Source organism: Herbidospora mongoliensis, from assembly GCF_001570545.1.
Lineage (GTDB): Bacteria > Actinomycetota > Actinomycetes > Streptosporangiales > Streptosporangiaceae > Herbidospora > Herbidospora mongoliensis.
In genome coordinates this window covers 690,063-739,780 of sequence record NZ_BBXD01000011.1, presented here as the reverse complement: position 1 = coordinate 739,780, position 49,718 = coordinate 690,063, and the positions used below count along the sequence as shown (strand labels likewise).

At 69.6% G+C, this 49,718-nt stretch carries 57 protein-coding genes and 1 tRNA gene (1 of these 58 only partly in view); 18 read left to right on the top strand and 40 right to left on the bottom strand.

The features are described from left to right. From AW272_RS14870 to AW272_RS14840, 7 genes are all read right to left on the bottom strand, one after another. On the bottom strand, window positions 1-348 hold a 348-nt coding region (locus AW272_RS14870), incomplete at its 3' end, for a helix-turn-helix domain-containing protein (RefSeq protein WP_157518553.1). 107 nt (window positions 349-455) lie between these two features. Continuing rightward, the gene (locus AW272_RS14865) at window positions 456-1,880 is read right to left on the bottom strand and encodes an acyl-CoA carboxylase subunit beta (RefSeq protein WP_066364658.1); all 1,425 of its coding nucleotides are present in this window, start codon (window positions 1,878-1,880) and stop codon (window positions 456-458) included. Between the two features lie 21 nt (window positions 1,881-1,901). Continuing rightward, the gene (fabF, locus tag AW272_RS14860) at window positions 1,902-3,134 is read right to left on the bottom strand and encodes a beta-ketoacyl-ACP synthase II (RefSeq protein WP_066364656.1); all 1,233 of its coding nucleotides are present in this window, start codon (window positions 3,132-3,134) and stop codon (window positions 1,902-1,904) included. Between the two features lie 41 nt (window positions 3,135-3,175). Beyond that, the gene (locus AW272_RS14855; protein ID WP_061291596.1) at window positions 3,176-3,415 is read right to left on the bottom strand and encodes an acyl carrier protein; all 240 of its coding nucleotides are present in this window, start codon (window positions 3,413-3,415) and stop codon (window positions 3,176-3,178) included. 55 nt (window positions 3,416-3,470) lie between these two features. Further along, on the bottom strand, window positions 3,471-4,427 hold the full coding sequence (locus tag AW272_RS14850; RefSeq protein WP_066364651.1) for a beta-ketoacyl-ACP synthase III: 957 nt from the start codon (window positions 4,425-4,427) through the stop codon (window positions 3,471-3,473). Continuing rightward, on the bottom strand, window positions 4,424-5,335 hold the full coding sequence (locus tag AW272_RS14845) for an ACP S-malonyltransferase (protein ID WP_066364650.1): 912 nt from the start codon (window positions 5,333-5,335) through the stop codon (window positions 4,424-4,426). Before AW272_RS14845 ends, AW272_RS14850 begins: the two co-directional genes overlap by 4 nt. Before the next feature lie 116 nt (window positions 5,336-5,451). Further along, window positions 5,452-6,651, bottom strand: coding sequence for a PucR family transcriptional regulator (locus AW272_RS14840; RefSeq protein WP_083958310.1), 1,200 nt, complete (start codon window positions 6,649-6,651; stop codon window positions 5,452-5,454). 25 nt (window positions 6,652-6,676) lie between these two features. Between AW272_RS14840 and AW272_RS14835 the strand changes: the two genes are divergently transcribed. Then, window positions 6,677-7,351 carry a helix-turn-helix transcriptional regulator gene (locus AW272_RS14835; RefSeq protein ID WP_066364649.1) on the top strand — a complete coding sequence of 225 codons (675 nt, stop codon included), beginning with the start codon at window positions 6,677-6,679 and terminating at the stop codon, window positions 7,349-7,351. On the opposite strand, the gene AW272_RS14830 is transcribed toward AW272_RS14835, so the two are convergent. The 4 genes from AW272_RS14830 to AW272_RS14815 all read right to left on the bottom strand — a co-directional run bounded on the left by AW272_RS14830 (window position 7,311) and on the right by AW272_RS14815 (window position 9,836). After that, window positions 7,311-7,697: a VOC family protein gene (locus AW272_RS14830; RefSeq protein WP_066364648.1), complete on the bottom strand. Its 387-nt coding sequence runs from the start codon at window positions 7,695-7,697 to the stop codon at window positions 7,311-7,313. The genes AW272_RS14835 and AW272_RS14830 overlap by 41 nt on opposite strands. Before the next feature lie 66 nt (window positions 7,698-7,763). Continuing rightward, entirely contained in the window at window positions 7,764-8,204 is a 441-nt protein-coding gene (locus AW272_RS14825; protein WP_066364647.1) for a DUF350 domain-containing protein, read from the bottom strand. A 24-nt stretch (window positions 8,205-8,228) separates the two neighbouring features. Then, on the bottom strand, window positions 8,229-9,389 hold the full coding sequence (locus AW272_RS14820; protein WP_066364644.1) for a glutathionylspermidine synthase family protein: 1,161 nt from the start codon (window positions 9,387-9,389) through the stop codon (window positions 8,229-8,231). 3 nt (window positions 9,390-9,392) lie between these two features. Next, the gene (locus tag AW272_RS14815) at window positions 9,393-9,836 is read right to left on the bottom strand and encodes a hypothetical protein (RefSeq protein WP_157518552.1); all 444 of its coding nucleotides are present in this window, start codon (window positions 9,834-9,836) and stop codon (window positions 9,393-9,395) included. Window positions 9,837-9,929: 93 nt separating this feature from the next. Between AW272_RS14815 and AW272_RS14810 the strand changes: the two genes are divergently transcribed. From AW272_RS14810 to AW272_RS14800, 3 genes are all read left to right on the top strand, one after another. Then, on the top strand, window positions 9,930-10,934 hold the full coding sequence (locus tag AW272_RS14810; RefSeq protein ID WP_066364640.1) for a PHP domain-containing protein: 1,005 nt from the start codon (window positions 9,930-9,932) through the stop codon (window positions 10,932-10,934). A gap of 47 nt (window positions 10,935-10,981) precedes the next feature. Next, the gene (locus AW272_RS14805) at window positions 10,982-11,440 is read left to right on the top strand and encodes a helix-turn-helix transcriptional regulator (RefSeq protein WP_083958336.1); all 459 of its coding nucleotides are present in this window, start codon (window positions 10,982-10,984) and stop codon (window positions 11,438-11,440) included. 104 nt (window positions 11,441-11,544) lie between these two features. Next, the gene (locus tag AW272_RS14800; protein WP_066364637.1) at window positions 11,545-12,792 is read left to right on the top strand and encodes an ATP-binding protein; all 1,248 of its coding nucleotides are present in this window, start codon (window positions 11,545-11,547) and stop codon (window positions 12,790-12,792) included. Here AW272_RS14800 and AW272_RS14795 read toward each other — a convergent pair. Then, window positions 12,748-13,257, bottom strand: a complete 510-nt coding sequence (locus AW272_RS14795; RefSeq protein ID WP_066364635.1) for a MarR family winged helix-turn-helix transcriptional regulator — start codon at window positions 13,255-13,257, stop codon at window positions 12,748-12,750. The two genes, AW272_RS14800 and AW272_RS14795, sit on opposite strands and share 45 nt — an antisense overlap. 25 nt (window positions 13,258-13,282) lie before the next feature. On the opposite strand from AW272_RS14795, the gene AW272_RS14790 reads away from it, so the two are divergent. The 3 genes from AW272_RS14790 to AW272_RS14780 all read left to right on the top strand — a co-directional run bounded on the left by AW272_RS14790 (window position 13,283) and on the right by AW272_RS14780 (window position 14,892). Next, window positions 13,283-13,759, top strand: a complete 477-nt coding sequence (locus AW272_RS14790) for a hemerythrin domain-containing protein (RefSeq protein ID WP_083958309.1) — start codon at window positions 13,283-13,285, stop codon at window positions 13,757-13,759. A gap of 75 nt (window positions 13,760-13,834) precedes the next feature. Further along, complete coding sequence (locus AW272_RS14785) at window positions 13,835-14,371, top strand: PDDEXK family nuclease (protein WP_157518551.1); 537 nt, start codon at window positions 13,835-13,837, stop codon at window positions 14,369-14,371. Window positions 14,372-14,427: 56 nt separating this feature from the next. Beyond that, window positions 14,428-14,892 carry a MarR family winged helix-turn-helix transcriptional regulator gene (locus AW272_RS14780; protein ID WP_245657544.1) on the top strand — a complete coding sequence of 155 codons (465 nt, stop codon included), beginning with the start codon at window positions 14,428-14,430 and terminating at the stop codon, window positions 14,890-14,892. Here the strand turns inward: AW272_RS14780 and AW272_RS44150 are convergent. The 8 genes from AW272_RS44150 to AW272_RS14740 form a co-directional block, all read right to left on the bottom strand. Next, window positions 14,877-15,209, bottom strand: a complete 333-nt coding sequence (locus AW272_RS44150) for a hypothetical protein (protein WP_066364626.1) — start codon at window positions 15,207-15,209, stop codon at window positions 14,877-14,879. The two genes, AW272_RS14780 and AW272_RS44150, sit on opposite strands and share 16 nt — an antisense overlap. A gap of 65 nt (window positions 15,210-15,274) precedes the next feature. Next, entirely contained in the window at window positions 15,275-16,396 is a 1,122-nt protein-coding gene (locus AW272_RS14770) for an alpha/beta hydrolase family protein (RefSeq protein WP_245657543.1), read from the bottom strand. Then, the gene (locus AW272_RS14765) at window positions 16,393-17,769 is read right to left on the bottom strand and encodes a S41 family peptidase (RefSeq protein WP_066364624.1); all 1,377 of its coding nucleotides are present in this window, start codon (window positions 17,767-17,769) and stop codon (window positions 16,393-16,395) included. Before AW272_RS14765 ends, AW272_RS14770 begins: the two co-directional genes overlap by 4 nt. Then, window positions 17,766-18,815 (bottom strand): ABC-2 membrane transporter-related protein, encoded by a 1,050-nt coding sequence (locus tag AW272_RS14760; RefSeq protein WP_066364623.1) that lies wholly within the window; start codon window positions 18,813-18,815, stop codon window positions 17,766-17,768. The genes AW272_RS14765 and AW272_RS14760 overlap by 4 nt, the downstream gene beginning before the upstream one ends. Then, a complete protein-coding gene (locus AW272_RS14755) occupies window positions 18,812-19,693 on the bottom strand; it encodes an ABC transporter ATP-binding protein (RefSeq protein WP_066364621.1) in 882 nt (293 codons plus the stop codon). The genes AW272_RS14760 and AW272_RS14755 overlap by 4 nt, the downstream gene beginning before the upstream one ends. Then, entirely contained in the window at window positions 19,690-20,085 is a 396-nt protein-coding gene (locus tag AW272_RS14750) for a GntR family transcriptional regulator (protein ID WP_066364618.1), read from the bottom strand. The genes AW272_RS14755 and AW272_RS14750 overlap by 4 nt, the downstream gene beginning before the upstream one ends. 70 nt (window positions 20,086-20,155) lie before the next feature. Continuing rightward, entirely contained in the window at window positions 20,156-20,506 is a 351-nt protein-coding gene (locus AW272_RS14745) for a hypothetical protein (RefSeq protein ID WP_066364617.1), read from the bottom strand. Continuing rightward, window positions 20,499-21,017 (bottom strand): hypothetical protein, encoded by a 519-nt coding sequence (locus AW272_RS14740; RefSeq protein ID WP_066364616.1) that lies wholly within the window; start codon window positions 21,015-21,017, stop codon window positions 20,499-20,501. The genes AW272_RS14745 and AW272_RS14740 overlap by 8 nt, the downstream gene beginning before the upstream one ends. Window positions 21,018-21,222: 205 nt before the next feature. Between AW272_RS14740 and AW272_RS14735 the strand changes: the two genes are divergently transcribed. Continuing rightward, window positions 21,223-23,340 (top strand): TerD family protein, encoded by a 2,118-nt coding sequence (locus tag AW272_RS14735; protein ID WP_218010892.1) that lies wholly within the window; start codon window positions 21,223-21,225, stop codon window positions 23,338-23,340. A 168-nt stretch (window positions 23,341-23,508) separates the two neighbouring features. Here AW272_RS14735 and AW272_RS14730 read toward each other — a convergent pair whose 3' ends face one another. After that, complete coding sequence (locus tag AW272_RS14730) at window positions 23,509-23,880, bottom strand: DUF5997 family protein (RefSeq protein WP_083958308.1); 372 nt, start codon at window positions 23,878-23,880, stop codon at window positions 23,509-23,511. A 55-nt stretch (window positions 23,881-23,935) separates the two neighbouring features. Here AW272_RS14730 and AW272_RS14725 point away from each other — a divergent pair, with 55 nt between their 5' ends. Next, on the top strand, window positions 23,936-24,664 hold the full coding sequence (locus AW272_RS14725) for a LysR family substrate-binding domain-containing protein (RefSeq protein WP_245657542.1): 729 nt from the start codon (window positions 23,936-23,938) through the stop codon (window positions 24,662-24,664). A gap of 84 nt (window positions 24,665-24,748) precedes the next feature. On the opposite strand, the gene AW272_RS14720 is transcribed toward AW272_RS14725, so the two are convergent. The 8 genes from AW272_RS14720 to AW272_RS14685 form a co-directional block, all read right to left on the bottom strand. Continuing rightward, window positions 24,749-25,240, bottom strand: a complete 492-nt coding sequence (locus AW272_RS14720) for an SRPBCC family protein (RefSeq protein ID WP_066364771.1) — start codon at window positions 25,238-25,240, stop codon at window positions 24,749-24,751. A gap of 308 nt (window positions 25,241-25,548) precedes the next feature. Then, window positions 25,549-25,623 (bottom strand) — tRNA-Val (locus tag AW272_RS14715). 16 nt (window positions 25,624-25,639) lie between these two features. Beyond that, the gene (locus tag AW272_RS14710; protein ID WP_174551816.1) at window positions 25,640-26,482 is read right to left on the bottom strand and encodes a quinone oxidoreductase family protein; all 843 of its coding nucleotides are present in this window, start codon (window positions 26,480-26,482) and stop codon (window positions 25,640-25,642) included. A gap of 89 nt (window positions 26,483-26,571) precedes the next feature. After that, window positions 26,572-26,934, bottom strand: a complete 363-nt coding sequence (locus tag AW272_RS14705) for a hypothetical protein (protein WP_066364613.1) — start codon at window positions 26,932-26,934, stop codon at window positions 26,572-26,574. After that, complete coding sequence (locus AW272_RS14700) at window positions 26,931-27,794, bottom strand: DODA-type extradiol aromatic ring-opening family dioxygenase (protein ID WP_066364611.1); 864 nt, start codon at window positions 27,792-27,794, stop codon at window positions 26,931-26,933. Before AW272_RS14700 ends, AW272_RS14705 begins: the two co-directional genes overlap by 4 nt. 13 nt (window positions 27,795-27,807) lie before the next feature. Next, window positions 27,808-28,560, bottom strand: coding sequence for a citryl-CoA lyase (locus AW272_RS14695; protein ID WP_245657541.1), 753 nt, complete (start codon window positions 28,558-28,560; stop codon window positions 27,808-27,810). Then, a complete protein-coding gene (locus AW272_RS14690) occupies window positions 28,557-29,663 on the bottom strand; it encodes a CaiB/BaiF CoA transferase family protein (protein WP_066364608.1) in 1,107 nt (368 codons plus the stop codon). Before AW272_RS14690 ends, AW272_RS14695 begins: the two co-directional genes overlap by 4 nt. 69 nt (window positions 29,664-29,732) lie before the next feature. Then, the gene (locus tag AW272_RS14685) at window positions 29,733-30,530 is read right to left on the bottom strand and encodes an IclR family transcriptional regulator domain-containing protein (RefSeq protein WP_066364606.1); all 798 of its coding nucleotides are present in this window, start codon (window positions 30,528-30,530) and stop codon (window positions 29,733-29,735) included. 119 nt (window positions 30,531-30,649) lie between these two features. Here AW272_RS14685 and AW272_RS14680 point away from each other — a divergent pair, with 119 nt between their 5' ends. Beyond that, a complete protein-coding gene (locus tag AW272_RS14680; RefSeq protein WP_157518550.1) occupies window positions 30,650-32,041 on the top strand; it encodes an amidohydrolase family protein in 1,392 nt (463 codons plus the stop codon). Here the strand turns inward: AW272_RS14680 and AW272_RS14675 are convergent. The 5 genes from AW272_RS14675 to AW272_RS14655 form a co-directional block, all read right to left on the bottom strand. Beyond that, window positions 32,026-32,940, bottom strand: coding sequence for an ROK family protein (locus AW272_RS14675; RefSeq protein ID WP_083958306.1), 915 nt, complete (start codon window positions 32,938-32,940; stop codon window positions 32,026-32,028). The two genes, AW272_RS14680 and AW272_RS14675, sit on opposite strands and share 16 nt — an antisense overlap. Before the next feature lie 14 nt (window positions 32,941-32,954). Continuing rightward, the gene (locus AW272_RS14670) at window positions 32,955-33,263 is read right to left on the bottom strand and encodes a hypothetical protein (protein WP_066364604.1); all 309 of its coding nucleotides are present in this window, start codon (window positions 33,261-33,263) and stop codon (window positions 32,955-32,957) included. Between the two features lie 28 nt (window positions 33,264-33,291). Further along, window positions 33,292-33,735: a peroxiredoxin gene (locus AW272_RS14665; protein ID WP_066364603.1), complete on the bottom strand. Its 444-nt coding sequence runs from the start codon at window positions 33,733-33,735 to the stop codon at window positions 33,292-33,294. A 66-nt stretch (window positions 33,736-33,801) separates the two neighbouring features. Beyond that, complete coding sequence (locus AW272_RS14660) at window positions 33,802-34,227, bottom strand: DUF3052 domain-containing protein (RefSeq protein WP_066364601.1); 426 nt, start codon at window positions 34,225-34,227, stop codon at window positions 33,802-33,804. A gap of 122 nt (window positions 34,228-34,349) precedes the next feature. Beyond that, a complete protein-coding gene (locus tag AW272_RS14655) occupies window positions 34,350-34,760 on the bottom strand; it encodes a secondary thiamine-phosphate synthase enzyme YjbQ (protein WP_083958305.1) in 411 nt (136 codons plus the stop codon). 270 nt (window positions 34,761-35,030) lie between these two features. On the opposite strand from AW272_RS14655, the gene aceE reads away from it, so the two are divergent. Next, window positions 35,031-37,778, top strand: a complete 2,748-nt coding sequence (gene aceE, locus AW272_RS14650) for a pyruvate dehydrogenase (acetyl-transferring), homodimeric type (RefSeq protein ID WP_066364599.1) — start codon at window positions 35,031-35,033, stop codon at window positions 37,776-37,778. A gap of 51 nt (window positions 37,779-37,829) precedes the next feature. On the opposite strand, the gene AW272_RS14645 is transcribed toward aceE, so the two are convergent. The 3 genes from AW272_RS14645 to AW272_RS14635 are packed head-to-tail and all read right to left on the bottom strand — an operon-like array spanning window position 37,830 to window position 40,748. Next, window positions 37,830-38,381, bottom strand: a complete 552-nt coding sequence (locus tag AW272_RS14645) for a TetR/AcrR family transcriptional regulator (RefSeq protein WP_066364597.1) — start codon at window positions 38,379-38,381, stop codon at window positions 37,830-37,832. Then, complete coding sequence (locus AW272_RS14640; protein ID WP_066364764.1) at window positions 38,381-38,863, bottom strand: hypothetical protein; 483 nt, start codon at window positions 38,861-38,863, stop codon at window positions 38,381-38,383. The genes AW272_RS14645 and AW272_RS14640 overlap by 1 nt, the downstream gene beginning before the upstream one ends. A 31-nt stretch (window positions 38,864-38,894) precedes the next feature. Next, complete coding sequence (locus AW272_RS14635) at window positions 38,895-40,748, bottom strand: C1 family peptidase (RefSeq protein WP_066364596.1); 1,854 nt, start codon at window positions 40,746-40,748, stop codon at window positions 38,895-38,897. Between the two features lie 127 nt (window positions 40,749-40,875). On the opposite strand from AW272_RS14635, the gene AW272_RS14630 reads away from it, so the two are divergent. From AW272_RS14630 to AW272_RS14600, 7 genes are all read left to right on the top strand, one after another. Beyond that, complete coding sequence (locus tag AW272_RS14630; protein ID WP_066364594.1) at window positions 40,876-42,627, top strand: S1 family peptidase; 1,752 nt, start codon at window positions 40,876-40,878, stop codon at window positions 42,625-42,627. A 205-nt stretch (window positions 42,628-42,832) separates the two neighbouring features. Next, a complete protein-coding gene (locus tag AW272_RS42040) occupies window positions 42,833-43,339 on the top strand; it encodes a hypothetical protein (protein ID WP_066364592.1) in 507 nt (168 codons plus the stop codon). Beyond that, the gene (locus AW272_RS14620; RefSeq protein WP_066364590.1) at window positions 43,336-44,352 is read left to right on the top strand and encodes a peptidoglycan-binding protein; all 1,017 of its coding nucleotides are present in this window, start codon (window positions 43,336-43,338) and stop codon (window positions 44,350-44,352) included. The genes AW272_RS42040 and AW272_RS14620 overlap by 4 nt, the downstream gene beginning before the upstream one ends. A 32-nt stretch (window positions 44,353-44,384) precedes the next feature. Further along, entirely contained in the window at window positions 44,385-45,086 is a 702-nt protein-coding gene (locus tag AW272_RS14615; RefSeq protein ID WP_066364588.1) for an ABC transporter ATP-binding protein, read from the top strand. Beyond that, a complete protein-coding gene (locus AW272_RS14610; RefSeq protein ID WP_066364586.1) occupies window positions 45,079-46,269 on the top strand; it encodes an ABC transporter permease in 1,191 nt (396 codons plus the stop codon). Before AW272_RS14615 ends, AW272_RS14610 begins: the two co-directional genes overlap by 8 nt. Before the next feature lie 35 nt (window positions 46,270-46,304). Next, window positions 46,305-46,958 carry a response regulator transcription factor gene (locus tag AW272_RS14605; RefSeq protein WP_066364762.1) on the top strand — a complete coding sequence of 218 codons (654 nt, stop codon included), beginning with the start codon at window positions 46,305-46,307 and terminating at the stop codon, window positions 46,956-46,958. After that, entirely contained in the window at window positions 46,955-48,055 is a 1,101-nt protein-coding gene (locus tag AW272_RS14600) for a sensor histidine kinase (protein ID WP_066364582.1), read from the top strand. Before AW272_RS14605 ends, AW272_RS14600 begins: the two co-directional genes overlap by 4 nt. 64 nt (window positions 48,056-48,119) lie before the next feature. Here AW272_RS14600 and AW272_RS14595 read toward each other — a convergent pair whose 3' ends face one another. The 3 genes from AW272_RS14595 to AW272_RS14585 form a co-directional block, all read right to left on the bottom strand. Further along, window positions 48,120-48,806: a YqeB family protein gene (locus tag AW272_RS14595; protein WP_066364580.1), complete on the bottom strand. Its 687-nt coding sequence runs from the start codon at window positions 48,804-48,806 to the stop codon at window positions 48,120-48,122. A gap of 7 nt (window positions 48,807-48,813) precedes the next feature. Next, window positions 48,814-49,023: a hypothetical protein gene (locus AW272_RS14590; protein WP_066364579.1), complete on the bottom strand. Its 210-nt coding sequence runs from the start codon at window positions 49,021-49,023 to the stop codon at window positions 48,814-48,816. Between the two features lie 76 nt (window positions 49,024-49,099). After that, window positions 49,100-49,718: the 3' portion of a WD40 repeat domain-containing protein gene (locus AW272_RS14585; protein ID WP_066364577.1), read on the bottom strand. 1,382 nt of this gene lie beyond the right edge of the window; only the last 619 of its 2,001 coding nucleotides appear in the window; the start codon falls outside the window, past its right edge; its stop codon occupies window positions 49,100-49,102.

Below are 49,718 nucleotides of genomic sequence, written 5' to 3'. Positions count from 1 at the left end.
GGCCAGGGGCGGGACGCCGTGGCGGCGCAGGATCCGGGTGATGGTCCGGGCCGGCACCCCGGTGGCGGCCGCGAGACGATCAGGTCCGGCCCGCAGCTCGGCACGCGCGGCCAGCACGCGCTGCTCGGTGGCGGGCGGGGTGCGGCGGGGGCTGGTGCGCGGGCCGCTGCGCCGCTCATGCAGTCCCGGCCAGCCTTCCTGCTGGTAGCGGCGGACCCACCGGTGTCCGCATTGGCGTGAGACGCCCAGTTCGGCGGCCACGTGCGCGACCGGGCGGCCGTCGAACACGACACGGCGAACCAGCAGGCATCTGCCGTGAAATGTCAGCCGGGCGTTAGCGTGACCCATCAAGACCTCCGCGCGTGGGTGAAGCGACCAACTCCACTACGCCCGGAGGTCTTCTTCATGATCAATCACCGATGGCCACGTGTCACCAAGATCTCGGCCAAGTACAACTAGAGCGGGATGTTCCCGTGGGCGCCCCGGGCGGGGGTCGCCCTGGCGATGACCTTGGCGATGGCGCCTCGGGTCTCCTCGGGCTTGATCACTTCGTCGACCACGCCCAGGTCGACCGCTCGGTCGAGGCCGCCGGCGATCTTCTCGTGCTCCTCGGCCAAACGGTGCTCGAGGTCGGCGCGCTCCTCCTCGGGAGCGGCCGCCAGTTCGCGGCGCTTGAGGATCCGGACCGCCGCCACGGCGCCCATGACCGCGATCTGCGCCGTCGGCCAGGCGAACACCCTGGTCGCGCCGAGCGAGCGGGAGTTCATGGCGATGTAGGCGCCGCCGTAGGACTTGCGGGTCACCAGGGTGACCCGGGGCACCGACGCCTCGGCGAAGGCGTGGAGCAGCTTCGCGCCGCGTCGCACCACGCCGTCGTGCTCCTGGCCGACACCGGGCAGGTAGCCGGGCACGTCGACCAGGACCACCAGGGGGACGCCGAACGCGTCGCACATGCGCACGAAGCGGGCGGCCTTCTCGGCGGAGGTCGAGTCGAGGCAGCCGCCCAGGCGCATCGGGTTGTTGGCGACGACGCCGACCGTCCGGCCGCCGAGGCGGCCCAGGGTCGTCACGATGTTGGGGGCCCACTTGGGGTGGAGTTCCACGCCGGGCTCGTCGAGGAGGCCGTTGACCAGCGGCTTCACGTCGTAGGCGCGGCGGATGTTCTCGGGCAGCAGGGTCGAGAAGTCGACCTCGCCGACCTCGCCCAGCCGGACCCGGCCCTGGTGCCCGAGCAGCGATGCGACCTCGCGCGCCTTGAGCAGGGCCTCGGGCTCGGACTTGGTCACGATGTGGACCACGCCGCTGCGCTTGCTGTGGGGCTCGGGGCCGCCCAGCGAGGCCATGTCGATGGTCTCGCCGGTCACCGAACGGACGACGTCGGGGCCGGTGACGAAGATGCGGCCGTCGTCGGCCAGGATCACGATGTCGGTCAGCGCCGGGCCGTAGGCCGCGCCGCCCGCCGCCGCGCCGACGACGACGGAGATCTGGGGCACGGTGCCCGACGCCTTCGTCATGGCGGCGAAGACGCGGCCGACCGCGTGGAGGGACTCCACGCCTTCGGCGAGGCGGGCGCCGCCCGAGTGCCAGACGCCGATGATCGGCACCCGCTCGCGGACCGCGACGTCATAGGCGTGGACGATGTGCTCGCAGCCCTCGGCGCCCATCGCGCCGCCCTGGACGCGCGCGTCGCTGCAGAAAGCCACGACGGGGACGCCCTCGACGCGGCCGGTGACCGCCAGGGCCCCGCTCTTGTCCTGCGGCGTGATGAGCCGCATGGAACCCTCGTCGAGCAGGTGGCCCAGCCGGACGACGGGATCGCGGGGGTCGGCCTCCTCCTGGTCGGAGGAGGCCGTCACCACCCTGTTGTCAACGACAGTCATTGCGTCCCTCTCAAAAGCTGATCAGGCAGAGGTAAAGACCACGGCGACGTTGTGGCCGCCGAAGCCGAAAGAGTTGTTGATCGCGGCGAGCTGGCCGCCGGGGAGCTTGCGCGGCTCACCGCTCACGATGTCCACGTCGAGGCCGTCGGCCGGGTCGTCGAGGTTGGCGGTGGCGGGCACGATGCGCTCGCTCAGCGCCAGGATCGTGAAGATGGACTCGATGCCGCCGGCGCCGCCCAGCAGGTGGCCGGTCATCGACTTGGTCGAGGTGATGAGCGGGGCGCCGGGGAGCGCCTCGCGGATCGCCCGCGCCTCGATCTCGTCGCCGACGGGCGTCGAGGTGGCGTGGGCGTTGACGTGGACGATGTCGGCGGCGGTGAGGCCCGCGTCGGCGACGGCCGTCAGCATCGCGGTCTTGCCGCCGATGCCGGTCGGCTCGGGCGCCGAGATGTGGTGGCCGTCGGAGGTGATGCCGATGCCGGCGGCGACGGCGTAGATACGCGCGCCGCGAGCCTTGGCGTACTCCTCCGACTCCAGGACGACGATGCCGGCGCCCTCACCGAGCACGAACCCGTCGCGGCCCTTGTCGAAGGGGCGCGAGGCGCGGTGCGGCTCGTCGTTGCGGGTCGACATGGCGCGCATCGCCGCGAACGAGGCGATGTTCAGCGGGTGGATGGCGGCCTCGCTGCCCCCGGCGACCACGACGTCGGCGCGGCCGGACCGGATCATCTCGATGGCGTAGCCGATCGACTCGGCGCCGGTCGCGCAGGCGCTGACCGTGGCGTGGGTGCCCGCGCGGGCGCCCAGGTCGATGCTGATCCAGCCGGCGGCGCCGTTCGGCATGAGCATCGGGACGGTGTACGGCGAGAGCCGGTTCCAGCCCTTGTCCCGATAGGTGTCGTAGGCGTTCAGGATGGTGCTGATGCCGCCGATGCCGGAGCCGACGACCACGCCGAGCCGGGTCGGCTCGACCTCGGGGGCGCCGGCGTCCTGCCAGGCCTGCCGGGCGGCGATCAGGGCGAACTGCTCATAGCGGTCGAGACGCCTGGCCTCGGGGCGGGGCAGCACCTCACCGGGGTCGACAGCGGCGACCCCGGCGAATTTCACCGGGACGGTGTCGACCCAGTCTTCGGTGATGGCGCGGACGCCCGACCGCCCGTCGAGGAGCGCCGACCAGGTTGAGGCGACGTCTCCACCAAGGGGCGTCGTCGTGCCGAGTCCGGTGACGACGACTCGCACCCGGTTGGTACTCACTTTGGTTGCACTCCTCTACGGTCGAACGGTTGAGCTGGGACTCAGTTCTGGATGAAGTTGACGACGTCCTTGACGGTCTTCAGGTGCTTGAGCTGGTCGTCGGGGATCTCCGCGCCGAACTCGTCCTGGGCCGCCACGGCGATCTCGACCATCGACAGCGAGTCGATGTCCAGGTCGTCGACGAAGCTCTTCTCGGGGGTCACCTCGGAGGCCGGGATTCCGGTGATCTCGTTGACGATCTTGCCGAGGCCGGCCAGGATCTCCTGCTCGGTGACTGCCATGTCTCTCCTTTGAGTGGTTTTTCTGGGTTTTCGTACGGCGAAGACCGTACAAGCTTTAGGGGATTTCGATGACCTGGGACGCGTAGGTCAGGCCCGCCCCGAAGCCGAGGAGGAGCGCGAGGCCGCCCGAGGGCACCTCGCCCTGTTCGATCATGCGGGACAGCGCGAGCGGAATCGACGCGGCCGAGGTGTTTCCGGCCAGAACGATGTCTCGGGCGACGACGGCCTTGTCGGCGCCGAGTTTGCGCGCGATGGCCTCGATGATGCGCAGGTTCGCCTGGTGGGGCACGAACGCCGCCAGGTCGGCGGGAGCCACGCCCGCACGGTCGCAAGCCTCTTTGGCCACCGGGTGAAGGGCCGTTGTGGCCCAGCGGAACACCGTCTGACCTTCCTGGTGAAGAGACGATGACCGGTCTTTAATCATGATGGCGTCGGCCTTGTCACCCGCGCTACCCCAGACCACGGGGCCGATGGCAGGGGTGTCGGACGGGACGACGACCGCCGCGCCGGCCCCGTCGGCGAAGATCACCGAAGTGGCGCGGTCATTGATGTCGATCCACTGGGTGAGCTTCTCGGTGCCGATGACCAGAACGTTCTTCGCCGAGCCCGCGCGGATAGAGTCGCTGGCCGAGGCGAGGGCGTAGCAGAAGCCCGCGCAGGCGGCGTTCAGGTCGTAGGCGCCGGGCGACGCGATGCCGAGCCGGTGGGAGACCCGGCCGGCCAGGTTCGGGATCGGGGCCTCGGGGGTGCAGGTGGCGACGATCACCAGGTCGATGTCGGCGGCGTCGAGGCCGCTCGCGGCCAGCGCCTTGCCGCCGGCCTGGACGGCCAGGTCGACCTCGGACTCCTCGGGACCGGCGAAGCGGCGCTCCTTGATGCCGACCCGGCTCTGGATCCACTCGTCGTTCGTTTCGATGATCTTGGCGAGATCGTCGTTGGTGACCACGTTCGCGGGCTGGTAGTGGCCGAAGGCCAGCACCTTCGCGCCCGGCGCCCCCGCGGGCAGCTTCACTTGATCGCCTCCTTGGCGGCGTCGAGGGCCGGGGTCAGGTCGGCGGGGGTTTTGAGTGCGACGGTCCGGGAACCGGGCAGGCCACGCTTGGCCAGGCCGGTCAGGGTGCCGCCGGGAAGCAGTTCGATCATGGTGACCGGGGTGTCTCCGGACTCCGCGGCCATGGTCGCGGAGCACAGGTCCCAGCGGACCGGGTTGCTCACCTGGTTGACCATGCGGTCGAGGGCGTCGCGGCCCGACATGACGATCGCGCCGTCGGCGTTGGACAGCAGCCGGATCGTCGGGTCGCCTGGGGTGATCTCGGTCGCGGCGGCGCGCAGCCGCTCGACGGCCGGGGCCATGTGGCGGGTGTGGAAGGCGCCGGCGACCGCGAGGGTCCGCAGCCGGGCCCGCTGCGGCGGGTCGGCCTGCAGAGCCTCCAACTGCTCCAGGGTGCCGCCCGCGACGATCTGACCGGCGCCGTTGTTGTTGGCGGGGGTCAGGCCGTGCTTGGCGAGCGACTCGAGCACGTCGACGCCGCCGAGGACGGCGGTCATGCCGGTCGCGGTGACGGCGGCGGCCTCGGCCATCGCCCGGCCGCGCTCGGCGACCAGCGAGACGGCCTCGTCGGCGGTGATCACTCCGGCCAGGGCGGCCGCGGCGAACTCACCGACGCTGTGGCCGGCGACGAGATCAGGGGTGACGCCGAGCTCCTCGAAGGCGGCCAGCGCGGCGGCCACCAGAAGCGGCTGCGCCACGGACGTGTCGCGGATCTCCTCGGCCTCGGCGGTGGTGCCGTAGGCGATGAGGTCGAGCTTCGCGATCTCCGACCATGCTGACAGACGGTCACGGAATCCGGGGAGCTCCAGCCACGGACTCAGGAAGCCTGGAGTTTGGGCGCCTTGTCCCGGCGCGACGATGACGAGCACGGTACCACCCTGCCCTGTAGCCCTCCGACACAGAGCTGGGGATCCGAACGAACTTCTGCCCGTCTCTGTTGTGGAATCCCTACAGTTCCGGTTTCTCCGCAATTAACGAGCGACGGTCAGATTACGGTCAGTCGACCGAGTATCAACCCAACCTGAAGGGTGAATGCGGACCGCCCTTCCGTGGGGGTGTACCCCGTCAGCTCGGCGATCTTCCGGAGCCGGTAACGCACCGTGTTCGGATGGACGAACAGCAGCCGCGCCGTCGCCTCCAGTGACGTGCCCTGTTCGAGGTAGGTCGCGAGGGTGTCGAGCAGCGGCGTGCCCGCCAGCGGTTTGTACACGTTCTCGACCAGCGCGGCGCGGGCGTCCTCGTCGCCGTCGATGGCCCGTTCGGCGAGCAGGTCGTCGGCCAGCACCGGCCGGGGCGCGTCGGGCCACCCGGCGGCGGCCCGGAGCCCGGCTATCGCGGCCCGCGCCGACCGGGCGGCGGCGTGCAGGTCGGGCACCTCGGGGCCGATCACGATCGGGCCCGGCGCGAAGCGGGGCACGACCAGGCGGGCGGCCTCCTTCATGCTGTCGGCGCCGCCGACGATCACGATCAGCCGGTCGCCCTGGACTCCGGCCAGCAGATCGTGACCGGCCCTGCGTCCCCGATCGCGCAGCCCGTCGATGACACTCTGGGGATCGTCGCTGGGGGACTGCCCGGCGAAGACGACCACCGGGGCGGAGGTCCAGCCGAGCGCGGCGGCCCAGGAGTGCAGGCCGTCGTCGACCTCGCCCCGCACCAGGGCGTCGACGATCAGGGCCTCCAAACGGGCGTCCCACGAGCCCCGGGCCTCGGCCTCGCGGGCGTAGACCTGGGCGGCGGCGAACGCCACGTCGCGCGTGTAGCGCAGCATCGCGTTGCGGAGCTGCTCCTCGCCGCCGGCCGCGGCCAGGTCTTCGACCTCGGCCTCGACCACCTCGACCACGATGCGGACCAGGTCGACGGTCTGCTGCAGCGAGACGCTGCGTTTGAGCTCGCGGGGGGCGGTGCCGAAGAACTCGATGCTGGGGGTGGGGCGGCCCTGCCCGGCGTGGCCGAACCACTCGACGAAGGCGGCGATCCCGGCCTGCGCGACCAGGCCGACCCAGGAACGGTCTTCGGCCGAGAGCGCGCGGTACCAGGCGAGCTGTTCTTCCATGCGGGCCATCGCGGCGGTGCCCAGGCTGCCCATCGCGCGGTCGAGCCGTCGTGCCGTGTCCTCACGGACCCTGTCGTTCACGGCTACTAGCGTGCCAGGTCGCCTGGGCGGATTCGCCAACGGCCATGGCATGGCGGGCCCGTGGCAAGCTGGAACGGTGTACCGGGAACGCGCGTCGGTGATTCCGGGCGCGGTGGTGTGGCGGACACCGGGCGCGCCCGGCCCCGCGGAGCGCCGGGTCCTGCCCGACGGGTGCATGGATCTGCTGTGGACCGGCGGCCGGCTCGTCGTGGCCGGGCCCGATTCTGTGGCGTACATCACCTCGATCGAACCCTTCAGGAGCCATCTCGGCCTGCGCCTCGCACCGGGCGACGCGCCCGAACTGCTCGGCGTGGCCGCCAGTGAGCTGCGAGATCGCCGGGTGAACCTCGATGAGATCTGGCCGGTACGTCAGGTGCGCGCCCTGGAGAACCGGCTGGCACGCGGCGAGGGGATCGAAGCGGTGGCCGCCGACCTGAGGCCCGACCCGGTGGTGCGCGGCGCCGCCGCGCTGATCGGCGGCGGGCTGGGCGTGGCCGCCACCGCCGACGAGCTCGACCTGGGCGAACGCCGCTTCCACCGGCTCTGCCTGCGCGCCTTCGGCTACGGCCCGAAGACGCTGGGCCGCATCCTGCGGATGAACCGGGCGCTCGAAAGGGCTCGCGCCGGTTCTCCCTTCGCGGCCGTCGCCCACGACGAGGGCTACGCCGACCAGGCCCACCTCGCGCGCGAGGTGAGGGCGCTGGCCGGGATCACGCTGTCGGATCTAGTGGGGCGTACAGGTCCACGCTGATGCCGTCGGGGTCGGTCAGGACCGCGTAGCGCTGTCCCCAGAAGGCGTCCCACGGCTTGAGGTGCCCGTGCTCCGACATGTCGGCATAGGTCTGGTCGACCTCGGCCGGGGTGTCGCACTGGAACGCCAGACCGGTCCGGCCGGGACCCGGCGTCCAGTCGGGGTCGAAGGATTTGATGGTCTCCTCGGTGTCCCAGCACAGGCGGAACCCGCCCGGCAGGGGCACCTCGACGTGCGGCGCTCCGTCGGCCTCGGCCGGGATGTCCAGGCCGAGGCGGCGGTAGAAGGCGAGCGATCGGCCCATGTCGGAGACGACGAGACCGATGACGTTGAACTGAATAGCCATGGTCCGACGGTACGAGACGGCGTACCGGACCGTCTTGAAGGAATCAGACGGGGACCTGGGCGGCTGTCAGATGACCGCCACGGCGGTGATCAGGCCGATGGCGACGTGGGTGACCGACAGCAGGATGGTGGCGGGCTGGAGCTGCGGCTCGTGGACCAGGGCGCGGATCGAGATGCCGGCCACCTTGTCGAAGGCGAACATGCCGAGCGTCTGGACGGCGATGCCGATCAGGCCGAACACCAGCGTGGCGATCAGGCCCTCCTGGAGCCGGCCGCCGGAGGAGAAGATCGAGGCCGCCACGATCAGCCCGACGGCCCCCAGACCGGCCGCTGTCAGCGCGGTGGCGTTGGGGTTGCGGTCTTCGCGGATCAGCGTGCTGAGCTTGCCCGGCGTGGCCATGTCGATGACATAGAAGCCGACGATCAGCAGTAGAACGCCGAGGACGGCGTAGGCGGCGATAGCCAGGGCACCGTTGCCGAGGACCTCGCCGAAGGAAATGGTGTCCATTGACCCTGCTCCTATTGGGGGGTGTTAACCGTTGATTCGATGGGGGACGAACGACGAGGTGTCGTCGGTGATCAGGCCGGCTGTCTCTCGGATGCCGAGCCCGGCCGACTCGTCCTCCACCACCCAGGCGCCCAGAACGGGTCGCTGGCCGTCGAAATCGGGCAGGGCCTGGAACTCCTGGAAGACGAACCCCTCGGCGCCGTAGGTGCCGCCGGTCTCCAGGGAGTGTTCCGCCGACATGATCGTCATCGACGCGCCCTCGCGTCCCAGGAGTGGCTTGCGGATGAATCCTGCCAGGTCGCGCGGGCCGTCGAGGTAGGAGGCCAGCAGGTTCGGATGCCCGGGGAACAGCTCCCAGAGCACCGCCAGCAGCGCCTTGTTCGACAGCAGCATCTTCCACGGCGGCTCGACCCAGGTCATCGACGGCATCATCCGCAGCGCGTGGTCGCCGAAGGGCTCGTTGACGATCCACTCCCACGGATAGAGCTTGCACAGCGACCGGATGACGCGTTCCTCGACGTCGACGAACCGCCGGTTCAGGGCGTCCCAGCCGATGTCCTCCATCGCGATGGCGACGGTGACCAGACCGGCCTGGCCGGCCGTCTCCTGCAGGTAGCCGAGGGTCATCGCCTCCTCGCCGGAGGTGTCGAGGCTCGTCCAGGCGAAGTGGGAGGGGCCCGTCGGGAGGGTCGCGGCGATGGCCTTCCAGCGGTCGACCAGGCGCTCGTGGATGGAGTTCCACTGGTCGTCGCCCGGGAAGACGTCCTGCAGCCAGTACCACTGGACGACCGAGCTCTCGAGCAGGCTGGTCGGGGTGTCGGCGTTGTATTCGAGCATCTTGGCGGGGCCGGTGCCGTCGTAGCGGAGGTCGAAGCGGCCGAACAGGTGGGGGTCGCGGCGGTACCAGGAGTCCTTGATCGCCTGCTGCCACTGGGGCGGCACGGCGAAGTCGTGGAAGCGGCCGGTGACCACGACGTGGTCGACCGCCTCCAGGCACATCCGGTGCAGCTCTTCGACCTGGGCCTCCAGCGCGAGCACTTCGTCCATGGAGAAGACGTAGTGGACGCTTTCGTCCCAGTAGGGCCGGGCGAGCCCGCCCGGATGGGCCGACCGGTGATAGGCCAGGCCATGGGCCTCGACCGTGGTCTCCCAGCCGTTCCGGGGTGCCGACCGTTCCCTGCGCACGGGTCAGCTACCGCTGCTGCTGCCGTGCGAGCCGAACCCGCCGCGCTGGATGACCTTGCCGGACCGCGTGGAGATCTGCGCGTTCGACGGCTTCAGCGTCGAGCCGCCGCGGATGTGCGAACCGGCGCGGATGCCGCCGTAATACCACCCGTAGGCGCCGTGGGAGCCGACGTAGGTCCGGCCGTCGTCGCACAGGTCGTCGTCGACGAGCGGGTAGGAGCCGTCGGCCAGCGGGTTGTTCATGTCGACGCAGTCGGCGTCGACCTCTTCGTAGTCGTCGTCGGTGGCCGCGCAGAAGCCCACGACCAGCACCGACAGCACGCCGATGGCGCCCAGCTTGACGGCCGTGGAGGCTTTCTTCTTTTTCGGAGGCGGGCCGCCGGCCATCGGAAACGTGGGAGGCCCCGGTGGTGGGGGCGGGGCGGGCGGCGGGGGCGTGGCGGCCATACGGCTCCATGATTCCTTGAGGTCGGGCAAGCCTATCGGTGACGCTTTGTGCGGTACAAACAACAATTCTGGCTGGTTGATAACGTCTTCGACATGGAGCCACTTGACGCGTTGCGCCAGATTGCGTTCCTGCTCGAGCGGGCCGGTGAACCGACCTACCGGGTCCGCGCCTTCCGCGGTGCCGCCCAGGTCGTCGAAGATCTTCCGCGCGAGGAGCTGGAAGAGCGCGCGCTGGCCGGGACGCTGACCGAAATGCCTGGCGTGGGCAAGGTGACCGCGCTGGCGATCACCGAGGCGCTGGCCGGTCAGGTGCCGACGTATCTGCGCCGGTTGGAGGCGACGTCCGGGACCGATCTGTCCGAGGCCGCCGGGGAGTTGCGGCGGGCGTTGAAGGGCGATCTGCACAGTCACACGACCTGGAGCGACGGCGGTTCGCCGATCGAGGAGATGGCCGAGGCGGCGCGGGCCATCGGGCACTCCTATCTGACGATCACCGACCACTCGCCCCGGCTGACCGTGGCCAACGGGCTCTCGGCCGCCAGGCTGGCGGAGCAGATCGAGGTCATCGAGGGGCTGCGGGAGCGGTTCGCGCCTTTCGAGATCCGTACCGGGATCGAGGTCGACATCCTCGCCGACGGGTCACTCGACCAGGACCCCGCGCTTCTCGGGCGCCTCGGCTGCGTGGTCGCCTCGGTCCACTCGTCCTTGAAGATGGCGCCCGACGAGATGACCCGGCGGATGGTCGCCGCGGTCGCCAACCCTCACGTCGACGTGCTCGGGCACTGCACCGGGCGGATCGTGAAGGCCGGCGGCAAGCGCGGCGGGCTGCGGGCGGAGTCGCGGTTCGACGCGGAGATCGTCTTCGAGGCGTGCCGGCGGTTCGGGGTGGCCGTCGAGATCAACTCCCGCCCCGACCGGCTCGACCCGCCCAAACGGCTGCTGCGGCTGGCCTACGAGATGGGCTGCGTGTTCGCGATCGACAGCGACGCCCACGCTCCGGGTCAGCTCGACTGGCTCGTGTACGGCTGTGAGCGCGCCGCCATGTGTGGTGTAGAGGCCGACCGCGTGGTCAATACGGGTATGTGGCCGCTGAGTTAGCTGGGAAATACCAGGATTTGTCGCTCACCGCACGTAACGTCGGCGTCATGGACCGTCGACGCGCGCTGGTAGAGGAGCTGCGGAGCAACGGACAGTTGGCCGCCAAAGACCTCGCGGGGCGGCTCGGCGTGAGCAAACGCACCGTGATCAGAGACATCGCCAAGCTCCAGAGCGAAGGGGTGCCGATCCGGCTCGACCTCGGCGGCTACACGATCGACGGGACCGAAGAGGTCAAACGGGCCATCGACCGGGCCCTCACCGGCCGCCGCGTCCTGCGCATCGACTATCTGAACAGCAAGAGCGAGGTCACCACCCGCGACCTCGAACCGAGCATCATGCTGGGCGGGCGCGGCGGCTTCTGGTATCTGGTGGCCTGGTGCCGGTTACGCGAGGACGTCCGGGTCTTCCGGGTCGACCGGATCACCCGGGCCGAGGTCCTCGACGAACGCTATCCAGAACCGAGCAGACAACGACTGACCGACCTGTCGTCAGCGCTGCCCCTCTGACCGTCACCTATACGGCAGAATGCCCACCGAACGTCCGGCAGGATGCCCACCAGATGTCCGGCAGGATGCCCACGTAGATATGTCTAGCTCGGTAAACTCGCTGCATGGCGCTGTACGCGAGACATGCCGAGAAGATGACCCTCGAAGCACTCACAGACACCCGGGTCGTTGTGGTCAACGGTGCACGGCAGGTCGGTAAGAGCACTCTGGCGGGCCTGGTGACTCAGGGCCTGCAGGGAGCGCGCGAGTTCTACCTCGACGACCCGGCGGTTCTGGGGGCGGCAGAAGAAGACCCGGTGAGCTTCGTCCGCCACGACGGTTTGATGCTGATCGACGAGATCCAGCGTGCGCCTCAGTTGCTGCTCCCGATCAAGCACACAGTGGACCAAGACCCGCGCCCGGGACGGTTCCTCCTGACGGGTTCGGCCCGGCTGCTGAGCCTGCGCGACCTGCCCGACACGCTGCCGGGCCGTACGGAGACCATCGAGCTCTGGCCGCTCTCGCAAGGGGAGATCGAGGGCACCTCCGACGGGTTCGTCGATCGGATTTTCGCCCGGGGCGCCGATGTGGAGGTCCCGCCGAGTCCGTATCACAAGGGTGACTACGTCGATCGAGCTCTTCGGGGCGGCTATCCCGAGGCCGTCCGTCGTGATCCAGGACGTCGTCGAAATCGTTTCTTCGACTCCTACGTCACCGATCTGATCAGCCGAGACGTCCGTCAGATCTCCGACATCGAGCGACCGGCTGAGATGCGCCGCCTGCTGGCGGTCGTCGCCGCGCGGATGGCCGGGCTCTTGGTGGTGCAGTCGATCGCCGGTGACGTGGGGCTGTCGCGGATGACCCTCACCCGCTACCTCGATCTGCTGGAACTCGTCTTCGTGGTGAAACGGGTGCCGGCCTGGTCGTCGAACCTGACCCGGCGGGCGATCTCCACCCCAAAACTGATCTTCACCGACAGCGGTCTCGCGGGTCGGCTGATCGGCATGTCCTCCGAACGTTCCCGCGACATCTCCGCTCCCGTCGGGCCCTTGCTGGAGAACTTCGCGATCGGCGAGGTCGCTCGGCAGCTGACCTGGGCTGAGGAGCCCGTCCAGCTCTTTCATTACCGTGACCGGGACATGATCGAAGTCGACATGGTGCTGGAAAACGCGTCCGGCGAGGTCGTCGGTATCGAGGTCAAGGCCTCTGAGACCGTGCGGGGTGACGACTTCCGCGGACTGCGGCACCTGGCCGATCGTCTCGGCCCTCGGTTTCGGGCCGGATTCGTGCTGTACGCGGGTGCGCAGGCACTCCCGTTCGGAGATCGGCTACGTGCCCTTCCGATGTCCGCGTTGTGGACCCTCGACGGGTGACAGGTCCTCGACGAGCCGGCACTCGTGGTCGACGGGGTCGGTGGCATTGGCCTTCTGCGCGAGGTGTTCCAGGGTCTGGCGGAAGGCGGCCGACTCGGGGGCGGGGAGGTCGCCCAGGAGGTGGGTGTTGACGGCCTGGAGCCTCCGCTCCGCCGCCTCCCACACCTCGTGGCCCTGGGGGGTGATCGCGATCCTGCGGTTGCGGCGGTCCTTCGGGTCGGGCTCGCGGCGGACGAGACCGGCTTTCTCCAGGTCGTCGAGCAGGTAGGTCATCACCGTGCGGTCGACGCCGAGTTCCCTGCCGAGGATCACCTGGCTGCCCGCGGCGCCGTGGACGGCCGCCGTCAGCACCTGGTAGCCGCGTGGGCCGCCCGGGATGTGGTCGAGGACGGCGTGGGACGCCTTCACGTATGCCCGGAAAAGTACCCCCAGGTTGAACCCGAGGTCCTCGTGCAGTCCCTTCATGGTTGGATAATAGTCTGTAAGACAGATGATCTGGGGGACTGAACGAATGTCGCTGCTGTCCGAGCTCAAATTCGTCCACAACATGCTCCGCCGTGACCTGGCCTCGATCCGGCGGATGGCCGACCAGGTGGCGGCCGGGGGCGACCTGCGCGAGGTCCGGCAGGGGCTGGTCAAGCTCTCCACTCGAGGGCCGTTGTTCCAGCTCAAGGACAACTGCCTGAGCTACTGCTCGATCGTCCACACCCATCACAGCATCGAGAGCGCGACGCTCTTCCCACGCATCCGCAGGATGGCGCCCGATCTGAACGCGGCCGTCGACCGGCTGGAGGCCGATCACGTCGCCGTCGCCGGGCTGCTCGACGAGGTCTCGGCCGCCGCACGGGATGCCGAGAACCGGGAGCGGCTGGCCAAGGCGCTCGACGCGCTCGCCGACCGGTTCCTGGCGCACCTGGCCTATGAGGAGGAATCGCTCGGAACCGTGCTGTCGAAGATGACGCACTAACCGAGCGCCAAGGAGTTGTCCACAGAACGTCCCGGCGGGCATCGGGGCCGGTGGCGGGGATGGCACGGTGCGGTGGTGGAAATCAGCGCGGTGCCGCTCGTCTATAACGGGGTCATGTTCCGGTCGACACTCGAGGCCGACTGGGCGGCGACCCTTGATGCGCTGGGAATTTATTGGCAGTACGAACCACTGGCCATTCGGCTGCCCAGTGGTGCGGCTTATGTGCCCGATTTCTATTTACCGGCGTTGAACGCCTGGGCCGAGGTGAAGGGGCCCCCTTGGGAGCGGCTCGCCAAGGCGGTGGAGTTACGGGCCGCCCTCGCGGTCGCCGGGGGCGCCGGGTGGTGGGAGCAGGTCCACGTGGTCGTCCTCGAAGCGCCTGGTCCGGGGGATGCGGCCAGTTGGCATGTGCCCGTGGGGGCGTGCTGGCTGGTGGAGTGCGGCGAGCGGCAGAACCGGTTCGCCTGGTACGACGGGCGGTGCTGGGCCTGCCATCGGCAGGATCTGGGCGGGTCGCACTACTTCTATCGGCCGGCCCGCGAGTCGGCAGCCGGGCCCACGCGGCGGATGACACGGGCGCCCCGGCCGGAGCCGCTGAGGCGGGCGGCCTGAAATTAATTACCAGTTCGGGTGGCGAACCACGCGATAGTTTGGGCCGCATGGGTGGCGTGGGAGAAAATCTCGGGGTGGTCGCGGCATTGGTGCGAACGTCGTTTCTGATCTCCGCCGTTTACGCCGATTCGGCGCGTGACCACGGTCTCACTCCACAACAGGGCCAGTTGCTGTGCGCGCTGATGAGCCGTCCTTATCGGATGAGCGAGCTGGGCACGACGATGCGGCTGGCCAAATCGAGTCTCACCGAACTCGTCGACCGGACCGCCCAGCGGGGTCTCGTCGAGCGTGAATCCGATCCGTCCGACGGGCGGGTGGTGCGGGTGGCGCTCACGGAGCAGGGCGTCTCCACCGCCGAGGTGTTCTACGCCGAGACGTGCGCGCGGGTCGCCCAGGTGCCCGGGGGTCTGTCCGCGGGGGAGCGGGGCGTGCTGGCCGCGTTGCTGGGGCGGGTCGTGGGCGACAACGGGGTGGGCGCGGTGTTCCCCGACTGGGACCAGGACGTTCACCGCCCGGCTTGACGCCAGGCGGTGATGTCCTTCTTCGACCAGAGGGCGCCGGAGGCCAGCACGTACGGAGGAGCCGGGAAATCAGGGCTCCCGGTCAGCTCCCGCGCCTGCTCCGGAGTGACGCCGAGGGTCTCGGCCACGTGGGGGAGTCCGGCCAGGTCGGCCAGGTGTTCCAGGGCCAGCAGGAGGAGTTCGCTGTTGTCCCAGTCGAGGCGGCCCTCGGCGGCCAGCTGGATCGCGAGGAGGTTCGCGTCGGCGGGGTCGTGGCCGAGCGCTCGGGCGACGGCTTTGGCGGCAGAAAGAACCTGGTAGTTACGGCTGCGCGTCATTCATCCGTAGTACCAGAAAGTGTCGCAGACGGTCACCGCGCCAGATCCTCCGGACGCGGGCGGTGTCAGGCACCGCACGCGTCCGGACAGAATTCGATTTCGGGAAAGGACGGCGACGCCTCTTTCAAAAGGGGCTGGGGACGCGATTTCAGGTGTTCGTCGAGAAAGGCCGCCACATACGTGCGGGTGATCTCGGCCAGCCGGGCGGCGGACGGGGTTCCCAGGAGCGGTTTCATGCCGAGGGCGCCCAGCAACTGCGGGAGGTCGGTGAACGACTGGTGGTCGGCGCCCTTCACCACGAGCCACCGTTTCCCGCCGGTCAGCAGTTTCCAGTCACGGTCCCACGAGTTGTCGCGGCCACCGGAGGCGTGCTCCGGCGTGCCGACGAACATGAACGGGCGGGCGAAATCGCGGGGGATGCGGGCGTAGGTCGTGCCGTCGAGGTTGACTCCGGCCCGGACCCGCCGGTCGGCCGCCATGGTCGCCAGGGCGCTCGCGCCGCCGATCGACTGGCCGACCATCGCGATGCGGGTGCGGTCGATCTCCTTTCGCCTCGACAGGAGTTCGTCGAGGACGAAGGAGACGTCCGCCGCCCGGTTCTGGACGACTCCCGTGCCGAAGCCCGGGTCGGTGTCGCTGTCGCAGGCGAGGCACTCGGTCACCCGGCCGTCGGACAGGGTGGTGGCGTAGCTCTCGTAGGTGTGGTCGATGCCGGCCACGACGTATCCCCTGCTGGCCAGGTCCTCGGCGAGCGAGGTCAGGGTGCTCACCGGTTTGGTGAAGCCGGGCGACAGCACCACCAGGGGGAACCTTCCCGGTGCGGGGGCGGTCTCGGTGGCGTACACGACTGTTCTGCTCAGCATGTCGGGCGGGACGCCCTCCGCTCTCGACCCCCTCAGGACCAGCTCCGATTCCTTCGGGCTCATGTACGCCGCTCGCGCCCCCGCCCCCGGCTCGCCCGGATACCACAGGGTGACCTTGAGCTCTCTGGCCTTGGCGTCGAGGTTCCAGGGGTCGGGGCGGGAGGTGTCGGTCAGGTGCAGGACCGTCGTCCCGACGGGGTGGTCGCCGGTCGGTGCGGCCAGGGTGGCGGGGCTGGGCGGTGAGGGTGTGACGGCCGACCGGGGCGGTGGGGGTGCGGAGCAGGCGGTCACGACCAGCAGCAGGGCGAGGAGGCGTCTCATCATCCGTCCAGGAGGGTCAGCGCCCTGGCGAGCGCGGGGTCGCGTCCGGCCGCCGCGTCTTCGGGGGTCGGCGGGACGTACTGGTCCGGCGGCACCCCGATCCGGTCGATGACCTCGCGGTTCGGGCCGAGGTGGTGCCTCGTGGGGAAGCTCAGGATCGTGTTGTTCCTGAGCAGGAAGGGCTGCGCCGGGCCGGAGATCATCCCGGCGGTCCGGGTGCCGACCAGGGTGCCGAGGCGCAGGTCCTTGACGGCGGAGGAGAAGTGTTCGCACGCCGAGGCGCAGCCCCGGTCGACGAGCACCACCAGCGGCAGGCCGAGCAGCTCGACGGTGTCGTCGGTCGTGGCGGCCTCGCAGTTGTCGTCGGCGTTGCACATGTAGGCGGTGGCCTTCCCGTGGGCGAAGGCGCTCACCAGGCGGGTCGCCTCCACGGGGCTGCCGCCGCCGTTGCCGCGCAGGTCCAGGACGATGCCTGTCAGGGTCCGGCCGGTACGCAGCCTGGAGACCGCCCGGAAGACGCGGTTGGCGGCGTCGGGGGCGAAGCCGCGGACCCGTACATAGGCGATGTCGTCGGCGAGCAGGCGCGACTGGACCACCTGCAACGAGGGCAGGTCGCGCTGGTAGAGGCCGGGTTCGAGGGTGACCGTCCAGCGGCGGTCCTCCCGCCGGAGTCCCACCTCGACCGGGCGGGCCTCCGGATACTGCGGGTAGAGGGCGGCGATCGCCGGGGTGGGCTCGCCGTCGACGAAGGGCGCCGAGCCGTTGACCGACTCGATGATGTCTCCCGGGCGCACCCCGGCTTTCCGCGCGGCGCCGCCGGGCACTTCGGTGACGAACAGCGGCGGGAGGGCCTCCGTGCCTCTGGCGTTCGCCTGGAGGCCCAGGCCGTAGCCGTCGCCGTCGTAGTAGCCGGGTGGCCGTTCCTGGCCGGGAGACCAGCGGGCGTGGTTGTCGCCCAGGCTCGCCACCATGGCCTGGAGGGTGGCGACGGCCAGTGCTTCGTCCGGGCCGGCCACCTTGCGGTAGACGGTCTCGAACGCGGCCCAGTCGGCCGTCCTGTCGCCGGTCAACGGCGGCATGACGGCTGCGGGGTCGTCGCGTCCGGCGCGGTTGAGTTCCCTGGTGAGCGCGGTGAATCCGGCGGCCAGCAGCGTGCCGGCGTCGAGTTTCGCGCCGCTGAAGGAGTTGCCGAGGATGCAGAAGTACGCCTGCTCGATCACGTCGATCGTGGTCGGCGTCTCGTCGCCGGGAGGGCCCGCGGGCCGCGCGCAGGCCGACTTCTCCGGCGAGCCGCCCGCGCTGCGCGGGGGTTCCGGCGTCGAGCAGGCCGTCACCGTCGCCAGCAGGACGACGAGCCCGGCCGCCACCGCCCTCATGACAGCCGTCTCCGGATCCACCAGAAGGAGAACCACGTCAGGCCGAGGGTGAGGACCGCGTAGATCCCGGTCTCGATCCACTGGAACGGCCAGAAGCGGTCGAGGGGGTGGTAGCTCGCCAGTTGCCGGTAGCCGAGCGCGTTGACCGCGCCCAGGCAGTTCTCCTGGCTGGGTTGCGCCTGCGGCGCGCAGGGTCCCGACGTCCCGGAGACCGGGACGGGGGCCGGCTCGTCGCCGACGGAGACCACCTTCCCGGACGGGTCGATCAGCGCGCTCGACAGCACCCAGGCCCCCGACTGGCCGGGCACGGCCGGCTTGATGCCGAGGCGCACCGTCCCGCCACCGTCCCTCTGGACGTTGATGCTGCCCACGTTCGTGCGACTGAGCTCGTGGGTGGAGGTCACCGGCGGCATCAGATGAGGCCGGACCAGCATCGGCATCGCGAACTGGATCGCGACGAAGACGGCCAGCGTGAGGGCCATGGCGGGCAGCGTGCGGCGGACCAGCATGCCGATCGTCACCCCGAGGACGAACGCGAAGGCCGCGTACCCCATCGGGACGATGCCCCGCGCGCCGAACACCAGCGGGGTCATCTGCCCCAGCTCCGGAAAGGCCGACCGGTCCAGCGGCTGCGACCACCAGGTCACCGCGAACCCGCACACACAGGCGGCGCCCACGGCGACCAGGCCGATGAGGCCCAGCTTGACCGCCAGCCAGCGGCCACGGGTGACGCCCTGGCTCCACACCAGCAGGTGGGTGCCCGCCTCCAGCTCACGGGTGATCAGCGGCGCCCCCCAGAAGAGGCCCAGGAACGCCGGCAGGGCCAGGACCAGAGCGCTGAGCGCGGTGAACTGGAGCTGGAACTGGTCGAAGAAGAGGTCGAAGAAGCGGTCGCACCCGTCGTCCAGGGCGCAGGCGGCGATCCCGGTCGTGTAACGGGAGGCCAGGTCGGGCCCGGTCAGGGCCAAGAGGGCGATGAGGAGCACGAGGAAGACCGCGGTCATCGCCGCCGCCCCGCGGAACTGGCGCCAGGTCAGCCAGATCATCGCAGCACCTCCAGATCGGTCCGGCGACCGCTGACGGGCCGCCTCTCCATGTAGGCGAGGACGAGATCCTCGAGAGTCAGCCGGCTGACCGCCCAGGCGGGGTCGAGGACGGCTTCCTCGGTACGGATCACGTAAGTGCTCTGCCGATCGGTGTGCCGGGCCGAGATGACCTGCTGCCCGGCGGGCATCCGATCGGGATCGCGGCGCGGCCCGGTGAGCCGGTGATGGGTGGCCAGCAGCGTCTCGACCTCACCCGCCACCAGCACCGTCGAGTCGACCAGGACGAGCAGGAAGTCGCAGACCCGCTCCAGGTCGGCGACCAGGTGCGACGACAGCACGACGCTGAACTCGTCGGCGGCCGTGGCCTCCATGAGCCCTTGCAGGAACTCCCGGCGGGCCAGCGGGTCGAGCGACGCGACGGGCTCGTCGAGGATCAGCAGCTCGGGACGTTTGGCCAGCCCCAGCGTCAGCGCGAGCTGGGCCCGCTCGCCTCCCGACAGCTTGCGGGCCCGCCGGTTGGGGTCGAGACCCAGCTGGGCGATCCGCTCGCGGGCCATGGTGGCGTCCCATTTCTGGTTCAGCCGCGCCCCCATCCGCAGATGGTCGGCGATGGTCAGCCCGGCGTAGACGGGGGTGTCCTGGGCGACGAAGCCCACCTTCGGCAGCGTGCTCGCCGGGCGGCCTCCCAGGACCTTGATGTCGCCCTCGGACGGCTCCAGCTGGCCGCTCGCCAGTTTGAGAAGCGTCGTCTTACCGGCTCCGTTGGGGCCGACCAGCCCGACGACGTGACCCGTCGGGATGTCGATCGTGCACTCGCGCAGCGCCCAGCGTCTGCCGTACCTCTTGCCTAATCCCTGGGCCTGCAAGACGGGGGTCACGCTATGTCCTCCTGCGCGGCGGTCCGAAAGGTGGTCATGAACAGGGCCTCGATGCTTTCGTCGTCCAGGCCGGCCTTGCGGGCTTTCGCCAGCCAGCGCCGGAGGTCCTGACGGAGGGGGCCGTGGGCGGCCACCAGCGAGGGGTTGGTCAGGGATTTCGTGATGAACGTGCCGACACCGGGGCGTGCCGCGGCCAAGCCCTCGTGTTCGAGCTCGCGGTAGGCCTTGAGAACGGTGTTGGGGTTGATCGCGAGCTGGGCGACGACCTCTTTGACGGTGGGGAGCTGGTCGCCCTCCCTGAGCAGCCCGAGGCGCATGGCCTGCCTGACCTGCTGAACCAGCTGCAGGTAGGACGAGACTCCCGACCTGCCGTCGAGGTGGAACTCGATCACTGGAGTCCTCCATTTATCTAGTCTCCTAGTACTTTAGGAGTCTAGCTGTTAGGAGGACATAAAGATCGCCCTACTCGTCTTCGAGTTCCTGCATCAGGTTCGAGAGCACCTCGTCGACGTCGAGGGCCTGCCGGTGGGACAGCCGGAACAGTTCGCCGACCACGGGGTGGAGGTGCTCGTTCCGCTCCTCGCTCACCAGGAGCTCCTCGACCACCACTCCGTCGGAGTTGTAGATCTGGAACACGTAGGACTCCTGGGACAGCGCGCCGGCGCTGATCACGACCGTGGACGTCGAGGTCGAATAGGTGACCCTGGATCCGCTGGAACCCTCCTGCGGGAGGTGTTCCCATTTGACGGACCCGTCTTTGGTCTTCTTGAGCAGGGTCTGAGCGATTCGCTTGATCTGGCCGTCGTCAGACATGACGCTCCCCTATTTGTGTCGCCTGGACGGCGGCCAGCGCGCTCAGTTCGACGGTCACCAGCGAAATCGATTCCCGGGCGGCCCTGGTGGCCAGCACCAGATTGATTCCCTTGGCCTGCTGGGTGAGATCCAGCCGCACGATCGTGGCTTTGGCGACGGATGACTGCAGGGCCTTCATGACGTCGTTGTTCTGAAGAGAGGCCAGTTCGAGAAACCCTCTCAACTGACTCGCCTGCGACTTCCAGCTCGTCAGCCACACCATGGTCAGTTCGACGGACGAATCGCGAACGGCCCGGTCAAGCTCCTCTTCCGTACGGAGGAGTTGCGGAATCAGCATGAGGACACTGTTCTTGCGAATGGCGCCCTGAGCCTGTAATGCGGCGTCGCGGGCGGCTTCCGCGGCCCGTCTCGCCTTCATCAACTGCCACAACGTCAAGGCGAATCCGAGTAATGAGAGAGGAATGGCCGAATAATTGGCCACCTGCTCGACGACGCCGTTGAAGGCGGACACCCCCTCCGCCCTGAGATGTCTGGGCGAAATACGAGGAATGTACCATCGGCGCAATCTTTGTCCAGTGCCCTGATGGGGGATTCTTCTCTTCCATAACAATCGCACCCGTTGCATTCATCGGGCCCTGATCATTCCAGGTGAAATGGGGTGCTTCTACGCGTTACGGTGGCTTGCCGGACAGATCATCTGAGGGAAGGCTGCGCCTGTGGACACATTGGAGAGCGTTGTCATCACGCGCCGCCTCAAGGTGCCGATGAGAGCCCAGGCCGAGAACGCCGGAAGCGCCGCAGGTGAGGCCGCCGCCCGGCAGCTCGACGCGGCTCTGCTCAGCGTGGGCTTCGCCTGCTCCCCGGCCCTGCTCGACCGTCTGGGCAGGCTGCCTGCCGGTGACGTGCTGGACATCGGCGTCCGTGTCCTGGCGGCCGTCCGCGAGCTGGTCGGAGACCACCAGCACAACGCCTACTTCGTCGACTTCCCGAGGAACGTCCCCGACACGGTCGAGTTCTGGGCCGGTCTGCTGGCTGTGGCGCTCAAGGATCCGGTGGCCGCTGGGCGGGTGGAGATGACGTCGTCGGCGATCAACCTGCTGAGCCTGCCGGGATACGGCACCTACCAGCACACCTACGCCGACCTGCTGGCCGCGCACGCCGAGCTCGTCCCGGCGGCGGGCGACCGGGTGACCGTATTGGACCTGGGTGGAACCCTGGCCGCCGAGGTGGGAGCGCTGTTCGCCTCGCTCGCCGGATCCGAGATCCCGGCGTCCGCTGAGGACCTCGTGCTGCTGCGGAACCTCGCGGCGGTCTGCGACGAGGAGCCCGCCCGCATCCCGGTGCGCGAGAACCGGGCGGTGATCAACGAGGCGCGGCTGGCCGCCGGTCGTCCACTGCTCGTGGACACGGTCACGGACGTGCTGCGCCTGGCCTGCGGCTGCTCGGGCGGCGACGTCACGCTGACCGAGCCGTCACGGTTCCGGTCGTTCAAGCGGGCCGAGCGCCGCGCGCTGCTGGCCGCACTGGACGGCGTCGCGACCACGGCCAAGCTGGGAGACGTCCCCCGATATCGGGAGCAGTGGAAACGCCTCGGCGAGCGTCTCCACCCCCACGAACACCCCCGTTTCCCCCGCGCCGCCCACGTCTTCGAGGTCGCCCGAGGTGAGCGCCCGGCCGCGAGCCTGCACGGTCAGGTCGAGGCGGCCCTGTCGTCAGGCCGTACGGCCGATGCCGTCGAACTGCTGGGGACCGCGCCGGGCGCGCTGCTGCGCCGGCTGGACCAGTTGCTGCGGACCGATGAATCCCCTTCCTCGATCCTCGACGCCGCACGACGGGCGGCGAAGAGCGCGTCGGGCCGCGTCCTGCTGTCACTCCGTGAGCACCTGCAGAACCGGGGCGCCGTCTCTTCTTCCCGGGTGTTCGCCAACCGGCGCGGCCGCACCTGGGTCACCCCCGACGCGCGGGCCCCGCTCGCCGACGGTGTCATCGCCGAAGCCCTCGGCATCCTCGACGAGGAGATCAGCCGGCGACTCCCCGACCCGGGAACCCTGATCGTCGATGACGCCGTCCTCGACGTGGCCCTGCCCCTGTCGGGCAAGGCCGTCTCACCCGGGCTGGGAATGCTGCCGCGCGGCTCGGTGTCGGCGGTGGACGGCGAACTGCTGCGGTTCTACGTCCACTGGCGCCAGACCGGGGAACGCACCGACTACGACCTGTCCGCGCTCATGGTCGACGCCGGATACGGCGACGAGCAGCACGTGTCGTGGACGAACTACGGCAACGATTTCGCCGTGTACTCCGGAGACCTCACCGAAGCGGCGGACGGGGCGTCGGAGTTCATCGACATCCGGCTCGCCCAGGCCACCCTGCCGATCATCATCCCGCAGGTCAACATCTACACCGGCGAGGCGTTCGACGAAGCGGCGGAGGCGTTCTTCGGGTTCATGGTGCGAGACGCGGAGCAGGAGGGCCGGCCGTTCGAGCCGCGTACGGTGCGGGCCAAATCCGATCTTCGAGGCTCAGGGCGGATCGCCCTCCCGCTGGCCTTCCTCAGGGACGACAAGGGCGCGTGGCGGGCGAAGTGGCTGCACCTCTACATGAACGGCCATCCGGCTTTCAACCAGGTGGAGGCCAATCGACGGTCTACGTCTCTGCTGGTCCGCTCGATCGTCGAGCGGGACTATCTGCGCGTCGGCTACCTCGTCGACCTGCTGCGGGCCAAGCCCACGACGGCCGATCACACGACGTACATCGGCCTGGACGCGCCGACCAACCCTTCGCAGGGGGCGAAAGTGGTCACCGCCGGAACACTGCACGAGCTGATCCCCGCCTGATACGGTCGTGTTCGCGAGGCCATGGGAGATGCTTCCTTCTAAAACTCACTTGGATGATCTAGCGCTCCCGCTTTCCTCGCATCAGACGTGAGAAAGCCCGCCGCCCTTTCGAGGGTGGCGGGCTTTCGTCCGTTGTGGCCGTCGCCGCCTACTGCGGAGACGGGGTTTCTAGCGCTGCTTGAGGCGGAGTGCCTCTTTGCGGGTCTCGGCCTGGACGGTCCGCTCGCGCTCCAGCCACTCCGGGTTCTCCGCCTTCAGCGCGTCGATCTCAGCGGTGGTGAGCGGTTCGGTGATCCCGCCCCGGATCAGGCCGGAAATGGAGATTCCGAGCTTCGCGGCGACGACCTGCTTGGGATGGGGGCCGTTGCGGCGCAGGTCGGCGAGCCAGGTGGGCGGTGCCGTCTGCAGCCTGTTCAGTTCGTCCCTGGAGACGACACCCTCCTGGAACTCGGCGGGGGTGGCCGACAGCAGGACATCCAGTTTCTTGGCCGCGGTCTCGGGCTTCATCATCTGGATGGTCTTCGGTGTGGGTGAGGTCATAGCGTCGAGAATAGTCAGTCGGAACGGGTCGCCCTGACATCGATACTCTGAGCAAGTGACTGATGGGGAGACCGACAGCGTGTTCCGGCTGGCTTACGTGCCCGGGGTGACCCCCGCGAAATGGGTCAGCGTCTGGACCGAGAGGATGCCGGGCGTGCCGCTCACCCTGCTCGCGGTTCCCGCCGCCGAAGTGGTGGGCCTCCTGCGCGACGGCGGCGCCGACGCCGGATTCGTCAGGCTCCCGATCGACCGCGACGGGCTCAGCGTGATCCCTCTCTACACGGAGACCACGGTGGTCGTGGTGCCCAAAGACCACGAGGTGACCGCCGCCGACGAGGTGACCGTCGCCGACCTGACCGACGAAGAGGTCTTCCATCCTCTGGACGACACCATCGAGTGGACGATCCGCCCCGGACTGCCCGCGTTCACCCAACCGCCCACCACGGCCGACGCGGTCGACCTGGTGGCGGCCGGCAGTGGGCTTCTCCTGGTTCCGCAGTCACTGGCCCGCCTCCACGACCGCAGGGATCTCACCTACCGGCCGGTGCCGGACGCGCCCCAGTCCCAGGTCGCGCTGGCCTGGCCCACGGACGCGACCACCGACCTGGTGGAGGAATTCATCGGCATCGTCCGCGGCCGGACGGCGAACAGCTCGCGAGGCCGTGCCCCCGCCGCCCCTGCGGAGAAACCGGCGAAGCGGCAGGCGCAGAAGCCCGCCCAGAACGGCTCCGCCCGCCGGGCCGTGCCGGCCGCCCGTAAGAAGAAGGGCAACCGGCCCCGCTGACACGGGAATCGCCTTTCCCTTGTCCCGGGCGCGACTGGAAAGCCTCGGGGGGCCATCACGCCGACGCCGCTGCCCGCGAGCCGATCAGCCCTTCGCTTCGCGGACGTCCTTTCCCTGCTCGGCGAACGCCTTGAAGTCCTCCATGTGCTGTCGTGACTGCTTGCGGAAGGCGCCGGGCATCAGGAGCCCCACCAGCCGCATCAGCAAGCCGCTGAACCGATATTCGTTCTCGCTCACCCAGAGCGTCGTCTCCGGACCGGCTTCGGTCAGCCGGTCACGCGCGACGCTCCACATGCCCTCGCCGACGATCTCGCGGTCGAAGTGAACGACGCTCTCGTGGGGGATCCCACGCAGGTCCGCCGGTTCCCGGCGGGTGATGGTCTCGGTGCCCTCGAACTTCTGCTGCCCGGTCTGCATCACGACCCGCGACTTGGTACCGACCTGCCCGTGCACCCCACTCAGCGGCTCGTGCAGCACCAGGCCCCGCAGCCAGTTCGGCAGGTGCGCCGGGTCGGCGAGCAATTGCGCCACCCTCTCCCGCGGCAGGGCGATCTCGATCGAGACGGTGTACTTCATCGCGGAGCGCTCCCGGTTCCCGAGTGAACGGGCGCACACTAACAGCCTCGCCTCATGCTGAGCGCGTCCCGACCTTGTTTCTGCTGGTGAGCTGGGGCGAAGCGAGGCCTGTCCAGGGAGCGCGAGGGGCGGAGCCCTTCGCCCGGAGCGCAGCGACCCGGAGCGACAGCGACGTCAGGACGCGAAGCGGCCGGGGGAGCGTGAGGGGGCGCCGGCCCCCTGACATCGGGGGTTCGGGGGTCGCCCCCCGTATGAACGAAGGAGACCCGCGAAGCGCCTGAAAGCGCGACCATAGGTCGCCCGTCTCCTGGTGGGCGGTACTGGGTTCGAACCAGTGACCCCTCGCTTGTAAGGCGAGTGCTCTACCGCTGAGCTAACCGCCCCCGGACGGCTTACACCTTACGGCACTCCCGCGGCCGAAGGCACCTCGGTAACCCTCACGACCGCGCGTTCCCGCCGCGTCGAGTCCCAGGCCTCGCCAACCCCATCAAGCCCGACAACGTAGTGATCAACCGACAGTTCCCCCCGAGCCGCATGCCCGAAGATCGCCTCAAGCGCCCCAGCCCGCTGCTCAGAAGTCAGGACGTTGTTCGAGTACCCCAGCACCGAAACAGCCCGGCTCCGCAGCAACGACGAGAACAGCACAGCCGAATCCGAAGCGGACCCGCCGAGGTTCACCAGCCGCCCTCCAGACGCGAGCACCTGAGCGGCAGCCGCAGCGGGCTCCCCGAACACCGGATCGATCACCACGTCAGCCGCCCCGATCACCTCCCGAAGGCGGGCGGCCAGCGTCGACACCGGCTCCAGCGGAATGCACCCGTCGCCAGGCCTGCGGGACACCCCGACCACCGAGTCGGCCCCCAGCAACCGGGCGGCCTGGAGGGCCACCTGGCCCACCGCCCCGCCGGCGCCGAGCACGACCACGTTCTCTCCGGGCTCCAGCTGGGCCCGCCACGTCAAGGCCATCCACGCCGCGACCGCCGACAACCCGAGGGAGGCCGCGACCACATCGCCGCATCCGTCAGGCACTCGTACAAGATCGGAGGAAGGCACGGCGCAGGTCTCGGCCAGGCTCCCGTTTCCGGGAGCCATCCCGGCCGAGGTGGGGAACCACACTCGTGATCCGTCAGAAGCGACTCCGACGCCCTGCACACCGGGGACATAGGGCAGGGCGGGTGCCCCGAAGTAGGACAGGCCGGTGGCGCACAGCCGGTCCAGCGGGGTGATGGGCGCGCAGGTCACGGTAATGAGAGCGTCCCCAGCCCCCGCAAGAGGCCGGGGGACGCTCCCCACCGCCGGCGGCCGACCACACTGCTCGACCACCGCCGCTCTCATGTGGCGATATCCGGATAGGGCAGCGAGAAGTGCGACAGCCGGGCCGCGTACTCCTTCTGGAACGCCAGCGGCTCCGCGTAGTCGCGCTCGAACATCGCGATGAACAGGGTCAGTGTGAGGAACGGGTGCGCTCCGAGTTCGAAGAGCCGCACGTAGTCGTGCTGGGCGAGCGCGTCCCGTTCGATGTCCGTGAAGGCCAGCCAGGTGCTGGCCTCGCCGGTGTGAGCGCCCAGGATCTCGTTGGCCATGGTCGACTCCCACCAGGCCACGGTCTCGACCGGGTTGGAACGGTAGCGCTCGACCAGCGAAGGGTCGCGGTCGACGGTGAACAGGAACTTGTTCAGCAGGTATTTGCTCATGCCGGAACCCCGTTCGGATACCAGGTGAAGTACGCCTCCATCGTGTGGAACAGGTCGAGCGTGTCGACGTAGTCGGCCTTGGCGCCCTCCCCGGCCACACCCATCATGAGCATGAAGTCCATGAACCCGTGAGTCGCGTTCCCGGGCGTCCACAGCGAATCAAGGGTGACTTCGGCCAGCGCCCGCTCGATGTCGCCGGAGGAGATCCACTCGACGGCCTTCCGGTCGAACTCGGGGTCGGGCCCATGAGGCCCGAACTGCCGGGGTCCGCCGAGCTCCAGGGACAGGTGTCCCGTGCCGATGACGGCGACCCGCAGGTCGGAGGGCCAGGTGTCGATCAGCCGGCGGATCGAATGCCCCAGCTCCACGAACCGGCCGGGGCGGGGGAGCGGCGGCGCGAAGATGTTGGTGTAGATCGGCACGATCGGCAGGTCGGCCTCGGGGCGCAGGGTGATGATCGGGCACGTGATGCTGTGATCGATCCGCAGCTCGTTGGAGAAGGCCAGGTCGAAGCCCTCGTCGAGGCCGCCGCGCAGGATGTGTGAGGAGAGTTCCTCGTGCCCTTTCAGCAGCATTCGCGGCAGCCCGAACTCGCGCTCCTCGTTGTAGAAGTTCGCGTCGTAGAAGGGCGCCTTGCCGACCAGGAACTGCGGCATGTTGTCGAGCCACAGCTGGTGGAAGTGGTCCGACCCGACCATGACCAGCACGTCGGCGCGGGCCCGGGTCAGCGTCTCCCGGAAGGCCAGGATCTTGGCCACCCACTCGTCGGCGAACGGCGGGCGTTCCTCCGGCGGCGCCGTGCTGGCCTTGTAGTAGAACGGGTGGTGCGTGGACGCGATCACGGCGGCCAGCGTTGCCATGTGGACACCTTCTCTAGGGTTCGTACGTCGCGTTCCGGTCGACGGTCAGGTAGACATCCATGCCGATGGGCCGCCGCTGCTCCTCGGCCAGATGACCGAGCAGCCCGGCGGCGCGGGCGAGCAGGGCGAACCCCCGCAGCAGATCGATGGGCAGGCCCAGGTCGGCCAGCGCCGCCCCGCACACCCCGGCGCCGTTGAGGGGCAGCTTCCGGCCGAGCACCTCGGGGTGCACCCGGCCGATGGCCTCGAAGAGCGCCAGGTGCGGGCCGTACACGCCTTCCTCCCGCGCCAGGGCGAACAGCACGGGGGTCCGGGGGTCTTCGATCTTGTGTACGGGATGTCCCAGGCCAGGGATGAGGCGCTTCTCGGCGCGGGCCGTTCGCACGGCCTCCAGCGCGACGGCGTCCCAATCGCCTTCATGAGAGGTCACCAGGCCGTTCAGGAACCGTCCCGCGTCTTCGGTCACCCCCAGAAAGCGTGACCCGCCGCCCAGCAGCCCGGCCGCCAGAGCTCCCTGGACGGATTCAGGAGCGCTCAGCAGGGTCAGCCGCGCCGCGATGGCCGTCGGGGTGAACCCGTGATCGGCCAGCGCCACCAGCACCGCCTCGAACACCCGCGTCTCGCCCGCGGTGGGCCGCCGCCCGGCCACCAGCCAGAAGGCCAGTTCCCCGAACCCGACCTTGCCCATCAGGTCATGTGCCAGGTCCTGCCCCAGCAGGCTGATGGAGTCGGCGTCCGACGTCCCGAGGCCCGTGGGAAAGTTCATGTCAGCCACGTCCTGATCTCCTCCCCGTGCTCGTCCAGCGAAGGCGGCGGCAGCCGGTAGCCCGCGGGGGTACCGGAGAACCTGATCGGGTGCCGCACCGACGGCACGCCGCCGGGGGTCACCACCGGCTCCAGCCCCAGGTCCTCGGCCAGCGCGACCCCTTCGGTCACCGTGTTGATCGGCCCGCAGGCCACTCCCACCGCGCTCAGCGCCGCGAACAGGTCGGCCCGCGTGCGCTTGCCCAGCTCCGCGACCAGCAGTGGCTTGAGCAGGGCGCGGTTCTCGGTTCTGTCCCGGGTACGGGCGAAGCGCGCGTCGTCGGCCAGCTCGGGCACCCCCAGCACGTCGCACAGTTTCCGGAACTGCCCGTCGTTCCCCGCCGCGATCACCAGCTCACCGTCGGCGCACTCCAGCGGCTCGTACGGGAACAGCGAGGGATGGGCGTTCCCCATCCGGTGGGGCGTGACCCCTCCGGCGACCACGGCGCTCGAATGGTTCACCAGCGCCGACAGCGCCGACGACATGAGGTTGACCTCGACCCGCTGCCCGCCCCCGGCATAGAGCGCCGCGAGGATCCCGGACACGGCGTGCAGGCCGGTGATCACGTCGAACACCGAGATGCCCGCCCGGTAGGGCGGGCCGTCGTCCGAGCCGGTCAGGCTCATCAATCCGGAGACCGCCTGCACGATCAGGTCATACCCCGGCAGATGGGCGCCGCCCTCCGTGCCGAAGCCGGTGATGGACGCGTACACCACCTTGGGGTTCCGCTCCCGGACCGCCGGATAGTCGAGCCCGTAGGCGGTCAGGCCGCCGGGCTTGAAGTTCTCGATGAACACGTCGGCGCGGGCCGACAGCTCATGGGCCAGGGTCTGGTCGGCGGGGTCTTTCAGGTCCAGGGCGACGGACCGCTTCCCACGGTTCACGCCCAGGTAGTACGTCGACACGCCGTCCCGCGAGGGAGGCAGCCAGTTGCGGGTGTCGTCGCCGCCGGGAGCCTCGACCTTGATGACGTCGGCGCCCATGTCGGCCAGCAGCATCGTGGCGTAGGGCCCGGCGAGGACCCGGGAGAAATCGGCCACGAGAATGCCGTCGAGCGCGCCCATGTGATCCCTTCGTCCGTCAAGCGGACAGTTGTCCGCGATCCCGAGTCTTGTCGGGCGGCGAAGGTGATGTCAAGCGGAGACCTGCGGGATCGACTCGTGCAAAGCCACATCGGCGCCGATCGCGCCGGCGGTGCGGAGCAGAGCGGGCAGGAACTCCCCGGTGAGTCTCTCCATCGAGGTCTCGGCGGAGTGGGCGTTCACGTTGATCGCCGCGATCACCTGGCCGTGGCCGTCGCGCAGGGGCGCGGCGACCGAGCGGATGCCCGGGGCGAGCTGCTCGTCGGTGACCGCCCAGCCGCTGGCCCGGACCGCGCGCAGCGCCGCGTGGCGTTCTTCGACCGAGGGGCACCATCGCGGGGTGATGCCCGACTGGCTGGGCACGGCCAGCACCGCGTCGGCCTCCGCCACCGGCAGGGACGCCAGCAGGACCTTGCCCAGCGACGTCTGGAGCGCCGGGAACCTGGTCCCTACGCTGACCGACAGGGTCACGATCTTGGGAACGGCGACCCTGGCCACGTAGACGATGTCGGAGCCGTCGAGCTGGGCGACCGAGCACGACTCGCGGGTCAGCGCCGACAGTTGCTCCAGGTGGGGGCGGGCGAGCTCCCACAGGCCCATCGAGTGGACGTAGGCGACCCCCAGCTCCAGCACCCGGGGGGTCAGCGCGAAACCGCCCTCGCCGGCCCGGACGTAGCCCAGCTCCTCAAGGGTCAGCAGGATGCGGCGGGCGGTCGGGCGGGCCAGTTCGGCCGCGGTGGCGACCTCGGTGAGGGTCATCACCCGCTGGCGGGGGCCGAACGCCTTGATCACGTCGAGGCCCCGCGCCAGGGCTTCGATGAAGTCGGGTCCGGTGTCCTTGCGTGGCATGCCGTCGACTTTAGACCGCCTCGAGTGCCTTGACATCGGCCGAGGGGGCTCGCATTGTTGCAGTCACGTTTCTGCGACCGCCAGGCGGACATCGGTCCGCGATCCTGAGAGGCAGTCCTATGCCCATCGTCCTCCGCAACGGACTCGTGCTGACCATGGACGACCGGCGCACCGTGCTGGCGCGCGGCGACGTGCTGGTCGACGGCGAGACCATCGTCGCCGTAGGTCCCGATCTGGAGACACCCGAAGGCACCGAGGAGATCGACGCGTCCGGCGGGATCGTCATGCCCGGCATGATCGACACCCACCGCCACCTGTGGCAGACCGCGATGCGCGGCTACGGCGCCGACTGGACGCTGACCCAATATTTCGTCTGGTACTACCTCGAATGGGGTAAGAAGTTCCGGCCCCAGGACATCTACGCCGGGAACCTGCTCGGCGGCATCGAGGCCCTCGACGCCGGGGTCACCACGACCGTCGACTGGTCACACGGGCTGCAGACGGTCGACCACGCCGAGGCCGCCGTCGACGCCCTCGAGAACGTCCCCGGGCGTTTCGTGCTCGCGTACGGCAACATCCAGCAGGCCCCCTGGGACTGGGCGCCCTCCGCCGACCTGCGCGGCTTCATCGGCCGGAGGTCCTGGAGCGACATGCTGGGCCTCCAGCTCGCCTTCGACGTGACCGGCGACCCGGCGTTCCCCGAGAAGGCCGCCTTCGAGGCCGCCCGCGAGCTCGGGCTCCCCGTGACCACCCACGCGGGCGTCTGGGGGGCGACCAACGATGAGGGCATCCGGCTCATGTACGAGAACGGGTTCATGACGCCCGAGACGACCTACGTGCACGCGGCGACGCTGAGCTCCGACTCCTACCACCGGATCGCCGCCACCGGCGGGTCCGTCTCCGTCTCGACCGAGAGCGAGCAGAGCGCCGGCCAGGGCTACCCGCCCACGTGGCAGCTCCGCCACCACGGCATCCCCGTGTCGCTGTCGATGGACACCAGCGTGTGGTGGAGCGGCGACCTGTTCTCCGCCATGCGCTCCACCCTCGGCGCCGACCGCTCCCGGGAGCACCTGGAGGCCCACCTCAGGTCGGAGACCGTCACCCACTGCCATCTGCGCGCCGAGCAGGTCGTGGAGTGGGCCACCCGTGGCGGGGCCGCGGCGCTCGGCCTGTCCGACAAGATCGGCAGCCTGGAGCCAGGCAAGAAGGCCGACGTCATCCTGATCAAGAACGACGACTCGCCCGTCATGTTCCCGATCCTCAACCCTTACGGCCACGTCGCCTTCCAGGCGCAGCGCGGCGACGTGCACACCGTGCTGGTCAACGGCGAGATCGTGAAGCGCGAGGGCAAGGTGGAGGGCCTCCCGGCCGCACGGGCCGCCATCAACCAGACGGTCGACCACCTCATGGGCGAGCTCGGCGATTCGTGGATCTCCGGAATGAACCCCGACATCCCGGAGACCAAGATTCTGGACAATCCGTATACGTATACGGACTACAGATCGAGCTGAGGCGCCCAGCCCCGCACTCCCGCCGCGCGCCAGCCGAGGATGCCCGCCCCGAGCATCCCGGCGCGCATGCCCAGCGCCGTCTGGCGCAGCGGCGGGGGCTTGCGGAAGCTCAGGCGCTCGGTCATGCGGTCTCTCAGCGGCATCAGCAGGGCCTCGCCGGCCTCGCCGAGGCCGCCGCCGATCACGATCATCGCCGGGTCCATGAGCAGCGTGTACGACACCAGCGAGATCGCCAGGGCCTCCACGGCCTCGGCCAGCACCGCGTAGGCATGGGGGTCGGTGGCCGCCTGGGCCATCACGTCGACCGCCGTGGCCGGTTTGCCGGTGCGCTCGGTGTAGCGGCGGCCCAGTGAGGCCGCCGAGGCGTAGGTCTCCAGGCAGCCGGTCTGCCCGCAGGCGCACCGCTCGCCGTCGGGCCACACGGGGGCGTGGCCGATCTCGCCGCCCCAGCCGTTGACGCCCCCATAGGGCTCACCGCGGATGATCAGGGCGCCGGCGATACCCGTACCGATGGGAAGAAAAAGAAAGTCGGTCACGTCACGGCCGGCCCCGAAGACGCTCTCGGCCAGGCCCGCCGTCTGCACGTCGTGGCCCAGGCAGACCGGCAGCCCCTCGGGCACGAACGCGGTCGCCGGGACGTCGCGCCAGCCGATGTTGGCCGAGTAGAGCGCCGTGTCGGCGTCGACGATGCCGGGCACCGCCAGGCCGACCCCGAGGGGTGGTCCGTCTCCGGCCGCCGCGAGCTCCGCCACGTAGGCCCTGATATTGGCGATCGCCGCCTCCGGCCCGTCTTCGCGCCCGGTCGGGCGACCGGGGAAAACGGTCACCTCGCCCGATTCGCTGACGAGGCCGCCCTTCATCGATGTTCCGCCCACATCAAGGGCGACCACGTGACTCATCCGGACATCTAATCTCACGACCGGCCGAGTACGCGAGACAGGGCCGCCTCCACCTCCGCCGCCAGATCGGCCGGTAGGGGCGGTTCCTTGGAAAGATTTTCCTCCGCATTGCGGACATGGCCGCACGAGCGGCACTCGATCTCGCCCAGGCGGCAGATCAGCGTCGTGGCGCCGCACGCGGCGCAGGTGTCGAGTTCGAGGTCATGCGATCGCTGGCAGGCCGGGCAGATCAGGACCTGGGCCTCGGCGCGCACCCCACGCTTCCACGGACTCGCGCCACGGACCGGGTCGGTCTGCCGGGCCCCGCATCGATAGCAGGGCATGTTGGCCTCCCCCGCACGAAAACACTGACTAAAGCTCGCTGAGGACTTTCCGATATTCCGCGACGTCGCGCGCCTGCCCGATCGCGGTCGCGACCGTCCAGCGCACCACGCCCTCGCCGTCGATGATGAAGGTCCCCCGGGAGGCGACCCCCTTCACCTCATCGAAAACACCATAAAGACGGGCGACCTGACCGTGAGGCCAGAAATCCGAGAGCAAAGTGACGTCGAAGCGCTCGCGGTCGGCCCAGGCGCGCTGGGCGAACGTCGAGTCGACCGAGACGGTCAGGACCGCCGTGTCGCCCTCGAAATCGGCCAGATCGTGGAGTTCGCCCTGGCACACGCCGGTGAAGGCGTACGGGAAGAAGACCAGCAGGACCTTCCGGCCACGGAGGCCGGACAGCCGGATCGGCGTGCCGTGCTGGTCGGTCAGTTCGAAATCGGGCGCGAGCGACCCGGCGGTCAGCATGTCCATGATCGCTCCGCCCGTAGTGAGCCTGCCGTACGGCGGCGGCCGTACGGCAGGGCGAGGCGCCACCGTCTAGCGGCGGCCCTTGAAGACGAGTCTCGTGCCCGACCAATCCTTGGCCGCGCTGATGCTACTGGTCTGCGCCAAGCCGGCGGTCGTGGCATCTTCGCCGATGTCGCTCGGCTCGACATGGTTGTCTCGGCCGGCCTTGGGCGTCAGCAGCCAAATCTGGCTGCCGTCAGCCAATGAGCCCATGACGTCGCTCAAGACGTCGAACAGATCGCCGTCCCCGTCGCGATACCACAGCAGCACCACGTCGACGACTTCTTCGAAGTCCTCGTCGACCATCTCGTTGCCGGTCAGTTCCTCGATGGACTGACGAAGCTCGTCGTCGGTGTCCTCGTCCCAACCGACCTCCTGCACCACCTGACCCGGCTTGAGCCCAAGTCGTTCGGCCAGGCCGCGCTCGCCCTGCGCCTGACCCGCGGTCGCGCTCACTCTCATCCCTCCTGCTCGGATCGACCCCGCTGGAAAACCGCTGCGGGTATCGTTCGGCACAGTCCACACGCTGTGACCCATCGTCGTCAACGGTCGCCACGGTCAGTGACCCGCACCGTTATCTACGATTCGGACAAATAGGACAAACGAACACTACGTTCCCTGTTGTCCACGTTGAGATCCACGATGGCGATCGACTGCCAGGTTCCCAGAGCCAGCCGCCCCCCGATGACGGGCACCGTCGCATAGGGCGGGATCAGGGCAGGCATCACGTGAGAACGCCCGTGGCCCGGTGAGCCGTGGGCGTGCCGCCAGCGGTCGTCGGCCGGGAGCAGGTCGCCCAGTGCCGCCAGCAGGTCGTCGTCGCTGCCGGCGCCCAGTTCGATCAGCGCCACGCCCGCCGTGGCGTGAGGGACGAAGACGTTGAGAAGGCCGTCGCCTCCGCACTCTTCCACGAACCTCGCGCACTCCGCGGTGATGTCGTGCACCCGTTCCCGCGAGCCCGTCCGCACCTCGATGACCTGAGATCTCACATCGGGATACTAAGGTGCGGCCTGCCCGTAATTCGGTCCCGTGCGACCAGGTGAGGGACAACCTAGGTCAAAACGTTACGCTGACGAAGTGAGCACACCCGGTGGTGGCGGGATGTGCAAGCTTGGGCGAAAATCGTCCTACCATCGGTGGTCTAGACCCATAGACCACCCCGGTTACCTCGCGGTAGAGATGCATCTTCCGTAAGGACCAGCCAGGATGGAACCAGAACCCTAGACCGACAAAAGTCCATTCTCGGAAGGCGAGACCCAGTGGCTTCCGGACGCCAGCGTTTCTCGATCATCAGTGACGGCCTACCCAGCCAGTTTCCTGATGTCGATCCAAGCGAGACCCAGGAGTGGCTTGAGTCGCTCGACAACGTCGTCAAGACGGAGGGGCGAACCCGAGCGCGTTACCTGATGCTCCGCCTGCTTGAACGGGCGCGCGAGCATCAGGTCGGCGTCCCGGGGCTGCGCAGCACCGACTACATCAACACGATCGCCCCCGAACGCGAACCGTGGTTCCCCGGCGACGAATACGTCGAGCGGCGCATCCGTGCGTACTCCCGGTGGAATGCCGCGATCATGGTGACCCGGGCCAACGCCCGCACCAACGTGGGCGGCCACATCGCGACCTACGCCTCCGCCGCGTCCCTCTACGAAGTGGGCTTCAACCACTTCTTCCGGGGCAAGGACCACGGAGAGTCGGGCGACCAGGTGTTCTTCCAGGGCCACGCGGCCCCGGGAATCTACGCGCGGGCCTTCCTCGAAGGCCGCCTCACCGAGACCCAGCTCGACGCCTTCCGGCAGGAGCTGTCCCACGGGTTCAAGGGGCTTCCGTCCTATCCCCACCCGCGCCTCATGCCTGACTTCTGGGAGTTCCCCACGGTCTCCATGGGCCTCGGGCCGATCGGCGCGATCTACCAGGCGCGGTTCAACCGCTACCTGGAAGACCGCAAGATCAAGGACACCTCGCGCAGCCATGTGTGGGCGTTCCTCGGCGACGGCGAGATGGACGAGCCCGAGTCGCTCGGCGCCATCGGCCTCGCGGCCCGTGAGGAACTCGACAACCTGACCTTCGTCATCAACTGCAACCTTCAGCGGTTGGACGGCCCGGTCCGGGGCAACGGCAAGATCATCCAGGAGCTTGAGTCGTACTTCCGGGGGGCCGGCTGGAACGTCATCAAGGTCGTCTGGGGCCGTGACTGGGATCCGCTGCTGGCGGCCGACGTCGACGGTGTGCTGGTCAACCAGATGAACACCACGCCCGACGGCCAGTTCCAGACCTACTCAGTCGAGAACGGCGGCTACATCCGCGATCACTTCTTCGGCGGTGACCCGCGTCTGCGCCGGATGGTCGAGCACCTGTCCGACGACGAGATCCGCAAGCTGTCGCGCGGCGGTCACGACTACCGCAAGGTCTACGCGGCCTTCAAGTCGGCCCGTGACCACGTGGGCCAGCCGACGGTCATCCTGGCCCAGACCATCAAGGGCTGGACGCTGGGCAAGGACTTCGAGGCCCGCAACGCCACCCACCAGATGAAGAAGCTGAGCAAGGCCGAACTCAAGGAGTTCCGCGACCGGCTCTACCTTCCGATCCCTGACAAGGACCTCGAAGGCGACCTGCCGCCCTACTTCCACCCGGGCGCGGACAGCGACGAGATCGCCTACATGAAGGAGCGCCGCCACGCGCTCGGCGGTTTCCTGCCCAAACGAGTAGTACGGGCCAAGAACCTCAAGCTGCCGGGCGACGACGCCTACAAGCAGCTCTCCAAGGGCTCGGGCAAGCAGAACGTCGCCACCACCATGGCGTTCGTCCGCCTGCTCAAGGACCTCATGCGCGACAAGGAGATCGGCCACCGCTTCGTGCCGGTCATCCCCGACGAGGCCCGCACCTTCGGCATCGACGCCATGTTCCCGACCGCCAAGATCTACTCGCCGTACGGCCAGACCTACGAGGCCGTCGACCGGGATCTGCTGCTGTCGTACAAGGAGTCGACCGAGGGTCAGATCCTCCACGAGGGCATCACCGAGTCGGGCTCGATGGCCTCGACGATCGCGGTCGGCTCGGCGTACTCCACGCACGGCGAGCACATGATCCCGATCTACATCTTCTACTCGATGTTCGGCTGGCAGCGGACGGCCGACCAGATGTGGCAGATGGCCGACCAGATGGCCCGCGGCTTCCTCATCGGCGCCACGGCCGGTCGCACCACCCTGAACGGCGAGGGCCTCCAGCACGAAGACGGCCACACGCCGCTCATCGCCTCGACCAACCCCGGCGCGGTCTCCTACGACCCGGCCTGGGGCTACGAGGTGGCCCACATCGTGCGCGACGGCCTGCGGAGGATGTACGGCGAGAACGCCGAGAACATCTTCTACTACCTGACCGTCTACAACGAGCCCTACCAGCAGCCGGCCGAGCCGGCCAACCTCGACGTCGAGGGCCTGCTGAAGGGCCTCTACCTCTTCGCCCCGGCGCAGGGTGACGGCCCCAAGGCCAACATCCTGGTCTCCGGTGTCGCCGGGCCGTGGGCCCTGGAGGCGCAGCGGATGCTGGCCGAGGAGTGGGGCGTGGCCGCCTCGGTGTGGTCGACGACCTCGTGGTCGGAGCTTCGGCGCGACGCCCTCGACTGCGAGGAGTACAACCTGCTGAACCCTGACGTCGAGCAGAAGGTGCCCTACGTCACGACCAAGCTGTCCAATGTGCCTGGGCCGTTTGTGGGCGTCAGCGACTACATGCGGGCCGTACAGGACCAGATCGCGCAGTGGGTGCCGGGCGACTGGACGTCGCTGGGGACCGACGGCTTCGGCCTGTCCGACACGCGGTCGGCGCTGCGCCGCCACTTCCACGTCGACGCGGCGTCGATCACCCTCGCGGTGCTGACGCAGCTCGCCAAGCGCGGCGAGGTCAAGCCGGAGACGCTGCGCGAGGCGATCGGGCGCTACCACCTCAAGAACGGTGTCACCGAGATCGGCGAGACCGCCGAGACCAACGACACGGAGACCATGGGCGTCTGATCGGCCCTGCTTTTCCGAAAGGCCCCCGGATGGTTCGGGGGCCTTTCCGTTTCACGCCGGGGACGCCCACAGGCGGGCGAGCAGGACGAGCAGCGGCTCGGCGGAGCCGGGCGCCGAGGGGTCGGTGAGGGCCCACCGGTCCATGGCCGCGAACACCCCCGCCGTGGCGGCCTCGATCCCCGGCACCACGTCGATCACCCCGATGCGGGCCCCGTCGGCGACCAGGTCGGTGATCCACCCGCCGCTCCCGGCGTCGCCGCCCGCTGCCAGCACGGCCCGGTCGTCGGGATGGTCGCGCAGGTGGGCCGACAGGCGTACCGAACCCGAGCGCAGTTGCTCCCACAGGGCCCCGGCCGACTCCACCGGCCGCCACGGCCCGAGCACCTCTAGGGCGCGTTCCGAGGCGTCGGCGACGACGGCCGACCACAGGTCGTCCTTGCCGTCGAAGTAGTGGTAGGCCGAGGTCTTGGAGATGCGGGCGTCGGCGATGATCTGGTTGAACGAGGCCGCGTCCTTCCCGTCTCTGGCGAAGTGGGCCCGCGCGACCGCGAGGATCGCGGCCCGCGACTCGGCGGGCAGGCGGTCGAAACGAGGCAGCGGCATCAGGTTCCCAGGGTGTGCTGAACGCGGGACGTCATGATCCAGTGTGCCGCCCAGAGGGGGATGGCCACCGCGCCTCCGGCGTAGCCGGCCGGGCCGGGGAACAGCGACAGGATCTGGAAGGCGCACCAGCCGTACCCGAGGACCGTCCACCAGCGCAGGAATTCCGGCGTGACGCGTCCGGCCAGCGCCGCGCGCACCTTCCCGACGATGAAGAAGTCCTCGGTGAAGTTGTACGGGATCGCGAACATCCACCACACCGAGGCCGGGCGGTCGGCGCCCGCCAGGACGAGGGTGCGCTGTAGGGCGCGGCAGTAGAGGGTGACCAGCCCGAAGAAGGCCGCGACGAAGGCGAACCCGCCGACGGGACCGGCGGCGGTGACCTCACCGAGGATGCCCATGCCTGAATGCGGGGCGTAGAGGGGGTAGGCGATCAGCGCGGTCACCAGCACGGTACCCACGACCTTGATCAGGACAGTCAGCATGTACTGATGGTACACACCATCAGTACATGCCTCAGTGGTACGGCGTGAGCGACGCGTCCAGGGCCTGCCGGCCCAGGATGCGGAGCAGGGCCGAGGTCATGGTCGCCGGGTCGGTGTCGAAATCGGTGTGGCCCCTGGCTGCGCAGTGGTCGGTGATCGGGGTCATGGTGCCCGAGAGGACCACCTGCGACCGGGGCAGGTTCAGGGCGGCCAGATGCTTGGCCATGCCGAGGATCGGGACCTCCCCGCCCGCCTGCTCAGGGCGTTCGAAGGCCCGGGAGACCAGGTAGAGGATCGACTTGCGGTAGACGGCGCCGCACACGTCGTCGAGTTCACGTTCGTCCGTCAGGGCGAAGGTGGTGAATCGGCCGATCTTGCCGAGCAGCGGCCCCAGGGTGCGCCGGAAGTCCGCCACGGTGATCGCGGGGGCCATGAAGGTCGTGGACGCGATGGGGATCCCCGCCGCCACGAGGCGTTCCGCCAGCGCGGCCAGGAAGATCGAACCGGCGCTGTGGCCGACCAGGTGGACGCGGGTCTCGGGGTGCACGTGGTTCTTCAGGGCCAGCGCGGTCAGGGTGGCGCCGGGCTGGGTGGATCGCGTCGCGGTCCAGTCGACCGTGCCGGACACCGGGGTGGACGCGGCCCACGCGTTCTGCTTCATCTGGTCCCAGGCCCAGGCCAGGCTGCTCCGGGCCAGCACCTCCACCGCGCGGTCGGCCTGCTCGGCCAGCCATTCGGCCGGGCCTCCAGCGGGCAGGAAGCGGCCGGCCAGGTCGGCCAGCTGGTCGAGGAGGGTCTCGGTCGCGCCGGTCTGCCAGGCGAAGGTGACGGGGTAGATCTGGTTGGCGAGCCACCAGTCGAGGTCCCGGCGCGCGATCTCCTGGCCGCTGCCGCCGCTGGTCAGGCCGCCGTGCGCGTAGAGGACCACGTGGCGCTCCGGGCCGCCCCACTTGGCGTGCATCGCGTCCATCTGGGTGAAGGCGGTCTCGATCTGGCGCGGGGAGCTCTCGAAGGAGCCGATCTTGGCCAGGCGGCCGTCGTTGCCGAGGTTCACGACATGGGGGGCCAGGTCGACGGCCGACACGCCCGCCTGGGTGTCATCTGACGGCCGGGTGCGGGTGTTCAGGGGGGTGCCCCGGACGCCTGGGCGTACCGCGAAGGCATCGTAGGCGGTGTCGAGCCATTCGGCGTACGGGAGCGTCGCGAAGCCCTTCCCGGCCCAAGCGGGGCCCCAGGAGTTCTGGACGAGGAACCCCGTCTCGTCGTAGCCGACCAGCGCGAAGGCGTGGCCGCCCAGCGACTGGTGGCCGCTCTGACGGCGGATGACGTGGGCGCCGTCCTCGACGACCGGGTCCATCCAGCCTTCATGGACGACCGCCGACACGCAGACCGCGCCCGCCTCGGCGATGGCCGACTGCATGTCGTCGAGGTTCCCCGGGGTCACCCGGTAGTAGGCGCCCATGGGGACGCGGGCGGCCTCCGCCGCGATCAACGGGTCGTTGAGGTCGGGGTCGGGGACGGTCCAGGCAGCCTCGGGCAGGACGCCGTGGTGGTACCAGCCCTTCAGGACGCCGCGCAGCGACGAGCCGATGTCCTCCTCACCCGCGAACTCGTCGTAGCGCCGCCCGAGCCGGTAGAGCATGTACGGGCTCACCGCCAGGCCCCGCCGGGCCGAGGCGATGACGGCGGCCAGGGCGTGGCCGGTGCAGGAGGCCCCCTCCTGGGTGAGGACCCGCCGATCGGCGCGGTTGTCCACCGCGTCCGGCAGCGGCCGCAGGAGAGGGCGGTACAGGAGGTCGCGGGCGTCGTACACATCGGGAAGGACGGCCGCGACGAAGTGGCGGCCGTCGATGGTGATGGTCCCGGGCGGGACGGCTTTGGCCATGCGTCCCACGTTAGGAACGCGCCACCGGACGCCGCCACCGGGTCTGCCCTGGGGTTTTCCCTCAGGTAATGGAAACCCCAAGTCACTCACAAGTGGTGGACAAGGCGCCTGGCCGACGATCTGTTTCGTGAACCTCAGAAAAATCATCGTCGCCACCGCGGCGGTGTCGGTGCTCGCCGCTTCTCCCGCGTACGCCGATGAGACGCCAGACGTCCCCATCGGCACCAGGCTCGCCGCGAAGACCCACCCCGCCGTCCAGCTCACCAGCCTCACCTACACCGGCCAGGTCAGCGTGCCCACGCCGGCCGTCAACGAGGCGAACCTCTACGCCCTCGTCGACAAGATCACCAATGACGTGCTCGCGGGGAAGATCGCGCAGGACCAGCGCAGCATCGCGAAGTACATGTTCGAGCAGATGAACGCCAACGTGGGCGCCTATCTCGTGCCCGGCACGCCGAACCGCGTCGTGGACGCCGAGGTCGGCGGCATGTGCACCGGCTGGTGGGTCACCCCGGACGGCTACATGGTCACCGGCGCGCACTGCGTCGAGATGGGCGACAAGGAGCTCAACGACGTCTTCGCGCAGCAGGCGCTGACCAAGTTCTACGAAGAAGACGCGCAGGGCATCCTGGAGATGGTCAAGGACCTCTCGCCCGACGAAGAGATGATCAAGCTCGCCGAGAACCTCTTCATCAACTTCAACGCGGCCAACATGCAGGTCGACGGTCTGAAGAAAGAGATCGCGGTGCTGCAGGCCCACCCGGGCGGAGGCGTCGACAAGACCGCCAAGCCGATCGTCGCCGAGCTCGTCGACGTCGGCGAGAGCTACCCCGGCAAGGACTACGCGCTGCTCAAGGTCAACGGGCAGCAGAACCTGCCGACCGTGCCGCTCGGAAACGACACCGACGTGCAGGTCGGGTCGACGGTCTACATCAGCGGGTTCCCCGGCCTGGTCACCAACACCCCGTTCTTCAGCCTGGAGTCGAAGCTGGACCCGGCGCTGACCGAGGGGCCGTACAACGCGCTGCGGACCACCGACAAGGGCGTGCCGTACATCCAGACGCAGGCTCCCTCCTACCACGGCAACTCCGGCGGGCCGGTGTTCTCCAAGGACGGCAACGTCGTCGGCATGCTGATCGCCGGGACCGTCTCCCAGGGCGGGGAGGCCTCGGAGAACGAGTCGTTCGTGCTGCCCGTGTCGGTCGTCAAGGAGAAGCTGAACGAGAAGGGCATCAAGCCCACCGCGTCGGCCACCACGACCCGCTGGAACGCGGCCCTGGACGCCTTCTTCCTGCACCACTACTCGGCCGCGTTGCCGATCTTCCGCGAGGTCCAGGCGCTGCACCCGACCCACCCGTGGGTCGCCGAGTACATCACCAACTCGCAGCAGTTCATCACCGCCGGCAAGGACGAGACGCCCCAGTCGTCGAGCTTCTGGCTGCTGATCGGCGGCGGCGTGATCGTCGCGATCCTGCTCGGTCTCGTGCTGCTCCGCCTGCTGGTGAAGAGCCGCAAGCGGGCCAGGCGGAGCCAGATCCCCGTCTACAACGGCGCCCCGCCCTACCAGGCCGCCGCGCAGCAGATCCCGGCCTACCAGCCGCCGCAGCCCCACTCGCTCCCGCCGGCCGAGAGCACCACCCGCTACCGGCCCGCGTCGCAGCCCTACCAGGCCTACCAGCAGTCGCACGGCCAGCAGCCGGGCAACCCCTACGGTCAGCAGCACGGGTCCCAGCACGGGTCCCAGCCCGGGGGTGGACCGCTCCCGCAGCACCAGCCCTACGGCCAGCCGCCGCAGCAGCCGCAGGACCGGAACGTCGCCGACTTGGAGCGCGAGTTGGAACAGCTCCGCCGCCAACTCGGCAACCGCCCGCCCCAGTAGCCGGTCCGCTCATCGGCGCGGGTCCGTCGTCTCGAAGTGCATTTTCCGTTACGCCTCCGGAGTGGCCGACCGCCATCCGGAGCAGAAGTCACCCGCGGAAACGAGTAAGGCCCGTCGTTCGCGACGGGCCTTTTCTGTGCGCATAAACATGAGATAAGCAAAAACGCTTAATGGGTGTTTAACGGGGTCTCGCTATAAAGTTCGCATGACCCGAATCAGAATGGCCGTCATCGCGGCGCTGCCGCTTTTCCTGGCGGCTTGTGGAAGTAATCAGGCGGGTGGGGTGGCGACCGCCGGAGGCGGGGTCGCGTCGGCCGCCGCGCCCAGTCCGACCGCGTCCGGGGACGGGGTGAAGTTCGCCCAGTGCATGCGTGAGCACGGCATCGACGTGCCCGATCCCGAGCCTGGTGGCAACGCCGTCCGGGTGCGCGTGGGGCAGGGGGTCGACCCGGCGACCGTCGAGAAGGCCGACAAGGAGTGCGCGAAGTATCGGCCTATCGGGGGTGGGCCGAAAGTGAACGACGCGGAATTCGCGGACGCCGTCCAGAAATACACGAAATGCATGCGGGACAACGGCGTCGACCTGCCCGACCCGAAAGTCGACGGCGGGCGCGTGCTCATCGGCGGGCCGAAGGGAGCCATGGACTCCCCGGAGGCGAAGAAGGCGCAGGAGATCTGCGAGAAGCACCTGCCCGGCGGGGGACCGCAGTGAGGAAGGGGCTGCTCGCCGGGGGAGTGGCGGTGGCGGCGCTGGCCGGTGGCGGGGTCGTGGCGGCCTCGTTCGACGAGCCGGTGACGCCGGCCCCGGCCCCGGTGCGGACGGCTGAGATCACCCGGGGGGACCTGGCCGACGCCGAGACCGTCGCCGGCACCCTCGGCTACGAGAACCGGCGTGAGCTGCCCAACGCGGCCAAGGGGACGGTCACCTGGACGCCCGAGGAGGGCGCCGTCGTCCGTCGCGGAAAGACGCTCTACTCCGTTTCGGGGAAGCCCGTCACCCTGATGTACGGCACCACGCCCATGTACCGCCCCTTGAGTAACGGGGTTTCCGGGCGCGACGTCCTCCAGCTGGAGCGCAACCTCGAAGCGCTCGGCTACGACCCCGGCACGGTCGACCATGACTTCACCTGGTCCACTCAGGTGGCCGTACAGGACTGGCAGGAGGACCGGAACCTCGACGAGACCGGTGTGGTCGGGCCCGAGCAGGTGGTGATCGCCTCCGGCGCGGTGCGGGTCGCCGGGGTGACCGCTGAAGCGGGGATGCCAGCCGGGCGTTCCGTCATCACCACGACCGGGACGAAGCGGGTCGTCCACGTCGACCTGGCCGCCTCCGACCAGCAGCTCGCCAGGCTGGGTGCGGCGGTCACGCTGGAGACTCCCGACGGGCGTACCGGAAAAGGCAGGATCACCTCGATCGGCACGGTCGCGCGACCGCCCGCGCAGGAGGGCGGCGAGGCGACCGTCGACGTCGAGATCACCGCCGCAGGGGGTCTCGGGCGGTTCGACCAGGCTCCGGTCGACGTCGCCCTGACCAGCGAGACCAGGGAGGACGTGCTGTCGGTGCCGGTCGAGGCGCTGCTGGCGCTGCGCGAGGGCGGTTACGGCGTCCAGGTGGAGAAGGGCGCGGCCGTCGTGGTCACGACCGGGCTGTTCGCCGCGGGGCGGGTCGAGATCGAGGGCCCGGGCCTGGCCGAGGGCATGAAGGTCCAGGTGCCCGCCGAATGAGCGCGATCCATGAAAGCCGGGGTGTCCGTCGGATGACCGCGCTCGATGAGGCCGGTCCGGCCGAGGTGCCCGCCGTCATCGAGCTGGCCGGGGCTTCCAAGATCTATTCGGGAGGTGTGCGCGCCCTGAACGGGGTCGATCTCCATGTCGAATCGGGGGAACTGCTGGCCATCGTCGGGCCGTCGGGGTCGGGCAAGTCGACGATGCTGCACCTCATCGGCACGCTCGACCGGCCGTCCGAGGGCACGGTGAAGATCGCCGGGTATGACGTCGCCACGCTCTCCGACCGGGAGCTGTCGGCTCTGCGGGCCCGGCAAATCGGGTTCGTGTTCCAGCAGTTCCACCTGGCCGACGGGGTGACCGCGCTCGACAACGTCGCCGAGGGACTCCTCTACGCCGGGACGAATCGCCGCGAACGCAGGGAGAGGGCCGCCGAGGCGCTCGACCGGGTCGGGCTCGGCCATCGGCTGGGTCATCGGCCGAACGAGCTGTCGGGTGGCGAGCGGCAGCGGGTCGCGGTGGCGCGTGCCGTCGTCGGCGAACCGGCGCTGCTGCTGGCCGACGAGCCGACCGGGAATCTCGACTCGGTCTCCGGTTCGGGGGTGCTCACGCTCCTCCGGGAACTGAACACCGCCGGGACGACCGTGGTGATCATCACTCACGACGCCGAGGTGGCCGCTGCGGCGCCTCGCCGGGTCAGGCTGCGCGACGGGGCGGTGGTGTCCGATGGCTGAGCTGCGACCGGCCCGGCTCACGTGGGGCGACCTGGTCAGGGTCGGTGCGGCGGGGCTGCGGGCGCGGCCCGCGCGGGCGGTGCTGTCGGCGCTCGGGATCGCCATCGGCATCGCGACCATGGTGGCCGTCGTGGGGGTGTCGTCGTCGTCCAAGGCCCAGTTGCTGGCCGAGCTCGACCGGCTCGGCACCAACCTGCTGCGGGTCACCCCCGGGCAGAGCCTGTTCGGTGAGCCGACCTCGCTGCCGGAGACGGCGCCGGCGATGGTCGGGCGGATCGGGCCCGTCCAGGTGGCGGGCGCGACCGGCGACACCGGGAACCCCGTCTACCGCACCGACCGGATCGACCCGCACCAGACCGGCGGGCTGACCACCCGGGCCGCGTCGGAGGACCTGCTGCGGGCGCTGCAGACCTCTCCGGCGACCGGTGTCTGGCTGAACGAGGCGACCGCCGAGCAGCGGGCCGTCGTGCTCGGGGCGGTGGCCTCGGAGCGGCTCGGGGTGCGGGCCGCCGGGGAGCAGGTGTGGATCGGCGGCCGGTGGTGGACGGTCGTCGGGATCCTCGCGGCGTCGCCGCTGGCGCCGGAGGTCGACCGGTCGGCGCTGGTCGGGTTCGGGGCGGCGGCCACGTACCTGAACTTCGACGGGCACCCGACCACGATCTACACGCGGACCGACCCCGACCAGGTCGACGCGGTCCGGGCCGTTCTTCCGGCGACAGCGAGTCCGGAGAGCCCGGAGGAGGTCGAGGTCAGCAGGCCGTCCGACGCGCTGGCGGCGCGGGCCGCGGCCGACTCGGCGTTCACCAGCCTGCTGCTGGGGATCGGCGCGGTCGCGCTGCTCGTCGGCGGGGTGGGGGTGGCCAACACGATGGTCATCTCGGTGCTGGAGAGGCGCCGGGAGATCGGGCTGCGCCGTTCGCTCGGGGCGACCCGGGGGCAGGTGCGCGGGCAGTTCCTCACCGAGTCGCTGCTGCTGTCGGGGCTCGGTGGTGTGGCCGGAGCTCTGCTGGGCGGGGCGGTGACGGTGGCGTACGCGACCTGGATGGGGTTGCCCCCGACGGTGCCGGTCTGGGCGCCGGGCGGGGCGATGGCGGCGACGCTGCTCGTCGGGACGGTCGCCGGGATCTATCCGGCGATGCGCGCCGCCCGCATGTCGCCCACCCTCGCCCTCAGCAGTGCTTAACCGGTGTTTACCCCCGCACCGGCAGGATGCGGACCATGCGCGTATTGGTGGCCGAAGACGAGAAGGTGCTGGCCCGGGTCGTCGCGGCCGGGCTGCGCCGGGAGACGATGGCGGTGGACGTCGTGCACGACGGCGACGCCGCCCTGGAACGCGCGATGACCAACGACTACGACGTCATCGTGCTCGACCGCGACCTTCCGGCGGTGCACGGTGACGACGTGTGCCGCCGCCTGGTCGCCGAACGGATCCCGGCCCGCATCATCATGCTGACCGCGGCGGGCGACCTGCGTTCGAAGGTCGAAGGCCTGTCGATCGGCGCCGACGACTATCTGCCCAAGCCCTTCGACTTCCCCGAGCTGGTCGCCCGCCTCCGGGCGCTGGCCCGGCGGGTGCCGTCGGCGCACCTGCCGGTGCTGGCGCGGGCCGGGGTGACGCTCGACCCGGCGCGCCGCGAGGTGTTCAGGGACGGGCGCTACGTCGGTCTCAGCCCGAAGGAGTTCGCCGTGCTGGAGATCCTTCTTCGGGCCGACGGGACGGTCGTCAGCGCGGAGGACCTGCTGGAGAAGGCCTGGGACGAGAACATCAGCTACTTCACCAACTCCGTGAGAGTCACCGTCATGACCCTGCGCAAGAAGCTCGGCGACCCGCCCGTCATCGAGACGATCACCGGCGCGGGATACCGCCTGTGACCCGCGTGCCGGTCAGGGTGCGGCTCACCCTCGTCTACGGCGGCCTGTTCTGCGCCGCCGCGCTGGCCCTCGTGATGATCAACTACATCATCGTCAGCAACCAGCTCAGCCGCCGCGTCACGATCCGGCTGCCCCTCGACGACCTGCCGCCGCTCACCGGCGACAAGCAGCTCTTCTACTTCAACAAGCAGGTCGACGACTACCACGAGACGGTGCTGGGCTCCCTGGTCCAGTGGTCGCTGCTCGCCGCCGTGCTCGTCGGCCTGGGCGGCCTGATGGTCGGCTGGTACGTGGCCAAGCGCGCCCTCGACCCGCTGCAACGCGTCACCGAGACGGCTCGCCGCCTGTCCACCGACACCCTCCACCGGCGCATCTCGATGGCCGGCCCGAACGACGAGATCAAAGACCTGGCCGACACGTTCGACTCCATGCTGGAACGCCTCGACAACGCCTTCGACGGCCAGCGCCGCTTCGTCGCCAACGCCTCCCACGAACTGCGCACCCCGCTGGCCATCAACCGCGCGCTGCTCCAGGTCTCCATGTCGGACGGGCTGATCCCGGCGGCGCTGCGCCCGGTGCGCGACGAGCTGCTCGCGTCCAACTCCCGCCAGGAACGCCTGATCGAGGGCCTGCTGACCCTCGCGCTGAGCGAACGCGACCTGACCGGCAAGGAGCCCGGCGACCTGGCCGAACTCGCGCACCCCTCCCTGCTGGCGCACGGTCTGACCCTGCCCCGCCAGTTTCCCGCGCCCGTGGTGGGTGACGGGGTGCTGCTCGAGCGGATGATCCGCAACCTGGTCGACAACGCGGTGGCCTACAACGACGACCGCGCCGAGGTGACCGTCCGCACGGGCAACGCGGCCGGTCATTCGTACGTGTCGGTGGAGAACACCGGCCGCGAGATCGCCCCCGCCCAGGCCGCCCGGCTGTTCGACCCCTTCATCCGCCTCGACGCCGACCGCACGGGCTCGGCACGGGGCGCGGGCCTGGGCCTGTCGATCGTGCGGGCCATCGCGAGAGCCCACGGCGGAACGGCGGAGGCCCGCCCGAGAGCGGGCGGCGGGCTGATCGTGACGATCCGACTGCCGTGCCTGTAGGCCGAAGTCCGCGGCGCGGAAATGCTACTGACTTCGATATCCGCCATTCCGGCTTTCGCCGGGACTAAGGAATTCTCCGCCAGAACTGCGCTTTCTCCGCGTCGCGCACCACGACGCCGAGTTTCGCCAGCTCGTCGCGGAGTTCGCGGACCGCGTCGCCGTCGCCGACTTTCTCGCGCACGATCTGCCGGGCCCGCAGGACCGCGTTGACGGGCGCGTCGAGTTCGGGTTCGCCGGGGGTCCATTCGCGGAAATCCGCGCGGTGCGGGTCGCTCTCCAGCCAGGTGTAGCCGTGGCGGCGGAACGCCTCGGTCATCGGCCCGACGCTCAGATCCCACGGTTCGCGGGCCACCTCGCCGCCGCCGGGACGCAGCAGGACGAGGTGGCCCTCCTCCCAGAACACCGACGCCACGTCGGCCCGGGGCACCTCCTGGGTGAAGGCCGCCCGCCGCAGCAGCACCACGTCGCCGTCGAGCGTCACCGACAGCCCCGCGCGGCGCAGCAGGAACGCCCCGACCAGGCCCGCGAGCCCGCCGACGACGCACATCACGAGCGTCAGCCACGGCTCGGGCACTAGTTGCACCACCACATCGACGATCTCCTGGTAGGGGGCCCACGGCAGTTCGGCCGCCCACACCCCGGCGACTTTCACCAGCCAGCCGAGCCCCGCCCCGGCCACGGGCAGGACGGTCCAGGCCACGACGGTCAGCCACAACGGTTCACCCACCACAGTGGGGGTTCGCGCCGCCATCTTCAGGTCAGGCCTTCCTGCTGACGCTCCAGGCCACCGTCAGCACCAGCAGGCCGAGCACGATCAGGCCGATGTTCGCCACGATCTCGTAACCCTGGAGGAAATCGAGGTATCTCACGACGACCCAGAGACGGAACCAGCCGATCCATTCATAGACCAGACCGCCGGCGCCCTGAATGAGGAATAAGAAGCCCAGTAATTCAACCAGTTTTCTCATGGTCAGAGGCTAACTCACCCGGATGTGCGGGGGCGCCGCCATTGTTGGTTTCGGATTCCGGCCGAATGTTCAGCTGTCATTTCAGCCGCCAGTAGCGGATCGCGCCGTCCTCCCCGCCGGTGAGGAGGACCGGGGCGTCGTCCGACCGCCCGAAGGCCACCGCGTTCACGAATCCGGCCCGGGCGTTCAGCGCGCCGCCGCGCTGGGCGCCGGTGGTCAGGTCCCAGACCCGGGCCGTCCCGTCCCAGGCGCCGGAGACGGCGACCGGGGTGCCGTCCACCTCCCCGAAGGTCATCGACGAGACGCGCAGGACGTCCTTCTGGGCCGGCGAGCGCTCGGCGCCGGTCCGCGGATCCCAGAACCGCACCGTGTCGTCGTCACCGCCGGAGACGACGACGGGCGCCCCGTCCACCTGGCCGAACGCCAGCGCCCGCACCGGCGAGGTGTGGCCCTTCATGGGGGCGCCGCGCTGCTCCCCGGTGGTCAGGTCCCAGATCCGGATGGTGGCGTCGGCGCCGCCCGAGACGGCGACCGGGGTGCCGTCCAGCTCTCCGAACGCCAGCGCCCACACGCCACGGGTGTGGCCCTCGAGCGGCGGGACGCGCTGTCTCCCGGTGGTCAGGTCCCAGACCCGCACGATGTCGTCGTCACCGGCCGAGACGACGACGGGAGAGCCGTCGATCCGCCCGGACGCC

Excerpts from the sequence above, each read along its gene's own strand:
- AW272_RS14865 (WP_066364658.1), bottom strand. The coding sequence starts at position 1,880 with ATGACTGTCGTTGACAACAGGGTGGTGACGGCCTCCTCCGACCAGGAG.
- AW272_RS14855 (WP_061291596.1), bottom strand. The coding sequence starts at position 3,415 with ATGGCAGTCACCGAGCAGGAGATCCTGGCCGGCCTCGGCAAGATCGTC.
- AW272_RS14840 (WP_083958310.1), bottom strand. The coding sequence starts at position 6,651 with ATGCCATGGCCGTTGGCGAATCCGCCCAGGCGACCTGGCACGCTAGTA.
- AW272_RS14830 (WP_066364648.1), bottom strand. The coding sequence starts at position 7,697 with ATGGCTATTCAGTTCAACGTCATCGGTCTCGTCGTCTCCGACATGGGC.
- AW272_RS14825 (WP_066364647.1), bottom strand. The coding sequence starts at position 8,204 with ATGGACACCATTTCCTTCGGCGAGGTCCTCGGCAACGGTGCCCTGGCT.
- AW272_RS14815 (WP_157518552.1), bottom strand. The coding sequence starts at position 9,836 with ATGGCCGCCACGCCCCCGCCGCCCGCCCCGCCCCCACCACCGGGGCCT.
- AW272_RS14810 (WP_066364640.1), top strand. The coding sequence starts at position 9,930 with ATGGAGCCACTTGACGCGTTGCGCCAGATTGCGTTCCTGCTCGAGCGG.
- AW272_RS14805 (WP_083958336.1), top strand. The coding sequence starts at position 10,982 with ATGGACCGTCGACGCGCGCTGGTAGAGGAGCTGCGGAGCAACGGACAG.
- AW272_RS14800 (WP_066364637.1), top strand. The coding sequence starts at position 11,545 with ATGGCGCTGTACGCGAGACATGCCGAGAAGATGACCCTCGAAGCACTC.
- AW272_RS14795 (WP_066364635.1), bottom strand. The coding sequence starts at position 13,257 with ATGAAGGGACTGCACGAGGACCTCGGGTTCAACCTGGGGGTACTTTTC.
- AW272_RS14790 (WP_083958309.1), top strand. The coding sequence starts at position 13,283 with ATGATCTGGGGGACTGAACGAATGTCGCTGCTGTCCGAGCTCAAATTC.
- AW272_RS44150 (WP_066364626.1), bottom strand. The coding sequence starts at position 15,209 with ATGACGCGCAGCCGTAACTACCAGGTTCTTTCTGCCGCCAAAGCCGTC.
- AW272_RS14770 (WP_245657543.1), bottom strand. The coding sequence starts at position 16,396 with ATGATGAGACGCCTCCTCGCCCTGCTGCTGGTCGTGACCGCCTGCTCC.
- AW272_RS14765 (WP_066364624.1), bottom strand. The coding sequence starts at position 17,769 with ATGAGGGCGGTGGCGGCCGGGCTCGTCGTCCTGCTGGCGACGGTGACG.
- AW272_RS14760 (WP_066364623.1), bottom strand. The coding sequence starts at position 18,815 with ATGATCTGGCTGACCTGGCGCCAGTTCCGCGGGGCGGCGGCGATGACC.
- AW272_RS14745 (WP_066364617.1), bottom strand. The coding sequence starts at position 20,506 with ATGTCTGACGACGGCCAGATCAAGCGAATCGCTCAGACCCTGCTCAAG.
- AW272_RS14730 (WP_083958308.1), bottom strand. The coding sequence starts at position 23,880 with ATGACCTCACCCACACCGAAGACCATCCAGATGATGAAGCCCGAGACC.
- AW272_RS14720 (WP_066364771.1), bottom strand. The coding sequence starts at position 25,240 with ATGAAGTACACCGTCTCGATCGAGATCGCCCTGCCGCGGGAGAGGGTG.
- AW272_RS14705 (WP_066364613.1), bottom strand. The coding sequence starts at position 26,934 with ATGAGCAAATACCTGCTGAACAAGTTCCTGTTCACCGTCGACCGCGAC.
- AW272_RS14700 (WP_066364611.1), bottom strand. The coding sequence starts at position 27,794 with ATGGCAACGCTGGCCGCCGTGATCGCGTCCACGCACCACCCGTTCTAC.
- AW272_RS14695 (WP_245657541.1), bottom strand. The coding sequence starts at position 28,560 with ATGAACTTTCCCACGGGCCTCGGGACGTCGGACGCCGACTCCATCAGC.
- AW272_RS14690 (WP_066364608.1), bottom strand. The coding sequence starts at position 29,663 with ATGGGCGCGCTCGACGGCATTCTCGTGGCCGATTTCTCCCGGGTCCTC.
- AW272_RS14685 (WP_066364606.1), bottom strand. The coding sequence starts at position 30,530 with ATGCCACGCAAGGACACCGGACCCGACTTCATCGAAGCCCTGGCGCGG.
- AW272_RS14680 (WP_157518550.1), top strand. The coding sequence starts at position 30,650 with ATGCCCATCGTCCTCCGCAACGGACTCGTGCTGACCATGGACGACCGG.
- AW272_RS14675 (WP_083958306.1), bottom strand. The coding sequence starts at position 32,940 with ATGAGTCACGTGGTCGCCCTTGATGTGGGCGGAACATCGATGAAGGGC.
- AW272_RS14670 (WP_066364604.1), bottom strand. The coding sequence starts at position 33,263 with ATGCCCTGCTATCGATGCGGGGCCCGGCAGACCGACCCGGTCCGTGGC.
- AW272_RS14665 (WP_066364603.1), bottom strand. The coding sequence starts at position 33,735 with ATGGACATGCTGACCGCCGGGTCGCTCGCGCCCGATTTCGAACTGACC.
- AW272_RS14645 (WP_066364597.1), bottom strand. The coding sequence starts at position 38,381 with ATGCCGCTGCCTCGTTTCGACCGCCTGCCCGCCGAGTCGCGGGCCGCG.
- AW272_RS14640 (WP_066364764.1), bottom strand. The coding sequence starts at position 38,863 with ATGCTGACTGTCCTGATCAAGGTCGTGGGTACCGTGCTGGTGACCGCG.
- AW272_RS14635 (WP_066364596.1), bottom strand. The coding sequence starts at position 40,748 with ATGGCCAAAGCCGTCCCGCCCGGGACCATCACCATCGACGGCCGCCAC.
- AW272_RS42040 (WP_066364592.1), top strand. The coding sequence starts at position 42,833 with ATGACCCGAATCAGAATGGCCGTCATCGCGGCGCTGCCGCTTTTCCTG.
- AW272_RS14615 (WP_066364588.1), top strand. The coding sequence starts at position 44,385 with ATGACCGCGCTCGATGAGGCCGGTCCGGCCGAGGTGCCCGCCGTCATC.
- AW272_RS14610 (WP_066364586.1), top strand. The coding sequence starts at position 45,079 with ATGGCTGAGCTGCGACCGGCCCGGCTCACGTGGGGCGACCTGGTCAGG.
- AW272_RS14605 (WP_066364762.1), top strand. The coding sequence starts at position 46,305 with ATGCGCGTATTGGTGGCCGAAGACGAGAAGGTGCTGGCCCGGGTCGTC.
- AW272_RS14595 (WP_066364580.1), bottom strand. The coding sequence starts at position 48,806 with ATGGCGGCGCGAACCCCCACTGTGGTGGGTGAACCGTTGTGGCTGACC.
- AW272_RS14590 (WP_066364579.1), bottom strand. The coding sequence starts at position 49,023 with ATGAGAAAACTGGTTGAATTACTGGGCTTCTTATTCCTCATTCAGGGC.